At 57.6% G+C, this 56,477-nt stretch carries 54 protein-coding genes and 5 pseudogenes (2 of these 59 cut by a window edge); 12 read left to right on the plus strand and 47 right to left on the minus strand.

The features are described from left to right. The 7 genes from ACYZTW_RS21975 to ACYZTW_RS22005 all read right to left on the minus strand — a co-directional run. Positions 1–696: the 5' portion of a fatty acid--CoA ligase gene (locus tag ACYZTW_RS21975; RefSeq protein ID WP_462001783.1), read on the minus strand. 948 nt of this gene lie to the left of the window's left edge; only the first 696 of its 1,644 coding nucleotides appear in the window; its start codon is at positions 694–696; its stop codon lies off the left edge, out of view. A gap of 24 nt (positions 697–720) precedes the next feature. Next, positions 721–2,499 (minus strand): acyl-CoA dehydrogenase C-terminal domain-containing protein, encoded by a 1,779-nt coding sequence (locus ACYZTW_RS21980; protein ID WP_462001784.1) that lies wholly within the window; start codon positions 2,497–2,499, stop codon positions 721–723. 7 nt (positions 2,500–2,506) lie between these two features. Further along, complete coding sequence (locus ACYZTW_RS21985; protein ID WP_462001785.1) at positions 2,507–5,026, minus strand: efflux RND transporter permease subunit; 2,520 nt, start codon at positions 5,024–5,026, stop codon at positions 2,507–2,509. A gap of 31 nt (positions 5,027–5,057) precedes the next feature. Then, entirely contained in the window at positions 5,058–6,131 is a 1,074-nt protein-coding gene (locus tag ACYZTW_RS21990; RefSeq protein ID WP_462001786.1) for a WD40/YVTN/BNR-like repeat-containing protein, read from the minus strand. Between the two features lie 150 nt (positions 6,132–6,281). Further along, positions 6,282–7,640 carry a DUF1329 domain-containing protein gene (locus ACYZTW_RS21995; RefSeq protein ID WP_462001787.1) on the minus strand — a complete coding sequence of 453 codons (1,359 nt, stop codon included), beginning with the start codon at positions 7,638–7,640 and terminating at the stop codon, positions 6,282–6,284. Between the two features lie 41 nt (positions 7,641–7,681). Further along, positions 7,682–9,685 (minus strand): DUF1302 domain-containing protein, encoded by a 2,004-nt coding sequence (locus tag ACYZTW_RS22000; RefSeq protein WP_462001788.1) that lies wholly within the window; start codon positions 9,683–9,685, stop codon positions 7,682–7,684. A 127-nt stretch (positions 9,686–9,812) separates the two neighbouring features. Continuing rightward, positions 9,813–10,379 carry an RBBP9/YdeN family alpha/beta hydrolase gene (locus ACYZTW_RS22005; RefSeq protein WP_462001789.1) on the minus strand — a complete coding sequence of 189 codons (567 nt, stop codon included), beginning with the start codon at positions 10,377–10,379 and terminating at the stop codon, positions 9,813–9,815. A 356-nt stretch (positions 10,380–10,735) separates the two neighbouring features. Here ACYZTW_RS22005 and ACYZTW_RS22010 point away from each other — a divergent pair, with 356 nt between their 5' ends. Beyond that, entirely contained in the window at positions 10,736–11,788 is a 1,053-nt protein-coding gene (locus tag ACYZTW_RS22010) for an AraC family transcriptional regulator (RefSeq protein WP_462001790.1), read from the plus strand. 308 nt (positions 11,789–12,096) lie between these two features. Here ACYZTW_RS22010 and ACYZTW_RS22015 read toward each other — a convergent pair whose 3' ends face one another. From ACYZTW_RS22015 to ACYZTW_RS22045, 7 genes are all read right to left on the minus strand, one after another. Beyond that, positions 12,097–13,107, minus strand: a complete 1,011-nt coding sequence (locus ACYZTW_RS22015; protein WP_462001791.1) for a YeiH family protein — start codon at positions 13,105–13,107, stop codon at positions 12,097–12,099. Beyond that, positions 13,104–13,430, minus strand: a complete 327-nt coding sequence (locus ACYZTW_RS22020) for a Rieske (2Fe-2S) protein (RefSeq protein WP_462001792.1) — start codon at positions 13,428–13,430, stop codon at positions 13,104–13,106. The genes ACYZTW_RS22015 and ACYZTW_RS22020 overlap by 4 nt, the downstream gene beginning before the upstream one ends. Then, entirely contained in the window at positions 13,427–14,089 is a 663-nt protein-coding gene (locus ACYZTW_RS22025; RefSeq protein ID WP_462001793.1) for a DsbA family protein, read from the minus strand. Before ACYZTW_RS22025 ends, ACYZTW_RS22020 begins: the two co-directional genes overlap by 4 nt. Continuing rightward, positions 14,086–15,414 carry an MFS transporter gene (locus ACYZTW_RS22030; RefSeq protein WP_462001794.1) on the minus strand — a complete coding sequence of 443 codons (1,329 nt, stop codon included), beginning with the start codon at positions 15,412–15,414 and terminating at the stop codon, positions 14,086–14,088. The genes ACYZTW_RS22025 and ACYZTW_RS22030 overlap by 4 nt, the downstream gene beginning before the upstream one ends. 92 nt (positions 15,415–15,506) lie before the next feature. Continuing rightward, a complete protein-coding gene (locus ACYZTW_RS22035) occupies positions 15,507–16,559 on the minus strand; it encodes a beta-keto acid cleavage family enzyme (RefSeq protein WP_310660754.1) in 1,053 nt (350 codons plus the stop codon). A gap of 86 nt (positions 16,560–16,645) precedes the next feature. Continuing rightward, a complete protein-coding gene (locus ACYZTW_RS22040) occupies positions 16,646–17,494 on the minus strand; it encodes a TauD/TfdA dioxygenase family protein (RefSeq protein WP_462001795.1) in 849 nt (282 codons plus the stop codon). 13 nt (positions 17,495–17,507) lie between these two features. Further along, positions 17,508–18,488: a quinone oxidoreductase family protein gene (locus tag ACYZTW_RS22045; RefSeq protein ID WP_462001796.1), complete on the minus strand. Its 981-nt coding sequence runs from the start codon at positions 18,486–18,488 to the stop codon at positions 17,508–17,510. A gap of 344 nt (positions 18,489–18,832) precedes the next feature. On the opposite strand from ACYZTW_RS22045, the gene ACYZTW_RS22050 reads away from it, so the two are divergent. Next, the gene (locus tag ACYZTW_RS22050; RefSeq protein ID WP_192351607.1) at positions 18,833–19,015 is read left to right on the plus strand and encodes a hypothetical protein; all 183 of its coding nucleotides are present in this window, start codon (positions 18,833–18,835) and stop codon (positions 19,013–19,015) included. Positions 19,016–19,209: 194 nt separating this feature from the next. Here the strand turns inward: ACYZTW_RS22050 and ACYZTW_RS22055 are convergent, their stop codons facing one another. Continuing rightward, positions 19,210–19,785 carry a hypothetical protein gene (locus tag ACYZTW_RS22055; protein WP_462001797.1) on the minus strand — a complete coding sequence of 192 codons (576 nt, stop codon included), beginning with the start codon at positions 19,783–19,785 and terminating at the stop codon, positions 19,210–19,212. A gap of 238 nt (positions 19,786–20,023) precedes the next feature. Continuing rightward, positions 20,024–20,899, minus strand: a pseudogene (locus ACYZTW_RS22060) (aldehyde dehydrogenase family protein); the annotation flags it as partial. Here ACYZTW_RS22060 and ACYZTW_RS22065 point away from each other — a divergent pair. From ACYZTW_RS22065 to ACYZTW_RS22075, 3 genes are read left to right on the plus strand one after another with little or no spacing between them, the layout of a single operon-like run. Continuing rightward, positions 20,900–21,163: a hypothetical protein gene (locus ACYZTW_RS22065; RefSeq protein WP_462005882.1), complete on the plus strand. Its 264-nt coding sequence runs from the start codon at positions 20,900–20,902 to the stop codon at positions 21,161–21,163. Positions 21,164–21,212: 49 nt separating this feature from the next. Beyond that, on the plus strand, positions 21,213–21,374 hold the full coding sequence (locus ACYZTW_RS22070; RefSeq protein ID WP_462001798.1) for a hypothetical protein: 162 nt from the start codon (positions 21,213–21,215) through the stop codon (positions 21,372–21,374). Then, positions 21,371–22,255, plus strand: a complete 885-nt coding sequence (locus ACYZTW_RS22075; protein WP_462005818.1) for an arsenate reductase (azurin) large subunit — start codon at positions 21,371–21,373, stop codon at positions 22,253–22,255. The genes ACYZTW_RS22070 and ACYZTW_RS22075 overlap by 4 nt, the downstream gene beginning before the upstream one ends. Before the next feature lie 75 nt (positions 22,256–22,330). Here ACYZTW_RS22075 and ACYZTW_RS22080 read toward each other — a convergent pair whose 3' ends face one another. From ACYZTW_RS22080 to ACYZTW_RS22120, 9 genes are all read right to left on the minus strand, one after another. Then, a complete protein-coding gene (locus ACYZTW_RS22080) occupies positions 22,331–22,687 on the minus strand; it encodes a copper-binding protein (RefSeq protein ID WP_462001799.1) in 357 nt (118 codons plus the stop codon). Next, positions 22,684–25,842: an efflux RND transporter permease subunit gene (locus ACYZTW_RS22085; RefSeq protein WP_462001800.1), complete on the minus strand. Its 3,159-nt coding sequence runs from the start codon at positions 25,840–25,842 to the stop codon at positions 22,684–22,686. The genes ACYZTW_RS22080 and ACYZTW_RS22085 overlap by 4 nt, the downstream gene beginning before the upstream one ends. Beyond that, positions 25,839–27,323 carry an efflux RND transporter periplasmic adaptor subunit gene (locus tag ACYZTW_RS22090; protein WP_462001801.1) on the minus strand — a complete coding sequence of 495 codons (1,485 nt, stop codon included), beginning with the start codon at positions 27,321–27,323 and terminating at the stop codon, positions 25,839–25,841. The genes ACYZTW_RS22085 and ACYZTW_RS22090 overlap by 4 nt, the downstream gene beginning before the upstream one ends. Continuing rightward, positions 27,320–28,576: a TolC family protein gene (locus ACYZTW_RS22095; RefSeq protein ID WP_462001802.1), complete on the minus strand. Its 1,257-nt coding sequence runs from the start codon at positions 28,574–28,576 to the stop codon at positions 27,320–27,322. Before ACYZTW_RS22095 ends, ACYZTW_RS22090 begins: the two co-directional genes overlap by 4 nt. Before the next feature lie 99 nt (positions 28,577–28,675). Continuing rightward, entirely contained in the window at positions 28,676–29,017 is a 342-nt protein-coding gene (locus ACYZTW_RS22100; protein WP_462001803.1) for a hypothetical protein, read from the minus strand. A 154-nt stretch (positions 29,018–29,171) separates the two neighbouring features. Then, the gene (gene gapS1 / locus ACYZTW_RS22105; RefSeq protein WP_462001804.1) at positions 29,172–30,713 is read right to left on the minus strand and encodes a GapS1 family protein; all 1,542 of its coding nucleotides are present in this window, start codon (positions 30,711–30,713) and stop codon (positions 29,172–29,174) included. Positions 30,714–31,062: 349 nt separating this feature from the next. After that, complete coding sequence (locus ACYZTW_RS22110) at positions 31,063–31,281, minus strand: tautomerase family protein (RefSeq protein WP_462001805.1); 219 nt, start codon at positions 31,279–31,281, stop codon at positions 31,063–31,065. A 30-nt stretch (positions 31,282–31,311) separates the two neighbouring features. Then, positions 31,312–32,418 carry an alkene reductase gene (locus ACYZTW_RS22115; RefSeq protein WP_462001806.1) on the minus strand — a complete coding sequence of 369 codons (1,107 nt, stop codon included), beginning with the start codon at positions 32,416–32,418 and terminating at the stop codon, positions 31,312–31,314. Positions 32,419–32,462: 44 nt separating this feature from the next. After that, the gene (locus tag ACYZTW_RS22120; protein WP_462001807.1) at positions 32,463–32,795 is read right to left on the minus strand and encodes a carboxymuconolactone decarboxylase family protein; all 333 of its coding nucleotides are present in this window, start codon (positions 32,793–32,795) and stop codon (positions 32,463–32,465) included. 250 nt (positions 32,796–33,045) lie between these two features. Between ACYZTW_RS22120 and ACYZTW_RS22125 the strand changes: the two are divergent. Further along, positions 33,046–33,485 (plus strand): annotated as a pseudogene (locus tag ACYZTW_RS22125) (cation:proton antiporter domain-containing protein); the annotation flags it as partial. A 36-nt stretch (positions 33,486–33,521) separates the two neighbouring features. Here ACYZTW_RS22125 and ACYZTW_RS22130 read toward each other — a convergent pair. The 19 genes and pseudogenes from ACYZTW_RS22130 to ACYZTW_RS22220 all read right to left on the minus strand — a co-directional run bounded on the left by ACYZTW_RS22130 (position 33,522) and on the right by ACYZTW_RS22220 (position 48,052). Further along, a complete protein-coding gene (locus ACYZTW_RS22130; protein ID WP_462001808.1) occupies positions 33,522–33,851 on the minus strand; it encodes a thioredoxin family protein in 330 nt (109 codons plus the stop codon). 63 nt (positions 33,852–33,914) lie between these two features. After that, entirely contained in the window at positions 33,915–34,613 is a 699-nt protein-coding gene (locus tag ACYZTW_RS22135; RefSeq protein ID WP_462001809.1) for a DsbA family oxidoreductase, read from the minus strand. Positions 34,614–34,616: 3 nt separating this feature from the next. Further along, complete coding sequence (locus ACYZTW_RS22140; RefSeq protein ID WP_462001810.1) at positions 34,617–35,207, minus strand: TetR/AcrR family transcriptional regulator; 591 nt, start codon at positions 35,205–35,207, stop codon at positions 34,617–34,619. 106 nt (positions 35,208–35,313) lie between these two features. After that, positions 35,314–36,087, minus strand: coding sequence for an SDR family NAD(P)-dependent oxidoreductase (locus ACYZTW_RS22145; RefSeq protein WP_462001811.1), 774 nt, complete (start codon positions 36,085–36,087; stop codon positions 35,314–35,316). Between the two features lie 95 nt (positions 36,088–36,182). Then, positions 36,183–36,737: an OsmC family protein gene (locus ACYZTW_RS22150; RefSeq protein WP_462001812.1), complete on the minus strand. Its 555-nt coding sequence runs from the start codon at positions 36,735–36,737 to the stop codon at positions 36,183–36,185. A 384-nt stretch (positions 36,738–37,121) separates the two neighbouring features. After that, positions 37,122–37,697 (minus strand): TetR/AcrR family transcriptional regulator, encoded by a 576-nt coding sequence (locus ACYZTW_RS22155; RefSeq protein WP_462001813.1) that lies wholly within the window; start codon positions 37,695–37,697, stop codon positions 37,122–37,124. Between the two features lie 404 nt (positions 37,698–38,101). After that, positions 38,102–40,003: a potassium transporter Kup gene (locus ACYZTW_RS22160; RefSeq protein ID WP_462001814.1), complete on the minus strand. Its 1,902-nt coding sequence runs from the start codon at positions 40,001–40,003 to the stop codon at positions 38,102–38,104. A gap of 276 nt (positions 40,004–40,279) precedes the next feature. Further along, positions 40,280–41,500: an organoarsenical effux MFS transporter ArsJ gene (gene arsJ / locus ACYZTW_RS22165; protein ID WP_462001815.1), complete on the minus strand. Its 1,221-nt coding sequence runs from the start codon at positions 41,498–41,500 to the stop codon at positions 40,280–40,282. 9 nt (positions 41,501–41,509) lie between these two features. After that, entirely contained in the window at positions 41,510–42,514 is a 1,005-nt protein-coding gene (locus ACYZTW_RS22170) for an ArsJ-associated glyceraldehyde-3-phosphate dehydrogenase (protein ID WP_462001816.1), read from the minus strand. A gap of 23 nt (positions 42,515–42,537) precedes the next feature. Next, complete coding sequence (locus tag ACYZTW_RS22175) at positions 42,538–43,050, minus strand: cyclin-dependent kinase inhibitor 3 family protein (protein WP_462001817.1); 513 nt, start codon at positions 43,048–43,050, stop codon at positions 42,538–42,540. A gap of 12 nt (positions 43,051–43,062) precedes the next feature. Beyond that, positions 43,063–43,779, minus strand: coding sequence for an arsenical resistance protein ArsH (gene arsH / locus ACYZTW_RS22180; RefSeq protein ID WP_069557024.1), 717 nt, complete (start codon positions 43,777–43,779; stop codon positions 43,063–43,065). Further along, positions 43,772–44,845 carry an ACR3 family arsenite efflux transporter gene (gene arsB, locus ACYZTW_RS22185; protein ID WP_462001818.1) on the minus strand — a complete coding sequence of 358 codons (1,074 nt, stop codon included), beginning with the start codon at positions 44,843–44,845 and terminating at the stop codon, positions 43,772–43,774. Before arsB ends, arsH begins: the two co-directional genes overlap by 8 nt. 17 nt (positions 44,846–44,862) lie before the next feature. Further along, a complete protein-coding gene (locus ACYZTW_RS22190) occupies positions 44,863–45,333 on the minus strand; it encodes an arsenate reductase ArsC (RefSeq protein ID WP_462001819.1) in 471 nt (156 codons plus the stop codon). A 27-nt stretch (positions 45,334–45,360) separates the two neighbouring features. Further along, positions 45,361–45,732, minus strand: coding sequence for a metalloregulator ArsR/SmtB family transcription factor (locus ACYZTW_RS22195; protein WP_462001820.1), 372 nt, complete (start codon positions 45,730–45,732; stop codon positions 45,361–45,363). A gap of 9 nt (positions 45,733–45,741) precedes the next feature. After that, complete coding sequence (locus ACYZTW_RS22200) at positions 45,742–46,155, minus strand: arsenate reductase ArsC (protein WP_462001821.1); 414 nt, start codon at positions 46,153–46,155, stop codon at positions 45,742–45,744. A 470-nt stretch (positions 46,156–46,625) separates the two neighbouring features. Next, complete coding sequence (locus tag ACYZTW_RS22205) at positions 46,626–46,862, minus strand: hypothetical protein (RefSeq protein WP_462005819.1); 237 nt, start codon at positions 46,860–46,862, stop codon at positions 46,626–46,628. A gap of 42 nt (positions 46,863–46,904) precedes the next feature. After that, positions 46,905–47,234, minus strand: a pseudogene (locus ACYZTW_RS22210) (LysR substrate-binding domain-containing protein); the annotation flags it as partial. Continuing rightward, on the minus strand, positions 47,197–47,445 hold the full coding sequence (locus ACYZTW_RS22215; RefSeq protein ID WP_462005820.1) for a LysR substrate-binding domain-containing protein: 249 nt from the start codon (positions 47,443–47,445) through the stop codon (positions 47,197–47,199). The pseudogene ACYZTW_RS22210 and the gene ACYZTW_RS22215, both read right to left, overlap by 38 nt. Before the next feature lie 352 nt (positions 47,446–47,797). Then, entirely contained in the window at positions 47,798–48,052 is a 255-nt protein-coding gene (locus ACYZTW_RS22220) for a hypothetical protein (protein WP_462001822.1), read from the minus strand. 72 nt (positions 48,053–48,124) lie between these two features. Here ACYZTW_RS22220 and ACYZTW_RS22225 point away from each other — a divergent pair. Both ACYZTW_RS22225 and ACYZTW_RS22230 read left to right on the plus strand, forming a co-directional pair. After that, positions 48,125–48,921, plus strand: a pseudogene (locus ACYZTW_RS22225) (tyrosine-type recombinase/integrase); the annotation flags it as partial. 293 nt (positions 48,922–49,214) lie between these two features. Then, a pseudogene (locus ACYZTW_RS22230) lies at positions 49,215–49,458 on the plus strand (site-specific integrase); the annotation flags it as partial. A 63-nt stretch (positions 49,459–49,521) separates the two neighbouring features. Here the strand turns inward: ACYZTW_RS22230 and ACYZTW_RS22235 are convergent. Beyond that, the gene (locus ACYZTW_RS22235) at positions 49,522–50,448 is read right to left on the minus strand and encodes a LysR family transcriptional regulator (RefSeq protein ID WP_462001823.1); all 927 of its coding nucleotides are present in this window, start codon (positions 50,446–50,448) and stop codon (positions 49,522–49,524) included. A 96-nt stretch (positions 50,449–50,544) separates the two neighbouring features. Here ACYZTW_RS22235 and ACYZTW_RS22240 point away from each other — a divergent pair, with 96 nt between their 5' ends. The 3 genes from ACYZTW_RS22240 to ACYZTW_RS22250 all read left to right on the plus strand — a co-directional run bounded on the left by ACYZTW_RS22240 (position 50,545) and on the right by ACYZTW_RS22250 (position 53,154). Then, entirely contained in the window at positions 50,545–51,111 is a 567-nt protein-coding gene (locus ACYZTW_RS22240; RefSeq protein ID WP_462001824.1) for an NADPH-dependent FMN reductase, read from the plus strand. A 32-nt stretch (positions 51,112–51,143) separates the two neighbouring features. After that, entirely contained in the window at positions 51,144–51,983 is an 840-nt protein-coding gene (locus ACYZTW_RS22245; protein WP_462001825.1) for a pirin family protein, read from the plus strand. 91 nt (positions 51,984–52,074) lie between these two features. Continuing rightward, positions 52,075–53,154 carry an alkene reductase gene (locus ACYZTW_RS22250; RefSeq protein ID WP_462001826.1) on the plus strand — a complete coding sequence of 360 codons (1,080 nt, stop codon included), beginning with the start codon at positions 52,075–52,077 and terminating at the stop codon, positions 53,152–53,154. A 129-nt stretch (positions 53,155–53,283) separates the two neighbouring features. Here the strand turns inward: ACYZTW_RS22250 and ACYZTW_RS22255 are convergent, their stop codons facing one another. Continuing rightward, on the minus strand, positions 53,284–54,147 hold the full coding sequence (locus ACYZTW_RS22255; protein ID WP_462001827.1) for an aldo/keto reductase family oxidoreductase: 864 nt from the start codon (positions 54,145–54,147) through the stop codon (positions 53,284–53,286). Between the two features lie 100 nt (positions 54,148–54,247). Here ACYZTW_RS22255 and ACYZTW_RS22260 point away from each other — a divergent pair, with 100 nt between their 5' ends. Continuing rightward, on the plus strand, positions 54,248–55,150 hold the full coding sequence (locus ACYZTW_RS22260) for a LysR family transcriptional regulator (RefSeq protein ID WP_462001828.1): 903 nt from the start codon (positions 54,248–54,250) through the stop codon (positions 55,148–55,150). 322 nt (positions 55,151–55,472) lie between these two features. Here ACYZTW_RS22260 and ltrA read toward each other — a convergent pair whose 3' ends face one another. Continuing rightward, positions 55,473–56,477: the 3' portion of a group II intron reverse transcriptase/maturase gene (gene ltrA / locus ACYZTW_RS22265; protein ID WP_462001131.1), read on the minus strand. Its footprint extends 288 nt past the window's final position; only the last 1,005 of its 1,293 coding nucleotides appear in the window; the start codon falls outside the window, past its right edge; its stop codon occupies positions 55,473–55,475.

Consider the following 56,477-nt stretch of genomic DNA (forward strand, 5'->3'; position numbering starts at 1 on the left):
CATGTAGACATCATCGGAGCGCAGCAGCGGCAACCCCTGATAGACGCCCAAAGTGCCCACGGCATTCAAGGTGTGCAAGACCAATTGGCGGTGGGTGAAATACACGCCTTTGGGGGCTCCCGTGGTGCCCGTGGTGTAGAAAAGGGTCGCGACGGAGTTTTCATCGAAGTCGGGAAAGTCGTATTGGTCGGGCGACCCGGACAACAGGTTTTCATATTCCCCCAGCACTGGTAGCGACGTGTGAGTTGCTGTGCCGTCCGTTAGCTGCAGGTAACCTTTGACGGTTTTGAGCTGCCCCTGAATCTGTTCAACCAGAGGCAGAAAATCGTCATGCACCAGGACCAGGTCGTCCTCGGCATGGTTCATGGTGAAGAGCACCTGATCCGGCGAAAGACGGATGTTCACGGTGTGCAGCACCGCGCCGATCATCGGTACGGCAAAGAAACATTCCAGGTAGCGATGGCTGTCCCAGTCGAGCAGGGCCACGGTGTCCCCGGCCTTGACGCCGGCAGCGGTCAAGGCGTTGGCCAGCCTGCGGATCCGCTGGTTGAGGGTCTGGTAGCTGTAGCGCAGTTTGTCGGCATACACGATTTCCCGGCCCGGCTCGTAGCGCACGCCGGACAACAACAATTGCTTGATCAGCAAGGGATAGGCATAGGCGCCGTCGGCGGGCGGAATTATTTTTGTCGCCATCATGGTTGGGAGTCCTTGTTCTTTCGATCAGAAGTGCGCTGCGTCCAGCTCGTAGAGGGATTCGCTGCCGGCCTTGGCCGAAGCACTCAACGAGTGGATGCGCGGCAGCAGGCGGGCGAAGTAGAAGCGCGCGGTGCCCAGCTTGCTGACGTAGAAGTCATCCTCGGCCTGTTTGCCCATGGCCGCTTTGGCCATCAGTGCCCACATGTAGGCATAGGAGGTGTAGCCGAATACCTGCAGGTACTCGACCGAGGCGGCGCCGATTTCGTTGGGATTGTTCGTGGCCCGATCCAGCAACCACGCGGTCAATTCGTCGAGGGTGTCCACGGCTGCGTTTAATGGTTTGCAGAACTCGCCGAGGTCAGCCCCGGCATTGGCGGTGAAGTGGCGAATTTCGGCGGCGAATAAACGGTAGAGCGCCCCGCCGCTTCCAACGATTTTACGCCCGGCCAGGTCCAGTGACTGGATACCGTTGGTACCTTCGTAAATCTGGGTAATACGCACATCCCGAACCAATTGCTCCTGGCCCCATTCGCGGATATAGCCATGGCCGCCGAAGATCTGCTGGCCATGCACCGTGGTTTCCAGCCCCATGTCGGTGAGGAACGCTTTGGCCACTGGGGTCAGCAGCGACACCCGTTCCTGGGCGCGGGTGCGGGTTGCCGCGTCATCGCTGTACTTGGCGGTGTCCAGTTGCAGGGCCACGTAGCTGGAGAACGCCCGCCCGCCTTCGTTCAAGGCCTTCATGGTCAACAGCATCCGCCGCACATCCGGGTGAACGATGATCGGATCGGCGGCTTTGTCCTTGTTCTGCGCGCCCGTCGGCGAACGGCTTTGCAGACGGTCACGGGCGTATTCGACGGCGTTCTGGTACGAACGCTCGCCCAACGCCAGGCCTTGGATACCCACGCCCAAACGTTCGTAGTTCATCATGGTGAACATTGCAGCCAGGCCCTTGTTTGGCGCATCGATGATCCAGCCGGTCGCCCCGTCAAAGTTCATCACGCACGTAGCGGAGGCCTTGATGCCCATTTTGTGTTCGATGGAACCGCAGGACAGCGAGTTGCGCTCGCCCAGCGAGCCATCGGCATTGACCAGCACCTTGGGCACCAGAAACAGGGAAATACCTTTGGGACCGGCAGGCGCATCCGGTGACCGCGCCAGTACCAAGTGAATGATGTTTTCGGTCAGGTCGTGCTCGCCGCCGGTGATGAAGATCTTGCTGCCGCTGATCTTGAAACTGCCGTCGGCCTGAGGTTCGGCACGGGTGCGAATCAGGCCCAGGTCTGTGCCGGCATGCACCTCGGTCAGGCACATTGAACCGGTCCAGGTGCCGGCGTACATGTTCGGCAGATAGCGTTCCTTGAGTTCCTGACTGGCGTGGGCATTGATCGACAGGCACGCGCCGGCGGTCAGCATCGGGTACAGGCCGAACGACAGACTGGCCGAGTTGACCATCTCCTCGACCTGAGCCGAAATGGCTTTGGGCATACCCATGCCACCGAACTGCGGATCACCGCCAACACCCACCCAACCGCCGTCGGCGAATGCCTGGTAGGCCGCGACAAAACCGTCCGGCGCCTGGACCGCGCCGTTGCTCCAGGTGCAGCCCTGCTCGTCGCTGCTGCGGTTCAGCGGTGCGATAACTTCGCCACTGATTTTGCCGGCCTCTTCAAGAATTGCGGCGGCCGTTTCTTCATCGATCACCTCGGCCAGGCCAGGCAATTGGGCCCATAGCCGGGACACCTCGAAGACTTCATTGAGTACGAAGCGCATATCGCGCAAAGGAGCTTTGTAATCAGACATGGTTGGCTTACTCGGAAGTGGTCAGGGCATGCGACACGCCCTGGCGTTGAGAGATTTCAGTGTTAGCGGTCTGCGCATCAGGACCCGGCTGAAGCGCCCGTTCGCGTAGCAGGAAATAAGACAGGGCAGGAATCAGCACCAGCGCGCCGAGCATGTTCCACAGGAACATGAAGGTCAGCAGGATGCCCATGTCGGCCTGGAACTTGATCGGCGACCAGACCCAGCACACCACGCCAGCCGCCAGGGTGATGCCCACCAGGCCCACTACCCGGCCGGTAAACGACACGGCGTTGCGGTAAGCCTGAGACAGCGGCAGGCCCTGGCGCTGGTAATGCAACTGCACGCTGAGCAGGTACAACGCGTAATCCACGCCGATTCCCACGCCCAATGCGATCACCGGCAGGGTCGCGACCTTCACGCCAATGCCCATGACCACCATCAACGCTTCGCAGAGGATCGAAGTCAGCACCAGTGGCAAGAGGGCGACCAAGGTCGCGCGCCAACTGCGGAAGGTGATCAGGCAGAACAACGTCACTGCCGCGTAGACGTACAACAGCATGGTGCGATTGGCCTCGCGCACCACAATGTTGGTCGCCGCCTCAATCCCGGCCGACCCGGCCGCCAGCAGAAACTGTCGATCTTCGCTGTTGTTGTCCCGGGCGAATTTTTCGGCGATACCCACCACGGCATCCAGGGTCTCGGCCTTGTGGTCCTTGAGGAAGGTGATCACCGGCATCAGCGAACAATCGGTGTTGAACAACTCCGGGGAGTTGACCGAGGCTTGCTGCGCGGCGTAGTTCAGCACGTCCTGATTGCGCTGGATGCTGTTGAGCTTGGGGTTGCCTTCATAGGTGCCGGCGGTGATTTGGCGCACCGCGTTGACCAACGAAGCCGTCGCCTGTACGTCTGGGTACTGCTGCAGCTCCCAGGCCAGACGGTCGGCGAGAATCAACGTCTTGTAGTTCAGACAGCCTTCCGGTGCGGTCTTGATCATCACCGCGAACAGGTCGCTGGACAGCGCGTAGTGGCTGGTGATGTAGGCGTTGTCACGGTTGTAGCGCGAGTCGGCACGCAACTCCGGTGCGCCACTTTCAAGGTCGCCGATCTTCAGTTGCAGGCTGATCATGAAGCCGCCGATGCCCATCAGCACCGCGACCAATACCGCCCCCGTGGCCCATTTGGCCGTGGTGAAGCGGTCGAGCAAGTCCCACAGTTTGCCGAAGCCTTTGTGCCCTTCTGCGCGCGTGTCGATTTTCAGCGCACGCTCGGCAGCCCTGGCGCCGACGCCGACATAAGACAACGCCACCGGCATCAGCAATAGCGAGGTGAAAATCAGCACCGCCACACCGATACTGGCGGTGATGGCCAGGTCTCGGATCACCGGAATATCGATCAGCATCAGCACCGCGAATCCGACGGCGTCGGCCAGCAGCGCCGTGACGCCGGCAATGAACAGACGGCGGAAGGTGTAGCGTGCGGCGATCAGCTTGTGGGTGCCACGGGCGATGTCCTGCATGATGCCGTTCATCTTCTGCGCTGCGTGGGACACCCCGATGGCGAAAATCAGAAAAGGCACCAGCACCGAGTACGGGTCGATGGCATAGCCGAGCCAAGCGACGATGCCGAGTTGCCAGACCACCGCGATCAGCGAGCAGCCGACCACCAGCAAGGTGCTGCGAACGCATCGGGTGTAGGCATAAATGATGATCAGCGAAGTGACGACGGCCAGGCCGAAGAACATCATCACCTGAATCAGCCCGTCGATCAGGTCGCCCATCAGCTTGGCGAAACCGATCACCCGGACTTTGTACTGACCCTTGCCCTCCTCCCCGGCCTTGCGTGCAGCGCTGTCGCCGGCGAACTCGATCTTGTCGCGCAACTGCTCTTCGAGCATCTGCGAAAAGGCGTGGTAGTCGATGCGTTGACCGCTGGCCGTGGCCTTGTCCAGCAGCGGCACGATCAGCATGCTCGATTTGTAGTCGCTGGCCACCAGACTGCCGACGATACCGGCGCGGGAAATGTTCTGGCGCAGCTGTTCTATTTGCTCAGGCCTGCCCTCATAGGTATCGGGCATCACCGGACCACCCTGAAAACCTTCCTCGGTCACTTCAGTCCAGCGCACCGCCGGACTCCACAACGACTTCATCCAGGCGCGGTCGACGCCTTCGGTGAGGAACAACCGGTCGTTCACCTGTTTGAGCACGTCCAGGTAACCGGGGTCGAAGATATCGCCCTGAGTGTTCTCCACCACCACCCGCACCGAGTTGCCCAAACCGCGCAGCGACTGGCGGTTTTCCAGGAAGTTCTGGATGTACGGCTGACTCTGCGGAATCATTTTCTCGAAGCTTGGACGCAGCTCCAGGCGAGTCGCGGCCATGTAGCCCAGCACCACGGTGGCCAGCGCCATCAGCAGCATGAACAGCGGACGGTAGTTGAACACCAGCCGTTCCAGTCGATTGCCGGATTGGCGGTCGAAGTCACGCAGATCGCGGATCACCGGCATGGTTTCTTGTTTGATATTGCCCATGTCTGGGTTCTCGCTCTAAGGGTTCGAGGACTTATTCAACGGACAGCGTCCGTGCACCACGGCTGCCAACCACCACCAGCGCACCGTCGGCGGCGCGCGTGACGCCCGTCACCGGGACCGGCTCGACGTGCTGCACCCAGTGCATTTGCGCACCGGCGCCCTGGCTCACCAGCATCTGCCCGCCCTGAGTGAACAAGCGGTAATCACCCTGCGCATCGACGATGCCGGCGGTGATGCTGACGTGCAGGCCACTTTTCTGTGGAGTCCAGCTGAAACCGCCATCGGTGCTGCGCAGCACATTGCCGCGCAAGCCGTAGACGAGCACTTCCCCAGGCTTGCCGAGGACACCGAAAAAACTGCCCTGATAAGGTGTCTGCACGGCGGCGAACCGCTGTTGGGCGTCATCCCATTTCAGCAACAACCCCTGCTCGCCAGCGATGTACAGCGCATCGCCGGTGGAGGCGATGGCGTTGAGGTGAAAGCCCTGCGGGTTGTCGGTGCGGTCCTGGAACGGTGTCCAGCTCTGGCCGCCATCCTCGGTGCGCAGGATCAGGTTAAACACCCCGACCACATAGCCGAGGTGGTCGTTGGCGAACCAGACATCGAGCAAGGGTTTGTCGGCGCCCTGCGCCACCAGGCGCTCACCTTCGGCGACCAGCAATGGCCATTGTTCGTTGCCGGGTTCTGCACGGGCCAACGCGCTGTAATGCTTGACCAGCAAGGCACCGATCTCGCGGCCGTCCAGTTGCTTGCGCCAGGTCGCACCCGCATCGTTGCTGTGCAACACCACGCCATCGCCGCCCACCGCCCAGCCCTGGGCGGCGGAAGGAAAACTCACGGCATTGAGGTCGGCACTGACCGGCACAGCGGCCTGCTGCCAGTGTTTGCCGACGTCATCGGAAAACAGAATGTGGCCACGCTGCCCGACTGCAACCAGACGGTCGCCGGCGCGGGCCATGCCAGATAACGGGCTGTTGACGGCCAAGGCGCTGACCCTGGCCGGCAGATCCAGCACGTCGACATAACCGGACGCCTGGCTTGCGCCCTGCAACAGTGCAAGCACGGCGCCGAGCGCCAGCTGCAGGTAATTTTTGTATGCACACATACCGCGTCCTCTTCGGATAACCGCGCCGGGACACACGTCCGTGTGCCTGACGTTCAAACCTGGCGCCCGCAACGATCGGCATGCGCCAACCGTCGTGCGGTCCCCTGCCTTGCAGACAGGGGACCGAACGGACGCTTTGTCACGGTTTGCTTAACGAATCCCGCTGCCTGCCAGGGACTCCGACGACCATTGCGCCTTGGAAAGCGGATCGATGTACTTGATGCCGCCGTAAGGCCCGACCACGCCATTGATGTTGTAAGAACCACCGACCAGGTCGTAGATCATGAACGGCGTGGAATCCGGAATCTGCTTGTCGTAGCTCTGGCTGAGGAACGCGAAGGAACCGCGATAGAGCTGACCACGGGCGTCGTATTGGTCAGAGGCCAAAGCGGTCCAGCTGTCTTCATCGAGGTAGAAGCGGCGCTTCTGATAGATGTGTCGGGCGCCGGCCTTGAGGTTGCCCTCCACCACCCAGACGCGGTGTTTTTCCCAACGCACGTAATCGGGAGCCAGGTGATTGGCGGTGGTCAGCGACTTGGGGTCCTGGGCGTAGGTCAGCTTGTAGGTGTTGTAGGGCACGATCATTTCCTGCTTGCCCACCAACTTCCAGTCGTAGCGGTCCAGTGCACCGTTGAACACGAAAACATCGTCGTAGGTGCCCGCGCCGGCGGTGCCGGGGTTAGGCGTGTCGTAAGCCAGGTTCGGTGCCAGCTTGACCCGACGCTGGCCAGGCAGGTATTGCCAGGCGCGGCGCGGCTGTTGCAACGGGTTGGCGGCGTCCTTGAGCATCACCGCTTCACCGGCCCGGCGTGCGGGGCCGGTGTAAGACAGCTTCATCTGGTAGTACACGTCGGCACTGCTGATCGGCTGCGTCAGGTTTTCGTAGATCGGATAGGAGATGAACGCCTGCCCGGTGGTTGCCAGACTCGGCACGCCAGCGGAGTCGACGTTCCAGGAGTCGTACTTGGAATTGATGCTCACGCCTTGATAGCGAAGCAGGAAGTTCCACATTGCTTCGTTGCCCGACTGTGGGATCGGGAACGGCACACCCGGCAGCACGTTATCGATAGCCAAACCGCCTTCGAGGGACTTGGCACCGCTGGCATTCTTCACGCCGTTATCGAGGATGGCTTTGGGCAGCGAAACGGTGCGGTGGGTCGGGTAGACATTGACGTGGAAGCTTGGGAAACGTTTGGCCAGTTCCGCCGTGGTCGCACTGAGCAAGCCCTTGTACTGATCGACGTTTTTGCCGTCGATCACCAGCAACGGTTTTTCGTTGACGAAGGGATCCGGACGCATGCTGTCACCGGATTTGAAACTGGCCGGCGGCGTGGTCAGGCCACCATCATAAGCGGGGATGGAACCATCAGCGTTCCCGGCCTTTTCGGCGCCCACCAGGGTCAGGCTGCTGCCCAACTTGGCAGCGTCCTGAGTTGAAACAGCGGCCTGTGCCTGGGCAGCAAGGACCATGGCCAGCGAAGCGGCCAACACGGTTTTTGCGAATTTCATCTTGTTATTCTCCTGCTTGCATTGAGCAAATCAGTGGTGAATCAAAAAGTGGTTTTCATCGTCAGGTAAACGGCGCCACGGTCCTCAGTCGTTGCACCACCACCGGAAAAGGCTGAGTAGCCACCGGCGTAACAGGCGTAGTTTTCGTTACCGCTAAAGGCGTTCGGCGCAGCGCCGTCACCTCCGGTCGGGCCGGTACTCACACCACTGACATCGCACTTGTCGGTCTTGCCGAAAGAGTCCACGTACTTCAGGTCGACAAAGTATTTGTTGTACACAACGGCCCCCACGCCCACGGCATAGTTGCCGGTGTCCTTGGCGCCGCCACCGGACACTGGCGACACGCCGGCAAGGCCCACGTTGACGGAGATCGGTGCATTGAGATCGACCCCCGGGAATACCTGGTACCAGGTCGGCGTGAAGTTGACCGCGATGCCCCAGTTGTCCCGGGTCGGCTGGTCGATGCCGCGGTAGGTGCTCTTGCCCTTGTAGAGCGCCTCGTTCTTGCTATCGAGCTTGAGCAGGTTGCTGTAATACAGCTCGCCAAGCAGGGTTGCCGAATCGAACACAGGCGTTTTAGCAATGGTCATCAGACCGTTGAGCGTCCAGTGCAAGGTGTCGCCGGTGGCGGCCATGCTGTCGCCCTTTTCCGGCGTGTCATAAACCACACCGGTGGCAGCCGTACGCGCCGGCAACAGGCCAAGACCCGCGCCCAGGCCCAACGGACTGTTAGTGCTGACAATCGCCGGAATACTGGCCAGCGGCATGTTGTGTCGAATGTTCAGATCCGAACCCACACTCACACCGCCCACATCCTTGGACAGGCTCAGGCCAACGATCTTGATGTTGTCGGCATAGGCCATTTGATAGGTGGCCGTGCTCAGCGAGTTGAGCGTATTGATCACCGCAGGCACTTGCCCTGCCGGCCGGGTGCCGTTGGGGTTGGCCGAACTCAGGCCTCTGGCATCCAGCCAGGCTTGCGGCAGGATTTCCGAGGTTTCGCGGTAGTAAACGCCGAGGGTGCCATCCAGCCAGGCCGGCGACCACTTGGCCATAATCCCCCAGTCTCCGCGCTTGTCCGGCGTCAGGTCGTGACCGCGACGCACATTGGTCAAGCCGTTGCACGGCGCGAGGCCACACCCCAGCGGGCTGCCCGGCACCACGCCATTGGTGTTGCCCAACAGGAAAGATTGCGCACCGAAGCCGACCAGATCGGAACCGCCATAGTAAGTACCTGCTTCCGGCAGGCGGGCGGCGTCCCAATCGAGAAAATACTGGGCACCCACGGTCAGTTCGGGATTAACCGTGAATGACATCGACAGCTGGTTACGCGGAACGAACAGTTCCTTGGCTTCGGTACCGGGTGAGGCGGCCAGCTTGGCCAGGTCCAGGCCGGATTGGCCGTAACTGATCGAGTGCACCGGGTTGAGAAGGGTCTCGCCCCAGAACACGTTGTGCTGACCGGCCTTGACGCTCAGCAGCGACTCCTCGCCCACTTCGGTGCTGTAGAACACGAAGGCATCGAGGATTTCGCCGGACGGACCGGTGTAGTAACGCTGGGCATAGTTGCTCAGGTGCGGGCTGCCGTTACCGACGTTGTCACCGGTGACCGCCGCCAGACGTGGGTCGTTGGCGACCAGCCCTGACCTTGCGTCGTTGCCGTTGACGAACGGGTTGGAATTGGAACCGGTGTTCTCGTAGGCCTTGTCGTACCAACTGGCGGCGCTGACACGAAAACCCATGTGGTTCTGGTAGACCACATCCATCTCGGTCAACAGGTCAACACGGTTGGTAATATTGGTCCCGGCCTTGCGGAAGTTGTAGTCGCCGTCGTTGTTGTTCGGCGTTGCCAGCATGCGTTTGTCAGCGCTTTCGGTGCGTACGCCGTAGTTGTACTTCACGGTGTTATCAAGGCGCACGGTCCAGTCCGGGTTACCTGTGTCGAGTTCGACCGCCTGCGCGACCGGCACGGCTGCGGCCAGAATGGCCGAGGCCAACAAGGTGTAACGCGAGGGTGCGAACCCGTGACTCTTATTGTTATGCATTGCGTTGTCTCCGCCTTTTTGTATTTGTTTTAAGCGCAGCTGCCCTCGCGCAACCCCTTGTTCCAGGGGTTTACGTTTTCAGGAGTGAGGGCAAATGCCGGATGGCGCGGGCCAACCGGCGCCTGAACTAGCGATCCAGCTCGAGGATGAGTGCTTCGGCGTGTGGCCAGCGCCCATACCCGGCAGCAGGATTGAGATGACCGACTTCGCCGAGATTGAGCAGCTCGCTGCCCCAGCCTTCGGCCATGCGCGTGGCGGCCTCCAGGCTGGCGAGGTGGTCGTTGGTACTGGCGGCCACCAGACTGCGGAACGGCAACCGGCCTTTGGGTAGGGGGTCCCAACCATGGGTGCACAGGGTTTCAGCGGATGGGTAGCCTTGCGGCCATTGGGCATCAAGGTCCGGTGGAGCGGCCAGCAGCGCGCCTTTGATCGGCCGACTGTGCCGCGCAGCCCAGTGCGCAACCATCAACACACCGGCGCTGTGAGCGACCAGAATCACCGGCCCGTCGATCTGCGCAAGTGTGTGCTGAATCGCTTCGACCCGCTTGCTGCAATCGAGCTTGTCGGTTTCAAGCGGCGGCACACTGCGCACCTTGCACAACCTGGCTTCAAGCAACGTTTGCCAATGTTCGGCAACGTGCTCGCGCAGACCCGGTACGATCAGAACGGTTGCGGCAGTTTGCAGTTTGTCCACGTCAACACCTTCGCTTTCTCGATGACTCGACTGGCTCTATTCGCCAGGGGCTTTTTGTAGGACTGACATTAAAGAGCGCCCACCCAAGGCGCTTTTCATTGGACGTCAGGCACTTTTCTTTTCATGACAAGTTTCCAGGTGTTGGCGCGCAGCGACCATTGGTCGAAAATCCCCGCAGGTTCTCTGCGGCTCACTGTAATCACTGGGTGAGCGTCGATTGCTCCACGACAACGGTGGTGATTCTGGACAGCATTGGGCGAGCGCCCTCGACAACGTCACAACTGTTCAATTGCTGATGTGCTGGATATAGTCGCCACGCTTATTCGAATCGCAACCGGCCCAGGAAAGACCTTCGCATGCCCAAGCTTGTTCGCGCCGCCGTCTTGACCAACTACCTGGAGGTCACTCAGTACCTGGGGTTCAACCCGCGCGATGTACTGGCCGGCGTCGGCTTGAGCAAAGCCAAGCTGCAAGCCCCTGAACACCGCATCCCCATCGACGCCGCCGTGCGTCTGCTGGAGGACTCAGCCGTCGCCAGCGGCTGCCAGAGCTTCGGCCTGAGCATGGCCGAGTCGCGTCAGCTCTCTGACTTCGGCGTGGTCAGTCTGCTGCTCAGCCACCAGCGTACGCTGCGTGATGCGTTACAAGTGTTGGTGCATTACCGTCATCTGATGAACGATTCGCTGGCCCTCTTCATTGAGGAGGCTGGCAAGATGGTGATCATTCGCGAGGAGGTGGTCACTGAATCGCCGATGCCCTGCCGACAAGCCAATGAACTGGCCATCGGCGTGATGTTCCGCCTGTGCGCCGCCCTGCTCGGAACCCACTGGCATCCCTACAGCGTTAACTTCACACACCAGCCCCCGGACAATCTGCAACTGCATCGCCGCCTGTTCGGTTGCAAGCTGGAATTCGGCAGCGAGTTCAATGGCATTGTCTGTCCCAATGCCAGCCTCGACATGACCAACCCCCATGCCGACCCGGCCATGGCGCGCTACGCACAGAGTTACCTCGACTCGCTGCTGAACCACGAAGGCCCTTCGATGTTGTTCGAGGTGCGCAAAGCCATCTACCTGTTGTTGCCGATGGGACGCGCCACCATCGAGCAAATCGCCCAGACCCAGGGCATGAACGTTCGGACGCTGCAACGCCGTCTCAAAGACGACGGCTGCGCCTTCAACGACCTGATCAACGACGTGCGCCGCGACCTGGTGTTGCGCTATCTGGAAAACCCGAATTACTCGTTGGGTCGGATCGCTGACATGCTCGGCTACTCCATGGCGAGCTCCTTCACACGCTGGTTCATCACCCAGTTCGGTATGCCGCCGGCGGCTTGGCGCAGCGCGCAAAAGCACACCGTCAAACCACCGCCGGACCTGACCATCCTGCCCGGCTCCAGCGAGCCCTGAACCAAACGCAACAGACGCAGGGCATGCAAAAAAAAAAGCGGCGACTGCTGGTACCGTCGCCGCAAAAGAACCGGTGTTTATGACACCGGCCGAGGAGTCAACGCAGTGCGCCCCTTCGTAGCAGCTGTCGAGCCTGCGAGGCTGCGTTCGGCTGCGAAGCAGTCGTAAAACCAGAACCTGCGGTGCATCAGACAAACCGCGTCAGCCGGATTCACGACTGCTTCGCAGCCGAACGCAGCCTCGCAGGCTCGACAGCTGCTACGAATAACAACGGCTTAACTGACACTGCCAGTATTTTTTAACGGGCTTTAGAGGCCCCAACGCAGCAACAACAGCACCAGTACGACGAGGAACACCGTCTCCCCCACCATCAACAGGATCGGCTTGATGCCCACCGCCGCCAACTCCTTGAGCTGGGTTTTCATACCCAGGGCGCTGATGGAAACCACCAGACACCAGCGCGACAATTCATTGACCGATCCCTGCACCACCGGGGTCACCCAGCCGGTGCTGTTGATGCAGGCCAGAATCAGAAACCCGACGGCGAACCATGGCAGCAGCGGCGGTCGTTTGCCGGTCGGGTCGGCGCCCTGCATGCGGGTGATCATGGCCGCACACACGATCACCGGCAGCAGCATGGCAACCCGCATCAACTTGATCACCGTGGCCGTATCACCGGTCTCGGTCGACATGCTGTAACCGGCACCGACGACTTGGGGGACATCGTGAATGGTGGCGCCCAGAAACACGCCAGCCACTTGTGGCGACAACGACAGCCAGTTGGCAATCATCGGGTACACGATCATCGCCAGGGTCGACAGCGCTGACACCCCGATCACCGTGAATAACGTCGCGCGTTCTTTCTGCGGATGGTTCGGCAACGCCGCCGCCAGCGCCAACGCCGCCGATGCACCACAAATCGCAGTGGCGCCACCGGTGAGCATGCCGAACAAACGCTGGAATCCCAGCGCCTTGGCCGCGATCACCGAGACGCCAATCGTCACCACCACCAGAATCACCACAAGGGCCACAGGCTTCCAGCCCAGCGCGGCAATCTGTTCGAGCGTGATGCGCATGCCCAGCAAGGCCACGCCAATGCGCAACACAGTGCGCGCCGTGAACTCGATGCCAGCCTTGCAGGCGCCATCACCGGCCAGAAAATTAAGCGCCATGCCCAACAACAAAGCGAACAGCATCACCGGTGCACCGTAGTGCTCCGACAAAAAGGATGCGGCCGCCGCCACGATCAGACTGACCATAAAACCCGGCGCCAATTCGCGCGTTCGGCTGTGGATACGGGTGAGAGCAATGACGCTCATGGCGCGGCCTCCTCGGGAACGATGACGATGAATGCCTGGCCGTCGATGATCTCGACCGGGTAATTGGCGACTTTGACAGCGGTGGAATTGAGCAAGTAACCGCTGCGCAGATCGAAGCGCAGGCCGTGGGCGCAGCATTGAATCACCCGCCCCTCAAGGCGCCCGCCACACAACGAGGCGCCCTGATGCGGGCAACTGTCGTCGATGGCGAACACGTCACCGTCGACGTTGAACAGCGCCAGGCTTTTGTCATCGAATTCGAACAGCGCACGGCCACCGGCCTGCGGGTGTTTGCCGGCAGGTACCGGAATGCGCCGCGTCATGCCGGATGCCGCTCGCGCTCACTTTCCTTGAGTGATTCGTTCATGGCCCCGAGCAGCGCCTGAGCAGGTTGTGCACCGATCACCGTCATGCGGCGGTCGAACTGAAAGCTCGGCACACCACTGGTCGCGCCGGGGGAGCCTTCAAATGGCGTGGCGTCGCCCTTCAGGCAATCGAGCACCACGTCCGTACCGACGCCGCAGGAGCGGGCAATGGCGAGCAAGGTCTCGCGGCACCCCAGGTTTTCGCGTTTGCGGAAATAAGCGGCGAACAGCCGTTCGAGCAACATTTCACGCTGAGTAGCATTGCCCAGTACGCTGACTCGTTCGAACAAACGGTGGGCGTCTGCCGTGTTGGGCATCGTCTCGATGTGGCTGAGGTCGATGGTCAGTCCAACCGCCGCTGCAGCCTGCTGTACCTGGGCCTGGCGCATGGTCATAGCGTCGGCATTGCCCAGACGCTTGCGATAGAAGTCGGCGAAGGGCTCACCTTGTACCGGCAACTGAGGCAGCAACTGCACGCCATGCCACACCGAGGTGATCTGCACATCCGGGTGGCGACTGCGAAACTGTACCTGCGCATGCTCCAGTTGACGTTTGCCGATCAGGCACCAGGGACAGATGAAATCGAAGAACACATCAATACGTAAACGACCACTCACAACTTCACCTCTAACACGGATTTGCCCACCGGATCGTTGACCCGCTCGCCCTTAAGCCGGGCAATGTCCTTGTGGTAATGACACTTGGCATAAAAGAACACGGCCGCTGCCGCGAGGCTGACCAGCGGCACTAATTGAAAAGCAGCCTGCAAGCCAATGAGGTCAGATACCCTGCCGGTGATGAACGGCCCAGGCGCCAGCCCCAGCATGTTGTTGGCCAGGGTCAGCGTGGCGAAGGCCGTGCCGTGGACCGAGTAATGGGTCAGGTTGGCAACCATGGCGCCGCAAGGGCCGGTCGTGCCGGCGGCAATCAACATGCCCAAGCAGATCAGCGCCAATTGCACAGGCCCTGCCGGCAGGGCGAACGCCGCCGACAACAGCAGGCAACTGCCCAGGCAATAGGCGATGGCCAAGGCGACTTTGCGCTCCGGCGAATGGCGAGACAGTCGATCGCTGAGCATGCCGCACAGGATCATCCCCGCACCGCTGCACAGCACGATGATCGCCGCGACACCGCCCGCCTTGTCCGTGGCCATGTCGTAATAACGATTGAGGTAGCTGGGCATCCACACAATCACGGTGCCGCCGACGAACAGTTGCAAGCCACTGCCGATGTAGGCAGCGATCACCGAGCGACTGGAAAACAGCGTACGCAACGGACGCTTGACCGCTGCAGTCGCCTTGTTCGCCGCTTGGGAGGCACGTTGCGGCGCAATGCGTGCTTCCTTGACGATGACCGGGTAAAGCACTGCCAGCAGCAGGCCGAACAGCGCCATGCCAGCAAACGACCAGCGCCAGCCAAGCTTGGCGGCGATTGCACCGCCCAGCGCCATGCCCAATACCGAACCGAACATGCCGCCCGCCATGAAGGCACTGGCCAGCGTTGCACGCAGGTGTTTGGGAAACACCGAAATCACGACCGCGATGCCGACGCTGCCGTACGCCGCTTCGCCGACGCCGACCATGAATCGTGCAATGAACATCTGCTGATAGTCCTGCGCCACTGCGCAGCCCAGCGTCGCCAGACTCCACAGCAAGGCCATCAACGCCAGGCTCTTGACCCGGCCGAAGCGATCCGCCAGCAATGACAAGGGAAATGTCAGCAGCCCCACCATCAGGGCGACAATGCCACTGAGCAGGCCGAGCTGGCCGTCGCTCAAGGCCCACTCGCCCTTGAGCATCGGGAACACCGCGTTCAGCACCTGGCGCGACATGTAATCGGAAATCAACAGCCCGAACGTCAGTGCAAAGACGATCCAGGCATACGGGCGCGCAACACCGACAGCACAGTCGTCATCGTCTGCGGCGATTGGGTGAAAGGCCATGCAGCCTCCTCAAAGCTTTGTTTTATTGTTGTTATCAAGCGTGTTGCAGTGCAGCGAGCGGGAGGCCATTGACCTCCCGCTCCATCTGCCGATCAGCCGCGTTGCGGCACACCTTTCTGTCCAGCCTTGCGGTTGGGGGCCATACCGTTGGCCAGCAGGGTTTCTTCGATGCTCTGGTACTGCACGCCGATGCGGTAGATCTCACGGGCTTCTTTGCCGGTGGCGATTTCGCGACCCAGTTCATGGGCGATGCGCACGGTCTGCTTGATCTGCGCAACTGAGCCGAAACGATCGCCCTTGTGATCAATGATAGTGTCTTCATTGCCCACACGCGGGTGCATACCCATAGCCATCGACATGGTGTTGAACGGCATGACGTTCTTGAGCAGCGACTCGGAGGTCAGGGTACAACCGTCTGGCGCGCGGTGGATGAAGTTGAAGAAGTTGAATGGATTGGGGCCATCGAAACCGCCGCCGATACCGATCCAGGTCAGGTTCAACGGGCCCTTGTAGACGCCCTTGCGCACCAGGCGCTCGAGGGTTTCCATGGCGTGCATGCCGGTCAGTTGGAAGTGCGGCTGGATGCCGTTGTCCATCAGACGCTTGAGGTGTTCGGCGACCCAGGCCGGGCCTGCCGGTACGGTCATTTCGCTGTAGGCGGCCTGATACAGGGGATTGGCCAGGGAGGTGCCTTCCAAGTATTCCGGATACAGCAGTTCCATGATGTTCATCTGGGTGGTGTTGATGGCCACCGTGACCTGATCCGGTTTTGGCGTCAGCTCGGCCAGCATGTGGCGCGTATCGTCCGACAGCCACTTGGCGGCTTCGCCATCGCTTTCCGGCGCGAAGGAAATCGAACCACCGACCTGAATGATCATGTCCGGCACGGCTTCACGTACGCCGGCGATCAATTCGTTGAACTTGGACAAGCGCTTGGAACCCTTGCCGTCCAGCTCGCGCACATGCAAGTGCAAGACTGTGGCACCGGCCTCATAACAATCGACCGCTTTTTGCACCTGCTCGTCCATGGTCAGCGGGATGTCTTCGGGGAAGTCTTCCGGCATCCATTCCGGGCCGTACGGGGCCACGGTGATGACCACCTTTTCCATGTTTTCCGGGTGCAGGGAATCGTCGAAAAATTGCATGAGTTACTCCTGTTTTTATGATTGTCGCGCCCACCCGGGATCGTGCCGGGCAGACGTGTTTACGAGTGCGAATGCAAAAGGGTCGATCAGTAAGTCTTGTCGCCGATGATTCCGGCACGCTCCATCTTGCGATGGCACGGCGGGTAATCCATGACGGCGTAGTGCTGGGTGCTGCGGTTGTCCCAGATGGCGATGCTGTTGGGCTTCCAGCGCCAGCGCACTTGATACTCGGGGATGTAGGCCTGGCTGATCAGGTAGCGCAGCAACTCGCTCGCGCCAGGGTTCGCGTCCTGGCCGAAGCGCACCCGCTCGGGGGTGTGGTAGTTGCTCAAGTGCGTCGTGAAGGCGTTGACGAACAGCACCTTCTCTCCGGTTTCCAGGTGGATGCGCACCACCGGGTGCTCGGCATCCGGGTACATCGCCTTGAGCGCCAGACGCTTTTCGATCGGCATGGCGGCGCCAAAGCTTGCTTCGATACTGTGGCGGGCGCGCAGGTCGGCAATTTTTACCTTCACGTCCTCCGGCAAGCGCGCGTAAGCCTCGACCATGTTGGCCCACATGGTGTCGCCGCCCACCGGTGGGCACTCTACGCAACGCAGCACGCAGCCCATAGGCGGCGCCTCGCGCCAGGTCGCGTCGGTGTGCCAGGCGTTTTCGTAGCGGTCCATCGGCTGGTCCGGGTTCTTGTAGATGCGCACCAGCCCGGGATGATCCGGATCGCTGCCGGCCACCGGATGATCTTCCAACTCACCAAAGCGGCGGGCGAAGGCCACGTGCTCGGCGCGAGTGATGTCCTGATCTCGCAAGAACACCACTCGGTGCTTGAGCAACTGAGCACGAATCTCGGCAAAAAGACCGTCGTCATGCACCGCGTCGGCGAGGTTGACGCCGATCAGTTCGGCGCCAATGCTGCAGGTCAATTGTTCGACTTTCATGGCTGGTGGCTCCTTAAATGACGAAAATCGACGAGCCCGTGGTCTTGCGTGATTCCAGGTCGCGATGGGCCTGTACGGCATCCTGCAAGGCGTAGTGCTGGTTGATCTCGATCTTGATCCGACCGCTGCCGACATGGTCGAATAACTCGCCCGCCAACGCGGCTTTTTCCGCCGGGTCGGCGATGTAGTCGGCCAGGGCTGGACGGGTCATGAACAGCGAGCCTTTCATCGCCAGCATCACCGGGTCGAAGGCCGGGATCGGGCCGGATGCCGTGCCGACGCAGACCATCAGGCCACGACGCTTGAGCGAATCCAGCGAACCCATAAAGGTGTTCTTGCCGACGCTGTCGAACACCACGTTGACCCCGACGCCGTCCGTCAGCTCGCGAACGCGCTGGGCGACGTCTTCATGGCTGTAATTGATGACATGGTCGCAGCCATGGGCCCGGGCAATTTCACCCTTGACCTCGGTGGACACGGTGCCGATGACGGTCAGCCCGAGCAGTTTGGCCCACTGCGAAACGATCAGGCCCACGCCACCGGCAGCGGCGTGCAGCAGAATGCTGTCGCCGGCCTTGAAATCGTAAATGCGTCGCATCAGGTACGACGACGTCAGGCCGCGCATGGTCATGGCTGCGGCCGTCTCGAAACTGATGGTTTCTGGCAGCTTGATCAACGGCGCGGCCGGGATCAGGCGTTCGGTGCTGTAGGCCCCCAATGTATTGAGAAAACCGGTGTAGGTGACGCGATCACCCACCCGTACATTAGTAACCCCCTCGCCAATGGCCTGGACCACACCGGAGGCTTCAACCCCCATGCCATTGGGCATCGGGATTGGGTAGGTGCCATTGCGAAAGTAAGTGTCGGCATAGTTCAGGCCAACCGCCACATGACGAAGACGGACCTGGCCTGGACCGGGTTCGCCAACTTCGACCTCCTCATAACGAAGGACTTCGGGACCACCGGTTTCGTAGAAGCGTACGGCTTTGGCCATGTTTTCTTATTCTCCAGTCTGCAAGATTGGCGTGCAGCGTCGATTTGCGCTGATTGGACTGTAGGACGCCGTCTGGCGAGCCGCTTCTCATCAGACGACAATGGCTTTTCATTTCATGACAGTGCACGCTGCATCAACGCCTGCGGTGGATTGTTGCTCTTGTCTGGTGGTGAAAAGCCAGTCGGCGGCATCAGATGCCGGCGCAAAACTGATCGGATAACGTCGCCTTCATTGAACAGGCCAAGGTCTTTCGGTGGAAACGGTCGATTAACGCTCTCACCTTGGACTTGAAATCGTTGAGGGTTGCGACTATCAGTGAGATTCACTCCTTCGAGGGCAATAACATGCCAACGACTGAAGAATCGATCATTGCAGCAGCAAGGCTGCGCGCCGCATACCGGGGAGAAAACGAGGCGATGGCTGCGGCTTCAGCGCTCGAAGCCCTGGCAGTGCTGAAAAAAACGTTAAAGGGAGACAAATACCAGGAGGCTCTCGAAAGACTGTATATCGAGTATTCAACCTCTTGAGCCACCCGTGCCGCACTTAGCTGCGGCACATTGTTCGCATATTGAGGGCAGTTTGAACTCGCCTCACCTCGGAAGACCGCAAGGGCAGCACAGCAAAAACGAGAAGGAACAACCGGCGCCGCAAAGAAGGTCTTTACGAAGCCTATGCGACAGCATGGGGTCAGGTCTTTTGAGATCCTGCGCACAACCAGGCATCACTTGCTGCCAGTACGTGACCATTCATCCCCCCTGGTGCCCGCAGTACTGGCGACTATCAGCGCCACTACACAAGCAAGCAACGAGAACACGGCAAAAACCCCCATCACATGCAAATAAGGCAGTACGTGATTCCACGCTCGAGCTACCCCCAGGAATGCGGCAAATAACCACCCGCTCATAGAGAGAGCCCCCAAGAGAGCAAGGCGAGTGCGGGCGCAGTTGTGTAACAAGACAAAGGGGGTCTTCTGCAGCAGCGGGAAACCGATCCGATGCAACAAAGCGCCGTTGAGGCTAAGCAGCGCGACAACACTCACCTTGGCCCAGAGCTTTTGATTGAGCAGATACGCGCTCCCGTCATAGAGGTAACCCTGGAGCACCAGCAGCAAGCCACTTCCCCAAAGAGCCAATAGCGCGAGCGTGACAATTTTTTGAGTCTCGTCGAGATACTCTCGCTGCACCTGGCTCAACACATCCTTGCGCCAGCTCCATAGTTTTTGATCAGCCTGTAACACCCTCCCCAGAGCAATACAGGTGGCAATCAGATGACCATACACGAGTAGCATTTTGAGCATTACCTTGACCTTATTTTTATATGGGCAATGCACTCCCTCGCACCCTTGATATGAAACTAAATGATACAGATTCATATTTGTATCAACAAGTTGCCTGCTCAACCTTCCATCCAGAAGCGCCTGGTCTCTCGCAGGGTGTCCGTATTGTGGTCCAGCGACTGGCCAATGATGCCCCGAATGGGCGATGCCGAGGCCGATCCGCCGAGGAACGAATGGGATGAGCCGCGGCGCACCGGCCTCAGCTCAAATACCAGCCCCAGGCCCCGCCGTTGTATCGGGTGATCTGCTTGGTTTCGAGATAGTTGTTGTAGCCCCACTCACCCAGCTCGCGGCCAATACCGCTCTGCTTGTAGCCGCCCCAAGGCGCTTCCACGAAGGTCGGTTGCGAGCAGTTGACCCAGACGATCCCGGCGCGAAAGCGTCGGGCGACTCGTTCGCAGCGTGGAATATCACGCGACATGACTGCCGCTGCCAGGCCGAAGGGCGAGTCATTGGCCAGGCGTATCGCTTCGGCTTCCGTGTCGAATGCGCGCAGGCACACCACCGGGCCGAAAATCTCCTCACGCCACAGTGAACTCTGTTCCGGCACATCCGCGAAAATCGCCGGGCTCAGGTAGTAACCCTTCTGTAGATGGGCCGGACGAGTGCCGCCCGACACCAGTCGCGCGCCCTCTTGCTGACCGGCCGCAATCGCTTCAAGGACTTTGTCCAATTGCCCTTGGCTGACCAGCGGCCCGAGTTTCACACCGTCGGTAAAGCCTTGGCCGATCTGGATCTGCTCGGTGGCAGCGATCAAACGCTTCAGCAGCGCCGGGTATAACGCGCGCTCCACCAATACGCGCGAAGTGGCCGAACAGACCTGGCCCTGATTACAGAATATCCCGAACAGAATCCATTCCACCGCCGCGTCGAGGTCACTGTCGGCGAAGATCACGAAGGGCGATTTACCGCCCAGCTCCAGACTGATGTTTTTGATCTCGGCCGCTGCCGCTTGCATGATCTTGCGCCCGGTCGGCACGCTGCCGGTGAAGGCGATCTTGTCCACGTCCGGGTGTTCGGCCAGCGGTGCGCCAGCGCTTACAAACCCAAAGCCTCTGGCCATCGCCCCCATACCATGCACGCCTACGAAAAAGGGATCATCTGGGGCAATGACAACTACCTCATCCAGTCTGCCCTGGTCGATTTGGTGCTTGCGACCCACAACGTCGGACGACGAGGTACGGGTGTGGTGCGCATGGGCGGGCATCAAGAGGGTTACACACGCCCCCCTTATCCAGGCAATACCAAGATCTATGTGGATCAGGAGATCATCTACGGCAAGGGCATGATGTACACGGCATGGGGGGGCCAATCCCTTCCAGACCACGCTCAATGCTGAGCAGCATCGTGCGGTCATTCTGAAACGCGCCAACATTGTCAGAGAGGCCATGGCCAATGTTCGCGGCGGTACAACCGCGCAGATGGTGGATGCGGTCTACGATGCGGTGAAAAACAAAGGCGGACTCTTCCTCGCCAACATCAACCTCTACCCTACAAAGTTGGCAGAAGCCGCCCATGTGAGCTGCCGGCAGCACATCCGGGTGAGATAAATCTCACCTCGATGAATGGGGAACGCCGGATGCGCCTTTCACAAAAATTCATGGATCCTCCCGGTTCAGCGAAAGCCGATTGCCTGATCGCAGCGGCTATCGCTAACACCCTTCGGCAGATGTATACGGACGAAGGTAAACAGGACATGGCGGCGCGTTTTGCAGGGTTCGACTGGAATAGCGAGGAGGACGCCTTCAACGACGGCTTCCGTATGGCTGGCCAACCTGGCGCTGGCCCAATCGATAGTCAGGGCGGGACTACGGGCAATCTTGTCACCTACGAGCGGCTGAAAGCCATGGGCAACAATGGTGTCCAGTTACCCGCTAAAGAGTACCGAGACGGCAAGCTGATCGGCACCGAGATGCTCTACACCGATTACAAGTTCGATACTCCGGACGGCAAAGAAGAGTTCAAGCCAGCAACATGGCCCGGATTGCCGAAACCGGTGGCAGAACAGAAGGCGAAGCATCAGTTCTGGGTCAACAATGGACGGATCAACGAAGTGTGGCAAACGCTCTACCACGACCAATACAACGATTTTGTACAGCGGCGCGTGCCGATGGCCTATCTAGAAATCAACCCCGATGATGTACAAGCTTTGGCTATTGAATCTGGAGATGTGGTCGAGGTGTTCAACGATTACGGTTCGTCCTATGCGCTGGCCTATCTGGAGGCTGACATCAAACGGAATCAAACCTTCATGCAGTTTGGCCACTTCAATGGTGTGATGGGGAATTTGACTACGCCATGGACCGACCGCAACGTGGTGCCTTATTACAAAGGAACATGGGCGAGTATCCGTCGCATCGGTAAGGTGGAGGAATTCAAAGAGACGATCAGCTTCAAGTCGCGGCGGTTTAACGTGATCGCGGTTGGTTAACAACAAATTGTTAAACAGACGCCAAGCCCCCTTCCCACCTACATCGTGTGGGAGGGGGTGCTAGGCGTCTCGTGGTTATTTCACCTTTTTAATGGACACAACTGTGGCTTTCGCACCCTCAGACCTGAATTCGAAAACCACCTGATCTCCAGCGCTTAGACCCGTCAATTGTTCCGCCGTGGCGGAAAAAGCCATGGTCATAGCAGGCCACTGCACCGCCGGCACGGCGCCATGAGCGATAGTCACAGTGTGCTTCTCGGAGTTAATAGACTTGATTGTGCCCTCCGCTTTGGCTACTGGAGTCTGCTTTGCGTCTTGCTTCATCTGCATGCCCTCCATACCGTCCATTTTCATACCCGGCATGTCCTCCGCCAGGGCAGAAAGAGACAGCGTAACGACGGCGCTTGCAATTGTAATCAGGGTCAGTTTCATACGAGTTTTCCTTGAGGGTTGATGGGTTCAACTGAAAGGTGGCGGCGACGCATCAGGCGATACGCTGCCGGAATGACAAACAGGGAAAGCAAGGGCGCTGTGACCATGCCGCCGACCATGGGCGCGGCGATGCGGCTCATCACTTCACTACCGGTACCGCTGCCCAACAAGATGGGTAACAGGCCAGCAATGATGACGGCCACGGTCATGGCCTTGGGTCGCACGCGCTGCACAGCGCCTTCACGGATCGCCGCAACCAGACCGCGCTCAGTGCTGTCGCCGAGGTCTTCACGTTCGGCCCAGGCGTTCTTCAGGTAGAGCAGCATGATCACGCCAAACTCGGCGGAAACACCGGCCAAGGCGATAAAGCCAACCCCGGTGGCGACTGACAGGTTGAATCCCAACAGATAGAGGAACCATGCCCCGCCAGTCAGTGCGAATGGCAGAGTGGCCATGATCAGCAGGGCCTCGTCGAAGCGGGCAAAAGTCAGGTAGAGCAGCACGAAAATGATCAACAGCGTGGCAGGCACCACCAGTTTGAGTCGTGCGTTGGCCCTTTCGAGAAACTCGAACTGCCCTGAGTAACTCAGGCTCATGCCGGGCTGCAACTTGACCTGCTCACTGACGACCCGACGCAGGTCGGCGACTACCGAGGCAATGTCCCGGCCACGCACGTCGATGTAAACCCAACCAGAGGGTCGTGCGTTCTCGCTCTTGAGCATCGGCGGACCGTCCGTGACCTTGACCTTCGCCACTGTGCCGAGGGTGATCTGGCTACCTAGCGGGGTATAGATCGGCAATTGCTCCAAGGCACCGAGCGAGTCACGCCACTCCCGTGGGTAACGCACGTTGATCGGGAAGCGTGCAAGCCCTTCAATGGTCTCCCCGACATTTTCACCGCCAATAGCGCCGGCCACGATGGACTGCACATCGGCGATATTCAGTCCGTAACGAGCGGCGGCTTTGCGGTCGATATCCACATCGATATAGCGACCACCAGTTAGGCGCTCGGCCAGAGCCGAACTGACACCGGGTACACCCTTGGCCACTCGCTCGACGGCCTGAGTCGCGGCATCGATCTCCGTCAGGTTGGTGCCGGCAACTTTCACTCCGATGGGACTCTTGATCCCCGTCGCCAGCATGTCGATACGGTTGCGAATCGGTGGTATCCAGATATTCGTAAGCCCAGGGACTCGTACCACTCGATCCAGTTCTTCCACCAACTTTTCCTGAGTCATGCCTGGCCGCCATTGCTTGTGCGGCTTGAATTGAATGGTGGTTTCGAACATCTCCAGCGGTGCCGGGTCAGTGGCGGTCTCAGCACGACCGGCTTTCCCGAAGACGTGTTCGACTTCGGGTACGGTCTTGATCAGGCGGTCGGTCTGTTGCAGCAGTTGCGCCGCTTTCTGTGCCGACAACCCCGGTAAAGCGGAAGGCATATAGAGCAGATCACCCTCGTCCAGTGGCGGAAGAAACTCACCACCCAAACGAGACAATGGCCATAGCGCACTGACAAAAACCAATAGCGCCACCAGCAGCGTGATCTTTGGTCGACGCAAGACTGCGTCCAGGGCTGGCTGATAGATCCGAATCAACCACCGGTTCAACGGGTTCTGTTGCTCACTGGGGATTCGTCCCCGAATCCAGTAACCCATCAGCACTGGCACCAGGGTCACTGACAATCCCGCCGCTGCGGCCATGGCGTAGGTCTTGGTGAAAGCCAACGGGCCGAACAGCCGTCCCTCTTGCGCTTCCAGTGTGAACACAGGAATAAACGACAGCGTGATGATCAACAAACAGAAGAACAGCGCCGGACCTACCTCTACTGCTGCTTCGGTCATCACGTGCCAATGACGCTCACCCTTCAGTTCCTCCCCAGGATTGGCCACGTGCCAAGCCTCAATCTTCTTGTGGGCGTTCTCGATCATCACCACGGCGGCATCGACCATGGCGCCGATGGCGATGGCAATCCCGCCCAAGGACATGATGTTGGCGTTGATCCCTTGGTAACGCATGACGATGAAGGCAATCAGCACCCCCACCGGCAGTGAAATGATCGCCACCAGCGATGAGCGCAGGTGCCAGAGGAAGATCCCACACACCAACGCGACGACGATGAACTCTTCGATGAGCTTGTGGCTGAGATTTTCCACAGCGCGGTCGATCAGCTTGCTGCGGTCGTAGGTGGTGACGATTTCCACCCCGGCCGGCAGGCTGCTTTTCAGTTCGTCGAGTTTGGTTTTGACCGCCGCAATGGTCTCGCGAGCATTCTTGCCGCTGCGCAAAATCACCACGCCGCCGACGGTCTCGCCTTCGCCGTCGAGTTCAGTAATGCCACGCCGCATTTCCGGTCCCAACTGAATCGTGGCGACATCGCCAAGGGTCACCGCCACACCGCCCGAAGCCAGCTTGAGCGGGATCGCCCGAAAATCATTGAGCGTCTTCAAGTATCCGGAAGCACGCACGATGAACTCTGTCTCTGCCATCTCCAGCACGGCACCACCGGTTTCCTGATTGGCTTTGCCGATAGCTTCGGTCACCTCGGCCTGAGTAATACCGAGGCTGGCCAGTTTGAGCGGATCAAGCTGCACCTGGTACTGCTTGACCATGCCGCCCACTGTGGCCACTTCCGCAACATTGGGCAGGGTCTTGAGTTCGAACTTGAGGAACCAATCCTGAAGTGCGCGTAGCTGCGCCAGGTCGTGTCCCCCACTGCGATCCACCAGTGCGTACTGATAGATCCAGCCCACTCCCGTCGCATCCGGCCCCAACGCCGGCTTGGCACTGGCCGGCAACCGACTTTGTATTTGGCTCAGATACTCCAACACCCGCGAGCGAGCCCAATACAAATCAGTGCCGTCTTCGAACAGCACGTAAACGAAGCTGTCACCGAAGAAGGAATAACCACGCACCGTCTTGGCTCCCGGTACTGAGAGCATGGTGGTGGCCAACGGATAGGTCACCTGGTTCTCGACAATCTGCGGCGCTTGTCCCGGATAAGGGGTGCGGATGATCACCTGAACATCCGAGAGATCTGGCAGTGCATCGATGGGCGTGCTCTGCACCGACCAAATGCCCCAAGCCGTGACAAACAGCGTCGCCAGTAGCACCAGGAATCGGTTGGCCACTGACCAACGAATCAGGGCAGCGATCATGGCCGGCTCCCCGATTTGTCCAGACGCTCAACACGCAAACCATCTTCGGTCTGGCTCACCGCAATCCGAACCTTATCGCCCGTTTTGAGGCCCTGCATCAGCGCCGGACTAGCGAGTGGGAACGTCATCGTCATACCAGGCATGCCCAGTGTCTTGAAGGGACCATGGGCAAGCGTGACTTCTTTGTCGTTGATCTCAACGATCTGCCCATCCGCTTCATGAAAGCTGGAGGCTGCTGCGCTGGGTGGTGACTCTTCCTCTGAGCGGGCAACAATGCCCTTAAGACTGGCCTCCGAGTCGAGCAGGAACTGGCCAGAGGTAACCACCCTCTGTCCTTCTTCCAGACCTTTCAATATCGCCGTCTTGCCATCGCTTTCCTGCCCGAGGTGCACCTCCACGGGACGGTAGCGGCCCGCGTCTTCGGCGAGCATCACCAAGGCACGTCGGCCAGTGCGAATGACGGCCTCGCTCGGCACCCACAACACACTTTGCTCGGTCGAACGATTCAGGCGTACCTGCGCTGTCAAACCCGGTCTGAGGCGTCCGTCCGGATTGGGTAACTCGACACGTACGCGAAGAGTGCGGCTGTCCGGATTGGACTCGGGCAAAATCGCGCTGACCTTGCCGTTGAGTATTGTCCCTGAGAAAGCTGGCAGACGCGCTTCGACTGCCTGTCCCACGGTGATCGATCCGGCATCCGATTCTGGCACGGCCACCGCTAGCCAGACACTACTCAAGCCATTGACGCGTGCCAGGGTGTCGCCGGTCGCCACGGTCATACCCGCGCGTACGTTCAACTCTTGCAGCACACCGGCAATGGGACTGGTCAGAGTCACGTACGGCTGAACCTTACCGCCACGCTCTACCTGAGTAATCAGTGCTGCCGGCATCCCTGTGAGCCGCAGTCGCTGGCGGGCCGCAGCCAACAGGTCAGCATCACCGTTGCGCTTCAGGGCAAGGAACTCTGTCTGGGCGGCTGCCCACTCGGGCACCAGGATATCCGCCAACGCCGCTTTGGCTTTGAGCACATCACCAGGGGCATGGGCATAAACCCGCTCCACAAAGCCGGCTGTGCGTGCCTGAATCACAGCAACATCACGTTCGTTGAATCCCAACACACCTGTCACGTCGAGGCTGGAATCAAAGATCGCACGGCTGACTGTCGCAAAACGCAGGCCGAGATTTTGGGTCAGACTTGGATCGATACTGACGGTCGCTCGGTCCCCTGCGCCGCTGGCGTACTGCGGGACCAGTTGCATGTCCATGAAGGGGGACTTACCCGGCTTATCGAACTTTTGCTGCGGGTACATGGGGTCGTACCAATACAGAGCCTTGCGTTCGTCCGGTGAATTGAGGCTTTGCTTCGAGGCGGTATTGGGTTCTCCGCTCATGCGTTGGTGAGCGAACCAGTAACCACCGGCAACACCCAATGCCAGCGAGATGCCAACCAGCAATGCCCCGTTCCACTTTTTAAGGTTCATTGGCTGGACTCCCCATAAGCAAAATACAGACGCGCATTGGTCAGCGCTCGCTGCTCTTCCACGTCGATCTGTTTGAGGCGGGCCTCGATGAGTTCACGTCGGGCGGCAACAACGGCGTTTAAATCGCCTTTGCCGGAGCGATAACTGGCCATGCTGAGTTCGACCTTTTCCTTGGCCAGCGGTAACAGGCTTTCCTGGTTGCGGCGTACCGCACGATTCAGGCGCTCATAGTCAGCCAGTTCGTTTTCCAGTTGCTGGGTGTGCTCGCGAGACAAGGCTTCGCGCTCGGCCTCAAGCTGACTGAGTTCGGCCTGTTTGGCTGCGATTTTCGGGTTTTGGCGCGAACCAGGAAACAGCGGGAGGTCCCAGGAAAATTGCACGCTGACCATATCGCCGAACTCACGGCCACGGCGCTGGTAATCCAGTTCCCAGCTCCAGTCTGACTGCTTCTCCGACACGGCTTCACGAACCTTGGCTTGCGCTTCGCGGGTCATCGGCGCAAACGCGGCCAACTCGGGATGGTGTTGCAGTTTATGGGAGTAGCTTGAGGTATCGACAGGCCATTCAGGCAGGCTGCCCACAGGCTTGTCGTTGGCGGCGGAACCAATCCAGCGTTTGAGGGCCGCTCGGGCCTGTGCTCTTTGGAGAATCAGATCGTCCTGTTGCTCCGCCAGTTGAACCGCTTCCTGCTTGGGTGTCACCGCATCAGCGGGTTGAGCGCGACCACCGGCAATCTGGGCCCGGACGGTATCGGTCAGCAGACGATTTTCTTTGTAGAAGTCCTGGAACAGCGCATCTTTGCGCTCAACCGAGTAGCTACTGATCCAAGCCAACGCCGTGGACTGGCGTACCTTCAGACGTTCGACTCGACGCTCCGCAGCGGCGCGATCAACGGCCGCATCGGCGACCTCAATCCGCGCTTTGCGCTTGTCGCTGTTCGGCATCTCCTGCCTGACCCCGACCATTTGCATGGTCATGAAGTCCTGGTCGATGCTCCAGCGATCCGGACCGCCAATGGGGTAGTTCTGAACACCCAGTAGCAGTTTGGGGTCAGGTAGCTCACCGGCTGGAATAGCCGCGCTGCTGGCAGCCTGAATTTTGGCGTCTTGTGCGGTCAGCGACGGCGCATTGTTTTCGGCCAGCCGCAACGCTTCATCGAGTGTCAATGCGGCAGCGAGGCTCGGCAATGCCAGTACGCTTGCCGCCAGACCGGCCACAAGGGACCAACCTGTGCAATAGCACTTGGGGTTCATGTTTACGATTCCTGTGATCATCCACCGCACGCGTCAAAAGACATGCGCGCAGCTAGTCCATCCCGCTAACGCGGAATGAGGCTCAGTGTGGGACAGGAATCAAACGCGAGGGGGTCGCCATACCCCGGATGGGGTCTGAAAAGGTAGGGAATCGCTGAGGAAGAAAAGCGCTACGGGGCTGAATATGGTTACCGGAGGCTTGAAGATCGAGACTTGCAGCATGCTGCCCGTCTTGCATTCTTGGCCCGGCTTACAAGGTTTGCCGTGCTCGGTAGGGCTTTTCATGTCGTTACAGCAGTCCATGCCCATGTCATCCATCATCGCCATGCCCATTGCCTTCATTGGGCACGGTTCTGTTGGTGCCTGAACACCCGCCATCCCGCTGAGGGGAAGCGCCAGGCTGATCAAGAAGATGAGGCAAAACCGCAGATAGCGTTTCATGGGCTGGAGTGTAGTCGCTGCAAATGGCTCTTACAATTGGATGAATGTTCTCAGCGGTCTATCGAAAGGCCCTAATCTAAGCGATATCACTGGACCTAAATTAAGCCAGCATTATCAGCGCGAAATTGAAGTGATTGACGAATTGCGTCCCGATTTATTTGTGCGCCGCTGTCTCGGGCTGAGCAGGAAACGCAACGCGCATTTCATCCACCATCGATTTGAGGATTTCTCGTAATGGTTGCTCTCTGCCCAGTTGCTTCGACCACTCATGGATATGCAGCTCGAAATTGAATTTTTGGGTCATCCGCTCAGAATCAGCTTGTTTAGCCTTCTCCAAGGCTTCTACTAAACGAATTTTTTTGCTTGCTACCAGACTAATCAGCTCTTCAAATTCATGAATCGTGAGGAAGTAAATATTTTCGACGGGGATCAAATGTTGCTCAGCATATGTGGATCGAATTTTTTCGAGCACTGCATCTCCTACAACGGCTGCGAAAGTAACTCCGTTCCCGATGTACAGATCTTTGTATGTAACAGCCAGAAGGTAGGTAGAGGAGCGCTGACGAATCACGGGATGATCACCGCCCATCGAAGCGATTCGAGCAGCAACCTCATGCCCTTGTTCGAAAGCTTTAATCAAGGACGTTTGGGTCGCTCGACGAACATCCCCCCGTTGAAACGCAACCATACCCCGCTGCGCCATTTCCACACCTTTGGCGTCGATCAGCACATTCGAATCACCATCAGCAACAATGAAATCGACGACTTTCCCTTGACCAGGCAGGACCAGATTCAATTCGCTCTCATTGGCTGCCGGGAGCCCTGACTTGCTCAACCAGTCGCCTACATATTTTTCAAACGACTTTCCAAAAGCGTTATTGAACCCGTCTACGTCAGCTCGCTTGAGGTAGTCGTAGATGAAGTGTCCCAAGGATCGCTCAAGAACATGAGGGGACACACACAAATATTCGGAGCGAACCTTGATGAATGGGAATTTTAGGAAGGGCGTTTGCTGCAAATACTCGTTCGGGTGGCGTCCGTCCTTGTCTACCTCTTCTAAGGTGCGATGCAAATCTCCAACTGCGACAGAAATGGTACGTAGATAGGCGTCAACAGCCATCGGTGTAAAGGCTGGACAGAGACCAAAAAGAGTGGCTCGCTGAAGTACAGGACCACTTTTCTTCGTGCTAGCAAGGACCGCAAAAGAAAGACGCAGAAAGTCCTGTATGGAAACCCCGGTGCCATTCAGGAAACGAGTTTTGAAATAATGATTTTCCGGGACTTTTGCGAACAAAAGCTCCTGACGAGCAATATCAACCAAGCCGCCCTCTGTCTGATGAAAAAACTGCTGGTAGGCCACCGCCCGGAAAAAAAGCCGTACGTCATCATACTCATCGGGCATGCTCCCGGTCTCGGTCAGGTCGAGAACCTTCTGTAACAGGTCGATCATCTCCTTCTGAGAAATTGGTGGCCGCCCCAGCGGGTTATTGGCCAACGGATCGAGAAAGGTCCACTTAATAAGCAGCATGATCAACCATGGCTGCTTCGATGCTTGCTCAAAGTGATCTTTGGCGGGAGCGTATAGATACTCCAATACGGCCCCCAAAATGCTCAACGCATCATAACGTCGAATAACGCCTTGAATTGCCCTAAATCCCTCATCGAAACTGTGCGCTCGGATTGGTGGCTTTGCCATGAAAGAAGCATCCTTGTTTATTGCAAATGACTGATGTTCGCATCAGCACAGAGCACAGCAGTATAGATTTCAACTCTGGGATTGGGACTGTCACACCGAGCTAAGAAATGATTGAAGTCCAAAGCACGCCTACGTCACTCACCCATAGGACTATAGGAGTACCGGTACAAATCAATAACAATCCGCCAGCGGTGCGGCAATCACGGTCGCCAACGAGTTACCACCGTTGAAGATGTCCAAGGCCTTGGGCACTTGTTTGGCAGTTCATACAGAAGGCAAAAACCGCCCTGGTCGTTGAGCATCAATACACTCAACGACTAGGGAGCCAATCATTTGAAGGTGAATCCTTTTATTGACCTGCTTGCAGCTTCAGTACTTCCTGCGCAGTCACAGGGTTGCCGGCAATTCCCCAATCTCCGCTCTTAATCTCTTCGAAGATGACCCAAGTAAGGGCGCGCATGTTTTCGCCTTCCACCGACACCATGGCGTCAGTCACTTTGCGTATAACCTCAGCTTTTTGCTCGTCGGTAAAAACGCCTTCAATGCCTCTGATACTCACGAGTGGCATGGTGTGCTCCTGAATGTTTGAAAAGGAATGTCAGGCTGTGGCCGCTGCATATTCCGGATAGTCGGTGTAACCCTTATCAATCGAATCGCTGACGCCGTAGTAGGTCGTGCGATCGCCCTCGGCCAATGGCCAACCGTTCTGCATACGCTCTACCAGATCAGGGTTGGCAATGTAGGCGGTGCCGAAAGCGATCAGGTCGAGTTCACCTTTGGCCAGTTCAGACTCTGCGATCTCTTTGGTGAAGCCGCCGGCAGCCATCAAGGTGCCTTTGTAGGCTTCGCGGAATGCAGCGCCGAAACCCGGAGGTGTTTGCGCGGCGACGATGGTCGGTTGGTAGTTCAAGTGAACGAACGCCAGTTCGCGGTCATTGAGCGCAGCCGCCATGCTCATCCAGGTTTCTTCTTCGCCTTCGTACACACCGAAGTCATACAGGCGGCCAAACGGCGAGAACCGTACACCAATCTTCGAGCTACCGATTTCGGCAGCAATTGCGTCAATGGTTTCCAGCAGGAATCGCTGGCGATTGGCGATGGAGCCACCGTACTGGTCGGTGCGAGTGTTCAAGGAGCTGCTAAGGAACTGATCGAACAGGAAGCCGTTGGCGGCCATGATTTCGATACCGTCAAAACCGGCGTCCATCGCCATGCGCGCAGATTTCACGAAGTCCGCGATGATGCGTTTCACTTCGTTAGTTTCCAATGCACGTGGTGCGCTGGGTTGAACCGGGCCGGATTTGCCAGGCTCGATCCAGGCATACACCGTGGTATCAACCGCAGGCACCGTACCCGAGGAGACCGGCACCATGCCATGCATCGAGAGATGGGACATGCGGCCTACGTGCCAGAGCTGCGCAAAAATCTTCCCGCCCTTGGCATGCACGGCGTCGGTGACTTTGCGCCAGCCTGGCAAGTGTTCATTAGCGTAAATGCCCGGGGTGTAAAGATAGCCGCGAGCCTCATCGGAAATCGGCAGGCCTTCAGTGATCAGTAAGCCGGCGGAAGCACGTTGTGCGTAATACATCGCGTTGGACTCATTTGGAATGTTATCCAGAGTTCGGGTGCGAGTCATTGGCGCCATAACGACACGGTTCTTCAGCGCAGAGCCGGACAGATCGTAAGGGGTGAACAGCTTATTCATGATTAATCTCAACGTCGTTGACGGGTAGAAGGTCGGCGCTTGATTTAGGATTTGTCGAACGCGTCGAGCACGTGAGTGCTGTAAACCAATGCGGCACCGGCATTCATGTTGATTGCTACGCCCAGTGCTTCAGCCACTTCTTCACTGGTGACTCCGAGTTTCTTTGCCTCTGCGGCGTGAAAGGCGATGCAACCGTCGCAACGGGTGGTCACGGCCACGGCCAAGGAGATCAGCTCGCGGGTCTTTGCGTCCAGATGATTGGTTTTGCCACCGGCAGCGCCGAGCGAAGCCATGCCTTTCATAGTTTCCGGCGTAAGGCCGTTGAGTTCAACCAGACGAGTGTTGATGTCTTTGCGGGTTTGCTTCCAATCTTGCATGGGGATTCTCACAGGGATATGGATGGTGGTAGTTGGAGTGATATTTGAAACTTGTCAACAAGCTACCATCCAGTTGGTAGGCATACAACGCAATGGTGATGATTTTTACTATTAATGCAAATTAAGGTATTGGTAGACACGCCCTTAAACACTGGGAAAATCGCTTCGAGGACATTGACCGAGCCGTTGATTGCCAGCGCCGCTTGCTGACACGCATCGTCGACACTCTCCTCCTGCACGGTCGACGCTGCTCGCCGTGCGGTTGGAACTGGGTCCAGTGCTGGGCTATCTACTGGGCGGCTGCCTGATCGGCCGATGGGACCTGAAGCTGGTAACGGATGTGGTATCCATCCTGCATTTTGCTGAAATCGGCGTGGTCCTGATGCTGTTCATCATTGGCCTCGAACTTGATCCCAAGCGCCTATGCGCCATGCGCCGCATGGTGTTCGGTGGCGGTGCGCTGCAAATGCTGGCATGTGGTTTGCCAATTGCCGTGTTTTGCGCCCCACTGGGCCCGAACTGGACAGCGGCGCTGTTGGTGGGTTTGACATCCAATGCGACCGCCATGCAGGCCATGAACGAGCGCAACATGATCCCGACCGTCGTGGGTCGCAGCAGCTTCGCCGTGCTGTTGTTCAGGACATCGCGGCGATTCCGCTGGTCGCGATAATTCCACTGTTGGCCGCAAATGCAACCTGCAACTGATCGATGAAGGAGGAGGCTCGATTAACGGGCCTCTTCCAACACCGCCAGTATTACTTTCTTCAGGGCTGTGACTGAACGAGATCCAGGCATGACCCGCAAAAGCCGGCCGTGGTGGAACACCGCCAAGGAAGGCACCGCGCGAATGCCATATATCTGCGCGATCGTCGGCGACACCGCTACGTCTATCTTTCCAAAAACTGCCAAGGAGTGAAGCTTTTCTTCCAAGGCATGAAAAACCGGCTTCATCTCCTGACAAGGCTTGCACCAGGACGCTGAAAACACCACAACACTGCTGCCTTTGGCAACAAAGCGGGCGAACTGTGGAGCGCTTAACTCAACGATTCGGCTCATCGGGACCTCATGTTCAAGGCTAAGCGAAGGCGGCACTACTGAGTGCCGCACAACCGCTGGCCATCAAATTTTGCAGCCATCGATACCACAGACCTGGCCGGTGAACGGGTCACCCTCGACCTCTGTCTTCGCCTGCATTTTATTCAGCGCTTCGAGAAAAACGGCCTCAGGCTGAGCGCCCGACAGCGAGAACTCGTTGTTGAATACGAACATCGGCACGCCAGCCCCCAATTGCGCGGCGAAATGCTCATCCTCTTCCATCTCTACGCGCAGTTCTACGGATGACCATGCCAGTCGAATTGATTCCTCCGATACACCCACCGCCCGTGCTATCGCCTCCAGACTGGACCGATCAAAGAGCGACTTGCCGTGGGTGGTGCTTTGCTCATACAACGCCTCCACGAGACGCTGCTTCACTACCGGGTCTAAAACCGCTTTGACCAGAACATGGGCGTCCGCTGTGTCGCCGAAAAGCATGGTATCAAAGCGATAATCAACGCCATCGGCCAGAGCGTATTTGAGCACTGTGCTCATCATCGCCTCAGCGGTGTCCACGTTACCGAGCTTGCGTTTAAGGGCTGCGAGCATTGGCTCCGCCGCATGATTTGCCGCCAGACGATAGGCGCGTACGTTTATCTGTACAGCGTCTTTTTCAGCAAAGTGATCGAGCGCTTTCTCAAAACGACGCTTGGCAATCCAGCACCAGGGGCAAACAAAATCAGACCAGATGTCGACTACGTATTTTTTCGAAGCGGTTTGCATAACTCATCCTGCGCGAAGAAATGAAGACGGCTTTGCCAGAGTTTCAAGCACGTGGTTGAAGCCAGCCAAAGGGTCGATTGATCGGCCTAATGTCCAATCGATGAGGCTTGCGCCCTCCAGCGTGCTCAGCAGCATGAAGGCGTACTCCTCAACGGGTTTGTCCAACGACCAGTTGTGCTGCCGGACTGCGTCATTAAGGGTGCTTTGGAGCCAGTCAAGCTGGGACTCAAAGAACTCCCGAGTGAGTCCTTGTAGCGATAATGGCAATGCGGCCATTTCCGCCGCTAACGCACCGCACAATGGCAACAACCGCTCATTGGCGCTGATAATGAAAAGCCCGGAAAAATCATGAAGCCGAAGCAGCGGATCGGCATGCATGGCTTCGATTGAACCAAGCGTCTCTCTGAAGCGATTGATGTAATCCTTGATCAGCTCGGCGCCCAGGCATTCCTTGGTCGGGAAGTGGTGGTGAATACTGGCTTTTCTGATGCCGATCTGCGCCGCGAGATCGGCGTAACTGAACGCTGAATAGCCTTTGGAGCGCATCTGTGTTTCCGCGACATTCAACAGTGCGGCTTTTGTCGTGATAGACATTGAAGACTCCTTCGGCCAGCATTCAGCCGCTTTTCAGCTAGGGCTGCGATACTGTGAAAGCGCCCCCGAGGAGGGCACTTCCATCACGCTGCGCTTGCCACTGTAGTCAGGCACGTACAGCCATGATCCCGGCATCCACGTCCCAGATGGCGCCTGTCACCCAAGATGTCTTGTCCGACAGCAGGAACAGGATGGTGTTGGCGACGTCTTCGGGAACACCGACTCGTCCCAGCGGGTGGAAATCGTTCAGCGACTTCATCGCTTCCGGGATCGCTTCCTTGTCCATGAACCCCTCGTAAATCGAGGTGTGAACAATGCCTGGCGACACCGCATTGACGCGGATACCTGAGTGAGCCAACTCAATTGCCAAGTTTCGCGTCAATGCATGCAAGCCCGCCTTGGCCATGGAGTAGGCGGAAGCAGGTGAACCGGCCAATGCAGCCTGTGCACCGATGGATCCGACATTAACGATTGCCCCTTCGCGCTTGGCAGCGAGCATGTTCTTGACCACGGCCTGGGTGATGAAAAAGGTCGCGCGGTTGAGCGACAGGTACATGTCGTACTCGGCTTCGTCATGCTCGGTGAACGGCTTAGGAATAAAGATCCCGGCCGAGTTCACCATCAGGCTGATGTCGCTGTGCTTGGCGTTGATTTCCTGGCGAACGAAGTTCATGCCTTCTTCAGTCATCAGGTTGGCCACGATCACCGACACTGGCCCCAACGGGCTCAGCTCGTTACGAACGGCGTCCGCCTTATCTTGCTTGCTGCCGGTGAGCACTACGCTACCGCCTGCCTTGAGCACCATGCGCGCCGTTTCCAGGCCCATGCCACTGGTGCCGCCGACGACCAACAGTTTCTTGCCTTTAAAAAAATCGTTCATTACAGACTCCTGGTATCCAGATTTCATAAGGGGCGGCACCAAGGCAGCTCTCCGCCCGGTGCACGCAAGATTTGAATGTCGATGAATAAGGCTAATCAGCCCTCAAGTACTTCGAGGGTCGGCACCATGCGGATAGCTTTCGAGAAGTTGGCGTAGTTGACCGAGGTTTTGAGCACCACGTTGTGAAGCTCTTCAACGCGTTCACGGGAGGCGTCGGTGTGCAGGCGAATCACGACACTCACTTGGTCGTAGCCCGGGTTGACGCTTTCGTCGATGCCCAGAAATCCACGCAGGTCGAGGGTGCCGTCAGTCTCGATTTCCAGGCTGTGAATCTTGATGCCCATCATAGCGGCATTGGCGGCATAACCGACCGACATACAGGCGTTGAGAGCGGCCATCAGCAGTTCCTGCGGGTTAGGCGCGGTGTTCTGCCCCAGCAGTTCGTTCGGCTCATCGGCGACGATTTCGAAATCCCGCGAGTAGGTCTCACCGGCGAGGCTGTAGCGGCTGACCTTCGCCACAGAACGGGTCTGCCCTTTCCACTCGGTCTTCACGTTAAAGCTTGCATGGCGCTTGGTCGCATCCTCAGCAACGCCTTGGGCAAACTGCTGGAGTGCGGCGACATCGATACCATTCAGGTTGTTGCTCATGTGTTCGTTCCTCTTCGGATGGACCGGTGTTTGTCCCGGAAGAAAAACAAGCCTACCAACTAGTTGGTAGCACATCAATAGATTATTTTCTTATAGCCAGCCGTCGAGAAAATCGGCCTCCATGAAAATTTCAGGAATAGTCAGCGCTGTGATAACCATGCAGTTGTTGCTGCTTCATCTCAGCTTTCGTTCACTGCCGGAGGTTTAGAGGAATAGACGCCTACTGTGCGAATGCTAGACGCGACGTAGCCTCGTGCGATCGAGTACCCGGAAAAGACTTCAAAGGATCTGAGCTAAGCGGCTGAAACCACTTGTGAGGCGGGAAAACGGACCGTGCTGGTAACGGCATCGGTCGTTTTAAGAAGCAGAAAAAGGTGATCGAAGTCAATGAGGCGCTTCGGCAACCCGAAGTCCATCTAAAATGAAATCAAATCCGGACGACTGTTCATAATTGTCGTTAAGCGCCCAAGATACAAAGCTGCCGCCTTCCAGCGTATTCAAGATAAACCTGGCAACCTTTACGCTGTCCAGCTCGGCTTTGAGTTCCCCTGCCTCTTGACCTAAAGCGATATTGGCCTGAAGCCAGTTGAGATGGATTTCGAAAAAGTCCCGCGTCATTTCCTTCAGGCTTTCCGGCAAGGCCAGCAACTCCGCCGCCAGGGCGCCGCAGAGCGGAAGCATTGCGTTTTCACTGCTTTGCGCGAACATCACGGCGAAGGCATTGAGCCGATCGATAATGCCGGTATTTTCATCATTGATGCGTTCCAACTGATTCTTGAACCGGAACAGATAACTCTCAACGATGGCAATCGCCAGACTTTCTTTGGTGGGAAAGTGATGGTGAATACTCGCCTTCTTGATGCCGATGTCTTCTGCCAGATCGGCATAGCTGAAGGCTGCATAGCCCATGGTACGCAACAGAATCTCAGCACTGGCAAGGAGGTCGGAACGTGTACTCATAATGCCCTTTCCAAATTTATCAATGCAGCATCATAAATTAGTACTTCTAGGTAAGACAGCATTCGGATTGCACACCTCTGAACCATCCGCCACAACGCATTAACTCTTCTCTAGGTGGTGCCATGTCTGACTCATTTTGCAGACCCTATCTGAATCCGCGTACCGGCCCTTCAGCTGTAGCCAGGCTCGCCGGCAATTCTGGCGCCTTTTTGCTCTAATCGGCACGAGGCAGAGTTTCGTCGGGAGAGCAATGTGCCTGCTGGTGGGTGCTGAGGCAAAGGAGCATCCGTAAATAGGCCCATCGCGAAAGGCAGCAATCGGCTGAGGATTCAACCGGTCGACGCACGCACGGGTATTCTGCCGAATACAACAAGTCCGCCAATGCGGGCTCCCTTGGTAATTTTTTACATCTCGACCTGCGTACCCAGCTCTATCACCCGATTCAACGGCAACTTGAAGTATTTCAGGTTGCTATTGGCGTTCTTGAGCAAAAATGCGAACAGGCTTTCTCGCCAACGGGCCATACCCATGCGTTTGGTGGGGATCACCGTCTCCCGGCTGAGGAAATAGGTCGTGCGCATCGGACTGAAATCCAGCTCAGGCAAGTGACAGAGACTCAACGCCAGGGGGACATCCGGCTCCTCGATAAAACCAAAATGCAGACTGACCCGGAAGAAGCCTTCACCATAGGCTTCAACCTCGAACCGTCGTTCAACACTCACGCGAGGGCTCTCTTCAGACACTACGGTGAGCAATACCACTTGCTCATGCAAAACCTGGTTATGCAGCAGGTTGTGCAGCAGCGCATGAGGAACAGCATCGGCCCTGGCCGTCAGAAACACCGCCGTGCCCTGTACGCGATGGGGAGGTTGCGTACGGATGCTGCCGATGAATAGCGGCAGAGGCAACGCGGTCTCATCCAGCCGTTCAACAATAATCTTCCTGCCCCGTTTCCACGTGGTCATCAAGATGAACAGGCCAATGCCGGCAATCACCGGGAACGCACCGCCTTGAAAAATCTTTGGTGCATTGGCCGCGAAATACAGACCGTCTACCAGCAAAAATCCGAGCAGCATCGGGACGGCCAGCCAGCGCGGCGTTTTCCATAGGAGCAGGACGACAGCCGAGGACAAGATTGTCGTGATCAACATGGTTCCCGTCACCGCGACGCCATAAGCGGCGGCCAAGGCACTGGATGACTCGAAACCAATCACCAGCAGCACGACACCGACCATCAACGCCCAGTTAACCGTGCCGATGTAGATCTGCCCCTGCTCCTGGCTGGAGGTATGCTGGATAAACATGCGAGGGACGTAACCCAGTTGAATGGCCTGGCGGGTCAGAGAGAAAGCACCGGAAATCACTGCTTGAGAAGCGATGATGGTGGCCAGAGTGGAGAGCGCGACCATCGGCAACAGTGCCCAATCAGGTGCTAGCAGATAGAACGGATTGCGCACAGCCTCCGGGCTCTCCAGGATCAAGGCACCCTGGCCAAAATAATTGAGTACCAGCCCCGGCAACACCAAAATGAACCATGCACGAGAAATCGGTTTGCGACCAAAGTGGCCCATGTCGGCATACAGGGCTTCAGCACCCGTCAATGCCAACACGACAGCGCCCAAAATCGCCACACCCATTCCCGGATGAACAACAAAGAACTGCATTGCCCAAGCAGGATTAAGCGCTTGCAGCACTTCGGGACGCTGCAAAATACCGTAGATCCCAAGGGCACCTAACACCACAAACCACAGCACCATGACCGGGCCAAACAGGATGCCGATTCGAGCCGTGCCATGTTTCTGTATCAAGAACAGCGCGACCAGCACGATCACCGACAAGGGCACAACCCAGTGCTCTATTCCGTCAAACGCCAGCTGTAGCCCTTCAACCGCAGAGAGCACCGAAATAGCCGGGGTGATCATGCTGTCCCCGTAAAAAAGTGCCGCACCGAACAGACCGAGCAGAACCAGTACCTTGCTCATGTGCGGATAAGGCGCTGCTGCGCGTCGGGCTAACGCCGTCAACGCCATGATGCCGCCCTCACCCTGGTTATTGGCACGCAGGATGAACAGTACGTATTTGATCGAGACTACCCAGATTAGTGACCAGAAGATCAACGACAGAATGCCGAGTACTCCATCGTGATTTACCTGAACTCCGTAGTGGCCGGAAAACACTTCTTTCAGCGTGTAGAGGGGGCTGGTGCCAATGTCACCGTAAACCACCCCGACAGCAGCGACGAGCAAGCCCACGCCTGAGGTTTTGGATGGGGAGTCTTCGTTTGCAACGGTCGCTGGCTCACTCAAGGGGCGCTTCTCTCAATTAGCGGGGAGTCACTGCACGCCATCCTTGGGCAATACATTTTTCCAGGGCCATCGGAAAAGCAAGGCGCATGGACGATCTAAAAAATCGCGGCCAGTATCGTTGCGGGCAAAAACACCTACCGTAAAGAAATCGTAAAAATATTACGGCAGATATCCGTTCAAACGATTGCTTAGAGGGTGACTCTTTTTGATCCCAGCCACGGCCTGGCACTACTGCGAGCAAAATGGATGAGATAGATCAGACGCTTGTGAACAACTTCACATCGCCTCGGCATGCCTCGGCAACCCGATAGAAATCAGTGCGGCGAGCAGCACGAAGGTGCTCGATATCCATAAGCACGCCCCCAGCCCATACACCTGATAAACCCAGCCGGAGAGCACCGTGCCGATCAGTCGTCCCATAGCGTTCGACATGTAATAAAACCCCACGTCCAGCGAAACGCCGTCTTCCTTGGCGTAGGACACGATCAGATAGCTGTGCAGCGACGAATTCACCGCGAACAGCGCGCCAAAGACCATTAAACCGCCGAGCAGCACCATCTGCTGCGACAAACCAGTGTTCAGCCCGAGAGCGATCGCCGCAGGCAAGCCTGCCAGTGCAAGTGCCCACACAAATGCCGCACGACCATCCGGTACGTGCCCACGTTTCTTGCCGGTGATGTTGGGCGCGAAGGATTGCACGATGCCGTAGCCAATCACCCAGGCAGCGAGGAAGCCGCCAACCTCCCAGAAGTCCCAGCCGAAGACACTACTCAGGTACACCGGCAAGGCCACCACAAACCAGACATCGCGGGCGCCGAACAGGAACATTCGGGCCGCTGAGAGGATATTGATCGCCCGACTCTTGGACAGGATGTCGCGAAATTTTGGCTTGGCTTTGGCCTTGCCCAGGTCCTTCTTCAACAGAATCAAGCTGCTGATCCAGATCAGCGCCAGGACACCCGCCATGGCCAGCAAGGCGCCTTTGAAGCCGATCAAGGCCAGCAAGGCTCCGCCAAGAAAGAAGCCGACACCCTTGAGTGCGTTCTTCGAGCCGGTGAGGATCGCCACCCACTTGTAGAGCTTGCCCTGCTGCCCATCCGGAACCAGAAGCTTGATGGAGCTTTTGGCACTCATCTTGTTCAGGTCTTTGGCAATTCCCGACAGCGCCTGGGCCCCCATCACCCAAGGGATGGTTAGCCAGGCTACCGGAACCGTCAGCATCAACAGCGCCGCGACCTGGATGCCCAGCCCGATGTTCATGGTTCGGTTCAGCCCCAGCCGGGCGCCGAGGTAGCCACCCACCAGGTTGGTGATCACGCCAAAAAGCTCGTAGAACAGGAACAATGCGGCGATTTGCAGTGGGCTGTAGCCCAACGCGTGAAAGTGCAGCACCACCAACATGCGCAACGCGCCGTCGGTGAGGGTGAAGGCCCAGTAGTTGCCCGTGACGAGCAGGTACTGCCGCACTTCCGGAGCGAGGGCTGACAACGCTTTCATGACCGCTCCTTAGACTGCCAGACCGACCATTTTGGCCAGCTCGACGGTACGGTTCGCATAGCCCCATTCGTTGTCGTACCAGGCATAGAGTTTGACTTGGGTGCCATTGATGACCATGGTCGACAACGCATCAATGATCGATGAGCGCGGGTCGGTACGGTAGTCGATGGACACCAGCGGGCGCTCCTCGAAACCGAGGATGTCTTTCAGCTCATTCTCGGAAGCGTCCTTGAGGAACTGGTTCACTTCTTCAACAGTGGTGGCACGCTCGACCTCGAAGACACAATCGGTCAGCGAAGCATTGGCCAGCGGCACGCGTACGGCGTGACCATTCAGGCGCCCACGCAACTCCGGGAAGATTTCGGCAATGGCGGTGGCCGATCCGGTACTGGTTGGGATCAGGCTCATGCCGGAAGCACGCGCACGGCGCAGATCCTTGTGCGGCTGGTCGAGAATGCTTTGGGTGTTGGTCAGGTCGTGGATGGTGGTGATCGAACCATGACGAATGCCCAGTTTTTCGTGGATCACTTTCACCACTGGCGCCAGACAGTTGGTGGTGCAAGAAGCGGCGGTGACGATGCGATGTTCCGCTGCATTGAACAGCTGATGATTGACGCCCATGACGATGTTCAGCGCGCCTTTTTCCTTCACCGGAGCGCTGACCACCACGCGCTTCACGCCTTGGTCGAGGTAAGCCTGAAGCACCGCGACGGTCTTCATCTTGCCGCTGGCTTCAATCACCAGATCGCAGCCCGACCAATCAGTGTCGGCAATCGCCTTGTTGGCCGTTACCTTGATTCGTTTGCTGTCGATGACGATGCTGTCTCCCTCCGAGTCGGCCGAGTAATTCCAACGGCCATGTACCGAGTCGAAGTTCAGCAGGTGCGCATGAGTCGCCGCGTCACCTGCCGGATCGTTGATCTGCACGAACTCAAACTCTGGCCAGCTCCAGGCTGCTCGCAGAGCGAGGCGACCGATCCGACCAAAACCATTGATGCCAACTTTGATAGCCATGTTGTTGTGCTCTGTATTTGTTGTCAGTAGGAGTTCGACTGGGTGTCGAACTGGCCGATGTATTCGATATGGGCAGGATGCTGAATTGCGCGCGGACGCAACGACTGAACATCGCGGATGGCATCGCTGAATGGCACACCGCTCTCGATCAACAGTTGAGCGGCGACCAAACCGGTACGGCCCGAGCCGCCCTTGCAATGAATGGCGATGGTTTTCCCTTCGGTCAGCAGCTGTTTGAGTCGCGGATGGTGTTGCGCCCATGCGGCTTTGAATGCTTCGCCAGGCGCTTGATCATCTTCTACTGGCAGGTGAAACCACTCGATGCCAAGCATCTGGCACTCTTCGGGCAGCAGGTCGATCTCGTTCTGGAGCAGCTCCTCGGTCGGCATCAGCGTCAGCAACGCCGATGCCCCCGCATCCTTGAGGGTTTGCAGCGCTTCGAATGGTCGGGTGCCCTTCGTGCCTGGGCACGGTGTGAAGATCAACTGGCCATTGAACTGTGCCAGGGGCAGTACGGAATATGGGTGTTGTTGCACGGTGAAAAATCCTCAGATGGAGCGCTGATTGACACGTTTCATGAGTTCTTCCGCTGACTCTTTGCGCTCGGAGTAACGATCAACCAGATAGTCCTGACGGTCGCGAAGCAACAGCGTGAATTTCACCAACTCTTCCATCACATCAACGACACGGTCGTAGAAGGGAGAAGGTTTCATCCGGCCGTTGTCGTCGAATTCCATATAAGCCTTCGGCACGGAGGATTGGTTGGGGATGGTGAACATGCGCATCCAACGTCCCAGCACTCGCAGCTGATTGACCACGTTGAACGACTGCGAGCCACCGCACACCTGCATGACGGCGAGGGTTTTGCCCTGGGTCGGGCGTACCGCACCCATCGCGAGTGGCACCCAGTCGATCTGCGCTTTGAACACTGCGCTCATGGAACCGTGACGTTCTGGAGAGCACCAGACCTGCCCCTCGGACCACAGCATCAGCTCGCGCAGTTCCTTCACACGGGGATGATCGTCGGGAGCGTCGTCTGGCAGCGGCAAGCCTGACGGATTGAAAACCCGCGCCTCGGCGCCGAAGTGCTCCAGCAATCGAGCGGCTTCCTCGACCAGCAGGCGACTGAAGGAGCGCTCTCGGGTCGATCCGTACAGCAGCAAAATGCGTGGCTTATGGATAGAGGTCTTCTCGATGCCCAGCTTGTCAGTCGATGGGAGATCAACCAGTTCGGTATCGAGTTGGGGGATGTGGTCATCAAACATAGTCTTTGTCCTGCGCAACGGCGCTCTTGGATTCATCGAACCAGAGGCATTTCAACCAAAGGGCCACACCGACCAGAGAAATCAGTACCGGTACCTCCACCAGGGGACCAATCACCGTGGCAAAGGCGACCGGGGAAGCCAGGCCGAAGGTGGCAATGGCCACAGCAATCGCCAGTTCAAAGTTGTTGCTTGCGGCTGTGAAAGCCAGTGCGGTGGTGCGCGGATAGTCAGCCTTGAGCAGCTTGCCCATCCAGAAGCTGATGAAAAACATCACCACGAAGTAGATCGTCAGAGGGATCGCGATGCGCAATACATCCAATGGCAATTGCAGCACCGCGTCGCCCTTGAGGCTGAACATGGCTACGATGGTCAACAGCAGTGCCACAAGCGTCAGCGGGCTGATCTTCGGAATGAAACGGTCCTGAAACCAGGCTTCGCCTTTACGGGCGATGAGGATCTTGCGGGTCAGGGAGCCCGCCAGGAACGGCACACCCAGGTAGATCAGAACCGACTCGGCAATGCTGACGAAGTTGGTCTCAATCACACTGCCTTCCAGCCCGAACAGCGGCGGCAACAGCCCCAGGAACACCCAGGCATACACGCTGAAAAACAGGATCTGGAAGATGCTGTTGAACGCCACCAATCCGGCGACATATTGATTGTTGCCACCTGCGATCTGATTCCAGACCAGCACCATCGCGATGCAACGCGCCAATCCGATCAGGATCAGGCCCGTCATGTATTCCGGCTGGTCCCGCAAGAAGATGATCGCCAGTGCGAACATCAACACCGGGCCGATGACCCAGTTCTGGACCAAAGACAAAACGAGGATGCGCTTGTCCTTGAAGACTTCCGGCAGTTCCTCATAACGAACCTTGGCCAGAGGCGGATACATCATCACAATCAAGCCGATTGCGATGGGGACGTTGGTTGTGCCCACAGAAAGACTGTTGAGCCACTGCGGCCAGCCTTCGAACAGGCTCCCCAAACTAATGCCCAAGGCCATGGCGAGAAAAATCCACAGGGTCAGGTATCGGTCCAGGAAGGAAAGGCGGCTTTTACTCATGGTCATTGCTCCTGTGGTTACAGCGTGCCAATCAGGGCCAGCTCTGCCTTGAGCTGTTCGGTACTCAGTTGGGCAAGCGGTAAAGCCAAGAAAGCTTCAATACGGGTTTTGATCTGCTCCAAGGTGGCTTCAAAAGCCGCCTCGATCTCTTCTTGAGTCCCGTGGTATTCCGAAGGGTCAGCCAGCCCCCAGTGGGCCTTAACGGCCGGCCCAAAAAATACCGGGCAGGCTTCACCGGCAGCCTTGTCGCACACCGTGATGACGAAATCAGGTGCCAAGTTCACATGGACATCGCTGGACTTACTGAACAGCCCGAGCGTCGACATACCAGCGTCTTCCAACGTTTTGAGACTCAGCGGATGCACTTCGCCTTTGGGTTGACTGCCCGCGCTGTAGGCTTTCATGCCTTCCAGTGCCAAGTGATTGAAAACCGCCTCACAAAGGATGCTGCGACAGCTATTGGCAGTGCAGAGGAACAGGATTTTCATCGAGCGATCTCGTAGTCGAAGGCGGAATCAGGCGATTTTGCTTTCACAGCACACGGCTGCCCGTTCAGGACGGTCACCCATTTCATCAAGGCGTTTGGCATCAGGGCGCAACCAGTGCTTGTTGCTTTCCAGCACGGTGGTCAGCACTTGATGAACCCAATCAGGGAGATTCGGGTGCAGTCGGTAATACACCCATTGGCCTTGCCGACGGTCCGACAACAGGCCGCAAGTACGCAGCTGCGCCAGGTGCCTGGAAATTTTTGGCTGACTCTCGTTCAACGCGCAGGTCAGCTCGCAAACACAAAGCTCTCCTTCACGGGTGATGAGCATCATCGTGCGGACCCGAGTGTCGTCAGCCAGGCATTTGAAAACAGTGGTCGGTGTCAGATGGTCAGCCATATCGTTTTCTCAGTGTTTGTTTTTGACCAAGACGAACATCTTGATGCGCTCATGAATTTCGTGAAGGGTGTGACGGAAGGCATCGGGTTTGGTGCTGGTGACCGGGTCTTCAAAACTCCAGGCCAATGCCTCACCGGCTCCAGGTAAAGTCAGGCATTGCACTGCGGCTTTATCACACAAGATGATGACGTAATCGAAACGCTCACCACGGAACTCGTCTATCGACTTGCTACGCAATCCTTCGATGCTCACACCGATGTGTGAAAGCGCCTCAATGGTGCGCGGATCGACCTGAGTCGGAGTTGTGCCGGCGCTGAACGCCTCGAAATGCTCTGAGTCGGTATGCCTCAGCAACGCTTGGGCCAACTGGGAGCGTGCAGCGTTGGCGGTACAGACGAACAGGACACGGGCTTTGCTGGTCATTGAGAAGCCTCAGCTTATATACGCTTTAACGAATATATGTTTTTCCGCATACAAGTTAAAGGCTCAGCGGCAAATTAATCCATTAAAGGGATCGGACTCCGCCGACCACCTTCAATGAAAGCTCTGTATTAGGGCGTTATTCAGGTAAATCGCCTTCCGGGTCTCTTCAAATATCTGCGGCGGCGCATATATGGCCTCTGTAATTAATCTGTCACTCACGCAGAAATAGGTCGATCCTTGGTTCAAGGACTACCTGGACATGCAGAAGAAATAAGAAGGTCGCCCCTGACCCGCCCCGGTCATCGAGGGCGGGTTAGGTGGCTGCGCACGCTAGATCGGGTCTTGGCACATCTGATCGGGTCGGCGAAACAACGCAGCCATCCGGGCTGGTTGTCGATCCCGAGTGACGCCAAATGGCCAGAAGCAGCTCTTTATGCCTAGGCGCGCGTTGCTCGTCGCTGCACCTGGCATCAACTGGGTTGATCGACGACCTTAATCTGCGTCAGCCCTACCAGCCCAGCCTGCTCTAAAATCTCCTCCGGCGTTGCGTCCGCAGTGGGCATGATCAGGCTGTTCTCTCCATCCCCAAAATGCAGCTGTAGCAGGTGCATCGCCGCCTCATGGACGGGCAGTTGAGGCTGCTTGAATTCGAAGATGTAAGTGCGGGGCTCGCCGTTGAACAGGTATTCCAGGGTGTAGTTGCGCATGGTGGGATCCTCGTAATAGGAGGGAAGTACTGCGCTGGAACGCTCATCGATGCGTGAGATCAGCAACAGTTCACTGACCATTTCAGCCTGAGCCAGCGGCATGATCCGCACGCCCGGCACCGTCAGACGGGTCATCGTTTCAGGCACGATGCTTAAACCGATACCCGCTGCAACCAGTCCCGGGTTGCTCATCAGAGAAGGCACATACATGATGTTCCCAGGGTGCAGTTGATTTTGTCGGCATGCCTGAAGCGTGTGCGACGTCAAACCGATGCCAGCGGTGTCCTGTAGAAAAACGAACTTCTCATGCCGCAGCATCGCATGGCCAGGTTGCTCAGGCCGGACACCATTTTGTACCCGAAAATGATGCATCGACGTTCTTGCGCAATGCCTCAACCAATAGCGTAAACGCGGGAGACTGCTGACGTCGGCTGGGGAAATAAAGATGGTATCCCGCAAAAAATGGGCACCACTCATCAAGCACCTGAACAAGCTGACCGGATCGCAGTTGTTCCTGCGCAACGTCCTCAAATATAAATGCCAGGCCGAAACCTTCTACCGCCGCTTGTTGCGCCAGGCGCATGTTGTTGAACGTCAGCGGGCCATCAACCCGTACATTCAAGTCACGTCCTTCGGTAATCGCCGCACTCGCGAGCGCACCGCGCTGACCAGATCATGGGTCGCACCCGGGTGAAGCAACTAAGCCCGCTGTTCGATGCCCCCCGGTACGCGGAGCAGTTCATCGAACTTGCCCGCAGGTCCGGCAAATGCCGCGACATGCGGATCAGGGCAAAGCGGACACTGGTGGACGCCCAGGGCGAACCGATCATCAATCCGAAAACGAAAGCGCCAAAGGTTGGGTTTACGGAATGGCCGCCGAAACAAGAAACGCAGGCCGCCTGCCCCATCCTCACTTATTGTGCGGAGTACTGTTTTCAGGCAAAAGGAGCAGGCCCAAGAGTCAAGTCGATGTCTAGCCTCGCCAATGCTCTACCGCGGGCTAACGCCTCTTCGAAGCTGTTGTACTTGGCATTTTCACGGATTGCTTCAACCCGCCTTTCTTTGATCTCAACAGCGATTCTAAGCCCTGTTGGCACAGAATCACTGTCGCTACCCCATTCGAAATCAATCGTCGCTTTAACGCCTCGATGCTCATAGTCAACTGGGTACGGCCTATCCACTAACACCATTTCACTCTCCTTGATCCGGCGTCATGCCGGGCCATCAAGCAATAGCCCACTTCAACGAATCACGCCAGCTGGCGAGGATCCAAACAATTCGAGGGCAAGGCTGTCGACCAGATTACTATCCGGATGATCGCCGAAATGCTGGACGCCATCACGCCACGCTCGGCTAACCAGTCCCGGGCCCTGCTAATCGACATTTTCAACCACGCCGCGGCGAAAGGGCTGTGTCCGGACAACCCGGCGGCAGCACCGTCAACCGTATCGAGAAGAAACAACGCAAGCGCCACACCGTCGAGGGCCTGAAAGCCATTCGGGAGAAGTCGCCGGCCTGGCTGCAGAACGCAATCGACCTGGCCTTGATCACGGCTCAACGCCGCACAGACATCCTCGATATGCGCTTCGACGGCAGTCGGGAGGGTTTCCTGTACGTGGTGCAAAAGAAGACGGCCAAGGCCAGTGACGCGGCGTGGATTCGCTTTCGGGTGACGCCAGAGCTACAGGCGGTCATCAGTCGGTGCCGTGACGATGTCGTCTCGCCGTACCTGGTGCACCGCAAGCCGGATCGCCTGAAACAGAAGCAGGCGCAGACCAAGGACCACTGGACGAAGGTTGAAGAGAGGTATTTGACGCGAGCATTCAAGGACGCCCGAGAGGCGGCGGAATGCTACAAGGGATGGAAGGAAGAGGAGATACCGGGCTTCCACGAAGTGCGAGCGCTGTCACTGCACTTGTACAAGAAAGCCGGTAAGGATGGGCAGAAAATTGCGGGGCATGCGAGCGAGGGCATGACCAAAAACTACCAGCGGGACCACGAGGAAATCGTGTGGTCCGAGGCAATTCCGGACCTGAATATCAGCGAAATTACCGGGTAGTTTTGCGCCAGTTTTGCGCGGGTTTTTGCGCAAGCCTGAAACGAGAATGGGGATCAAGCAGCAAAGTGCTTGATCCCCTTACAAAATATGGTCGGGACGGAGTGATTCGAACACTCGCCCCCTAGCACCCCATCTCCTTTTTCATACTTCTTGAAAGCTTCGAAAATTTTACTCTGGATTTTTCTAAGCCAGTATTTGCTTGAGCTCCAGCGGTGTTCTGCTCTACGAAAGTCCAGGAACGTCCATCAAGAGCCGACGTTTTTGTGGGGGGAAAAGTAGGGGAAACCCATTTCATGGCCAAAATCACCATCACAGAACTCGAGTCGCTGACCGCCAACGATGCCGGCCGGTTCCTCAGGGAGGATGGCAATTTGGCCGGTCGAATCTCGGTCCGTAAGGACGGTGTTTCGGTCAGCTTTTTCTATCGGTGGGGCGACCAGAACAAAGAGTACTTCTGCGGGTCCTGGCCGCGCAAAATCCCTGATGGACATCCGCAAGGCACGCAACCAGGCCCACGCGCTTAATACAGATGACGTGACTAATGGTGGAGGAAATTACTACCCGTCCCGCTGTGTGAAAGTCATAAGCCCAAATACCGTGTCAAACCTGCTCAGGTAAAACCCTTGCTGGGAATGCTTCCACTTTTAGCTTCTCCATCACCAGTCCTATAAAGGCTGATACCGCCAACGGCAAATGTTGCCGACTGGGATAAAGCACATGTAGGCCGTATCCAGTGCGATGGTAATGCGGTAATACAGGCACAAGGCGGCCAGCCTGAAGATCGAAATTAACTATCGTGGGCGGCAGCAACGCAATGCCCAAGCCAGCCACCGTGGCCTTACGCAATGCCTGAGCCGTGTTTCCATTGAAACGGCTGGTAATCTGCACGTCTTCCTCAACACCGTTTGGCCCATTAAGACGCCACGTGGTGACGCCGCTAGGATGACCGAAACTCACACAGTCGTGATTGACCAGATCCTCTAGCGTAGCGGGCACACCTCGGTTATTGAGGTACTTGGGGCTGGCGACCAAACCTTCATTGCCTGCGCCAATGAGTTGGCGACCGACGTATCCCGAATCCTGCAAAGTGCCCCCTCGAAACGCGATGTCGATCCGATCAGCGATTAAATCGGCACGTGCATCACTGAGTACGAAGTCAAGCTGCACCCGTGGATGCATGGCTAGAAAATCGGCCACCCATTCCATAGGGAAGAAGTCGAAGAAATCAGCCATCGCTGCAATGCGCACGATGCCACTGGGCTCCTGGCTTCCCGTCATTAACTGCTGTCCGGCATCGATCAGGCCTTCTACCGCGCCGGAGCACCGGTCATGAAAAGCCTGACCTGAATGGGTAAGTGTGAGCTTGCGCGTGGAGCGCTGCAGCAGCCGTGTGCCGAGCTGCGCCTCGAGTTGTTGAACGCGTCTGCTTAAGGTGTTGGGCGGCATTCCAAGCTGCCGCGCCGCTTCAGCAAAGCTGCCGTTGCGTACCACTTGTACAAACAAGGCGACGTCATTCAGGTCAATCACTTTATCGCCACCCCTTCGTTAAATGGATTGGTTCAATCCAATTATGCCATCTAATAAAGCAATCCGAAGACGCATATCCTTCAGGCATTGCTGCATTTGACCTTCAGTCTGCCGGAACAACCTATGACCTCACCTCTCCCTCTCATCGGCATCGTCGTCGGTTCGGCGCGTGAAGCTCGCTTCGATGAAAAACACGAGCTCTGGATCCACGAGATAGCAAAACAGCGCAAAGATCTCGCCATCGAATTGATCGATCTGTGCGATCACTCGCTGCCCTTCTTCGACGATCCGCAATCGGCATCCTCAGCAGACCAAAGCCGTGCGGGACACCGCTGGGCCGACAGGCTCGCACCGATCGACGGCCTGATCGTGGTCACACCGGAGTACGACCAGGGTACAAGCGCCGAGCTGAAAATAGCCTTCGACATTGCCGGCCAGGAGCTCGGCCGTAAACCGATCGGCTTCGTTGGTTATGGCGGTACTGGTCGCGCCATCGAACAACTGCAGCTGGTGGCCATTGAGTTGCAGATGGCCCCGGTACGCAATGCCGTGCACATCGGCATCGCTGAATTCATCGGCATCTGGCAACAGGGAAAGAACTTCAACGATTACCCGCATCTGGCCCAGGCAGCCAAAGCGCTGCTCGATGACATTGTCTGGTGAGCCCAGGCGCTCAAAACCCCGAGAGAAAACTTATGACCGCCACCGTCGCTGTTCTGCACCGCGCCATTGTCCATCGCACTAAAGGCAGCACCCATGGCCCTATAACGCGGCTTATGAGCCCGGGCGATCTGGGCGAGCTTTTGAAGCCTTTCATTTTCCTTGATATTTTCAGTTTGAACGCCAGTCGCGGTAAGTCCAATTTCGGCATGCACCCGCACTCAGGGATCGCGACGGTTACCTTCATGACCAAAGGCGACGTCGCCTATGAAGACACCACTGGCGCGGCAGGTGTATTGCTTGCCGGTGGTGTTGAGTGGATGCGCGCCGGCAACGGGGTGTGGCACGACGCTACGCTAGCCAATGAGTCCTCAATGCAGGGATTCCAGCTCTGGGTGGCACTACCGCCGTCGTTGGAAAACGCCCCCGCGCTGAGTGTCTATCTTGCGCCCTCCCAAGTTCCGCAATCCGGCCCGGCGCGCGTGCTCCTGGGCCGCTACGGTAATGCGCAGAGCCTGATTGAAGCGCCGAGTGACATGAACTATCTCGCCGTAAATTTGAAAGACGGCGAGCGCTGGCGGTATACCCCGCCGTCCGGACACACCGTGGCCTGGCTCGCGGTTGATGCAGGACGGCTGGACACAGGGGGCCTGATTAATGCCGGCGAACTCGCCGTATTCGAGGAGTCCGAGCAATACATCGATTTCATGGCTCAAGGCGAATGCTCATTCGTACTGGGCTCAGCAGTGAAGCATCCGCACGAACTGGTGACGGGCTACTACTCGGTACACACGAGCAGGGCAGCTCTGGCACAGGGCGAAACTGAGATACAGCGCATCGGCGAACGCCTGCGGCAGGAGGGACGACTGAGCTAACGCCCCATTCGCGCCTCTGGTCGATACAACCCTACGCGAAAATACTCTCAACGATCCCAAATCAAACATCCCAAATCCAGTGAGATACATCATGACCACGAGCAATCTCGACCTGCTTTTGTCCCCTGCACAAATCGGCTCCCTCCCTCTGAAAAACCACATGGTCATGGCGCCTTTGACGCGAAGCCGCGCCGGTGAAGGTGATGCTCCGACGCCCACCGTGGTTGAGTATTACCGGCAACGTGCCGGTGCCGGCCTCATCATCACCGAGGGTTCTCAGGTCTCGGCACAAGGCAAAGGCTATATGAGAACGCCGGGCATCTTCACCTCAGAACAAATCGCGGGCTGGAGACAAGTGACCGACGCTGTTCATGCAGAAGGTGGACGGATATTCCTGCAACTCTGGCATGTCGGACGGCTCTCACATCCATTGGTGCAGATCAATAGCGAACTGCCGGTAGCACCTTCAGCGATAAAGGCCGATGGCGAGATTTACACGCCTGAGGGACTGAAGTTTTACGAATTGCCACGGGCTCTGGAGCTCGATGAGATTCCCGGCGTGATCGCTGATTTTCGCCAAGGTGCTGAAAACGCAAAACGCGCTGGATTCGACGGCGTTGAAATCCATGGTGCGAACGGTTATTTGATCGACCAGTTCCTGCGCGATGGCACCAATACCCGAACCGATACCTACGGCGGACCTGTAGAGAATCGCGCTCGATTTCTCAAGGAGGTAGTCGAGTCCGTCATTGAGGTCTTCGGGGCCAGCCGCGTAGGCGTTCGCCTGTCGCCAATCTTCAATTATTTCTCCATGAGCGACAGCGATCCCCAAGCGACTTTCAACTTCGCGGCGAAGATGCTCAGTCGCTATGGGTTGGCCTACCTTCACGTGGTTGAACTTGGTGCAGGGCCATTCGATTTCGGAGAACTAAAGCGTCGTTTCGGTGGCACCTACATCGCCAATGGTGGCTATGACGCAGAGCGAGCCGGAACGGCGCTCAGCTTAGGTGATGCTGATCTGGTGTCGTTTGGCACCGGGTTCCTGGCCAACCCGGATTTGGTAGAGCGATTCAAACACAATAGCGCCCTGAACGAAGCCGACCCGACGACGTTCTACCAAGGTGGGGATCGCGGTTACACGGACTATCCGACCATGGCGGAGTCCCGATAGGCACTACGAGCAAAATACTGGATTAGACGTCAGTCAGCGCATGTCTCACGGCGATCGCGAGCCATTCGCCGGCGCGTACCGGGCTGCTTAGTAAAAGCCCCAACTAATCAGCCCTGGACTCGCCGTCCGCTATCCCAGCGCCTCCAACTCGGCCAGCATGTCAGGCGCGATGACCAATTCACTCGCGGTGAGATTCTCTCGAAAGTGTGCCACCGAGGAAGTACCAGGAATCAACAAGATATTAGGAGCACGTTGCAGCAGCCACGCCAGCGCCACGCACAGAGGTGAAGCTCCCATGCGCGTCGCTACGTTCGAGAGTACTTGCGACTGCAACGGCGTGAAACCACCTAGAGGAAAGAACGGCACATAAGCAATGCCCTGCTGACCCAACTCAGAAATAAGTGTCTCGTCTTCACGGTGAGACAGATTGTAGTAATTCTGTACGCAGACGATGCCAGCGATCCCCTGCGCTTGCTTGACCTGCGATGGCGTGACATTGCTTACACCCAAGTGGCGAATGAGCCCCTGGCGTTGTAATTCTACAAGTGCGGTAAATGATTCCTCGATGGACCCCTCGGCGGGCGATTGCTGGTTGCCCATTGCCCTAAGGTTCACCACATCCAGTACGTCCACACCAAGATTGCGCAGGTTGTCATGCACGGCCTGGGTCAATTCGGTGGGGCTCTGCGCTGGATTCCAGGAGCCATCAGAACCGCGGAGTGCGCCGACCTTTGTCACGACCACCAGGTTTTCAGCGTAAGGGTGTAAAGCTTCACGGATCAGTTGGTTGGTCACGTGAGGGCCGTAAAAATCTGCGGTATCAATGTGGTTTACACCCGACGCCAGCGCTTCACGCAGCACGGCAATGGCCGCTTTCGGATCCTTGGGAGGGCCAAAAACGTTAGGTCCCGCCAATTGCATCGCACCGTAGCCCATACGATTTACCGCCCGATCGCCCAATAAGAACGAACCTGCTTTGGCCACTTTGCTCATTTTGTCTACCTCAATCAGAGTATGTGTGGCGCACTATAGGCATTGACCACTTCATTGGTAATAGGGTGCAATCGGCACAGGTTGTACGGCTGAGAGAACAATGCAAACCAACATTCAAGACTTGCTGGCCTTTGTAGCGGTGGTCAACACAGGAGGTTTCCGCGAAGGAGCCAAGTCCTGCGGTAAATCCGCTTCAAGCCTCAGTGACGCCGTGCGACGCCTGGAAGCCAGGCTAGGTGTGAGGCTGCTCAATCGCACCACCCGGAGCGTGGCTCCGACTGAAGCTGGCGCAAGGCTGATGGAGCGCATCGTGCCCGCATTGGGCGAAGTCGAGTCGGCTCTTGATGTGGTGAACGACTTCCGCGACCGCCCCTCAGGCACCCTCAAGCTGAATGTTCCTGCCAGCGCCGCAAGACTTGTGCTGCCGTCGATCATTACCCCCTTCCTGCAAACCTATCCCGACATCAGCCTGGAAGTGATGATCGAAGAGAGCTTCGTCGACATGCTTGCGGCAGGTTGTGACGCAGGTATTCGTTACGATGAACGTCTTGAGCAGGATATGATTGCGGTCCCCATCGGCCCACGATTTCAACGCTTCGCAACGGCCGCATCACCGGCTTACCTCAACGCCAGAGGTCGACCAGAGCACCCACGAGATCTGTTGAAACACGCATGCCTGCGGGGCAGATTTCCGAGTGGCGCGATGCCGCTCTGGGAGTACGAACGTCATGGCGAAACCGTGAGCGTGGACCCGACTGGGCCGTTGATTGTCAGGGTGGGAGGCGCCGTGGACCTGACTGTTCAGGCTGCGATTGATGGGCTGGGTATCGTCTACCTGTTTGAGGACTGGCTTCAGCCCTATCTGGACAGTGGGGCACTTGAACCGGTGCTGGAACCATGGTGGCAGAGCTTTACCGGGCCGTTTCTCTATTACCCTGGTAGACGCTATCTGCCCTCGCCTCTGAGGGCATTTATAGACTTTATCAATGCCCAGCGAACGTAGTTCATCAATAACCATTCGACGAATGTTAAACGCGGAAATGCCTTGAGTCTGAGGTTATTCATCATTGGTTCAATGAACGCCGAAACCGCCATAGGCAATGTCACCGACTCAAATAAAGCAGGTGCAGGCCTCTATTGGTGCGCTGATAGTGCGACAGAACACCAACCAGCTCCTTGATATCCGCTGAGATTCCAGCCAGAGCCAGTGGTTTTGTAGGGGTAAAAACGACTAAAAATCGGCATAGGGGACGGCCTTCATAGGCCGTTCCCCTGCCACACCACCCGGCATGCGGGTCCGCACCGGGCGGTTCGAGAGATTGAGGTCAGGAGAGACGCGGTAAACCCGTTCTGTCGAACCACGCTATATCGAGCACTCGGTTGAGTTCAAGAGCGCTATTGCGCCACCAGCAGCGAGAGCTTCCCGCCACTTTGCGAGCAGTAGCCTCACTTGCACCCAACCTGCGCAGCTCTCGATAGATCGTTGAACTACGCCGCCATTGCTTGAGCTGGATTGCTCGTAGTCGGTGTCGTATCCATTCATCTAACTCTCGCCAGATTCTGGGAGTTTGCGACAAGCCGAAATATCCCTTCCAGCCAAGCATGTAGGGCCTTAATCGGTCGACAACTTGTTGCAAGCTGCGGCCACCTGAGCGCCGGGTAAACCAGCGGATGCACTGTTTGAAGCGCTGACGCGCTTTGACCGCTACTGTCCTTTTGACGCCTTGTGGAGAAGCCCAGAACGCGTACCCCAGAAACTTGCGACCAAATACACTCGCCACCGCACTCTTGCTCTCGTTGACGCTCAAGTGCAGCTTTTCATACAGACGCTTGAGCAAGGCCATCACTCGCTGCCCGGCCTTCTTGCTGCGAACATACACATTCGCATCGTCGGCATAGCGCACGAAGCAATGACCTCGACGTTCAAGTTCCCGATCCACTTCGTCCAGCAGCACGTTCGCCAGCAACGGCGACAGCGGGCCGCCTTGCGGCGCCCCGCAGCGGCTTTTCTCGACTACGCCATTGATCTGCGTTCCCGCATCCAGATACGCCCGAATCAGCCGGATAACCGCCCGATCCGCAATCCGCTTGCGTAAACGATCAATCAAAATATCGTGATCGACCCGGTCGAAGAACTTCTCCAGATCAACATCCACCACCACTCTTCGCCCTGAAGACACATGGCGCTGAGCCGCCAAAACAGCATCCTGCGCGCAACGTCCCGGGCGAAAGCCGTAGCTGTGTTCACTGAAAGTCGGATCGAGTTCTGGTTGCAAGACTTGCAGCAACGCTTGTTGGATCAAGCGATCGGTGACCGTTGGAATTCCCAA

Source organism: Pseudomonas sp. LB3P25 (assembly GCF_054897985.1).

What these genes read in the sequence shown, in the direction of transcription:
- ACYZTW_RS21995 (WP_462001787.1), bottom strand. Translation starts at nt 7,640, where the DNA reads ATGAAATTCGCAAAAACCGTGTTGGCCGCTTCGCTGGCCATGGTCCTT.
- ACYZTW_RS22255 (WP_462001827.1), bottom strand. Translation starts at nt 54,147, where the DNA reads ATGAGCAAAGTGGCCAAAGCAGGTTCGTTCTTATTGGGCGATCGGGCG.
- ACYZTW_RS22205 (WP_462005819.1), bottom strand. Translation starts at nt 46,862, where the DNA reads ATGCGCAACTACACCCTGGAATACCTGTTCAACGGCGAGCCCCGCACT.
- ACYZTW_RS22250 (WP_462001826.1), top strand. Translation starts at nt 52,075, where the DNA reads ATGACCACGAGCAATCTCGACCTGCTTTTGTCCCCTGCACAAATCGGC.
- ACYZTW_RS22065 (WP_462005882.1), top strand. Translation starts at nt 20,900, where the DNA reads ATGCACGCCTACGAAAAAGGGATCATCTGGGGCAATGACAACTACCTC.
- ACYZTW_RS22115 (WP_462001806.1), bottom strand. Translation starts at nt 32,418, where the DNA reads ATGAATAAGCTGTTCACCCCTTACGATCTGTCCGGCTCTGCGCTGAAG.
- ACYZTW_RS22015 (WP_462001791.1), bottom strand. Translation starts at nt 13,107, where the DNA reads ATGAGCGTCATTGCTCTCACCCGTATCCACAGCCGAACGCGCGAATTG.
- ACYZTW_RS22080 (WP_462001799.1), bottom strand. Translation starts at nt 22,687, where the DNA reads ATGAAACTGACCCTGATTACAATTGCAAGCGCCGTCGTTACGCTGTCT.
- ACYZTW_RS22130 (WP_462001808.1), bottom strand. Translation starts at nt 33,851, where the DNA reads ATGAGCCGAATCGTTGAGTTAAGCGCTCCACAGTTCGCCCGCTTTGTT.
- ACYZTW_RS22050 (WP_192351607.1), top strand. Translation starts at nt 18,833, where the DNA reads ATGCCAACGACTGAAGAATCGATCATTGCAGCAGCAAGGCTGCGCGCC.
- ACYZTW_RS22110 (WP_462001805.1), bottom strand. Translation starts at nt 31,281, where the DNA reads ATGCCACTCGTGAGTATCAGAGGCATTGAAGGCGTTTTTACCGACGAG.
- ACYZTW_RS22200 (WP_462001821.1), bottom strand. Translation starts at nt 46,155, where the DNA reads ATGACCAGCAAAGCCCGTGTCCTGTTCGTCTGTACCGCCAACGCTGCA.
- ACYZTW_RS22245 (WP_462001825.1), top strand. Translation starts at nt 51,144, where the DNA reads ATGACCGCCACCGTCGCTGTTCTGCACCGCGCCATTGTCCATCGCACT.
- ACYZTW_RS22070 (WP_462001798.1), top strand. Translation starts at nt 21,213, where the DNA reads ATGGCCAATGTTCGCGGCGGTACAACCGCGCAGATGGTGGATGCGGTC.
- ACYZTW_RS22215 (WP_462005820.1), bottom strand. Translation starts at nt 47,445, where the DNA reads ATGCGCCTGGCGCAACAAGCGGCGGTAGAAGGTTTCGGCCTGGCATTT.
- ACYZTW_RS21990 (WP_462001786.1), bottom strand. Translation starts at nt 6,131, where the DNA reads ATGTGTGCATACAAAAATTACCTGCAGCTGGCGCTCGGCGCCGTGCTT.
- ACYZTW_RS22085 (WP_462001800.1), bottom strand. Translation starts at nt 25,842, where the DNA reads ATGATCGCTGCCCTGATTCGTTGGTCAGTGGCCAACCGATTCCTGGTG.
- ACYZTW_RS22170 (WP_462001816.1), bottom strand. Translation starts at nt 42,514, where the DNA reads ATGGCTATCAAAGTTGGCATCAATGGTTTTGGTCGGATCGGTCGCCTC.
- ACYZTW_RS22135 (WP_462001809.1), bottom strand. Translation starts at nt 34,613, where the DNA reads ATGCAAACCGCTTCGAAAAAATACGTAGTCGACATCTGGTCTGATTTT.
- ACYZTW_RS22190 (WP_462001819.1), bottom strand. Translation starts at nt 45,333, where the DNA reads ATGAAAATCCTGTTCCTCTGCACTGCCAATAGCTGTCGCAGCATCCTT.
- ACYZTW_RS22010 (WP_462001790.1), top strand. Translation starts at nt 10,736, where the DNA reads ATGCCCAAGCTTGTTCGCGCCGCCGTCTTGACCAACTACCTGGAGGTC.
- arsB (WP_462001818.1), bottom strand. Translation starts at nt 44,845, where the DNA reads ATGAGTAAAAGCCGCCTTTCCTTCCTGGACCGATACCTGACCCTGTGG.
- ACYZTW_RS22090 (WP_462001801.1), bottom strand. Translation starts at nt 27,323, where the DNA reads ATGAACCTTAAAAAGTGGAACGGGGCATTGCTGGTTGGCATCTCGCTG.
- gapS1 (WP_462001804.1), bottom strand. Translation starts at nt 30,713, where the DNA reads ATGGCAAAGCCACCAATCCGAGCGCACAGTTTCGATGAGGGATTTAGG.
- ACYZTW_RS22045 (WP_462001796.1), bottom strand. Translation starts at nt 18,488, where the DNA reads ATGGCCAAAGCCGTACGCTTCTACGAAACCGGTGGTCCCGAAGTCCTT.
- ACYZTW_RS22260 (WP_462001828.1), top strand. Translation starts at nt 54,248, where the DNA reads ATGCAAACCAACATTCAAGACTTGCTGGCCTTTGTAGCGGTGGTCAAC.
- ACYZTW_RS22140 (WP_462001810.1), bottom strand. Translation starts at nt 35,207, where the DNA reads ATGTCTATCACGACAAAAGCCGCACTGTTGAATGTCGCGGAAACACAG.
- ACYZTW_RS22030 (WP_462001794.1), bottom strand. Translation starts at nt 15,414, where the DNA reads ATGGCCTTTCACCCAATCGCCGCAGACGATGACGACTGTGCTGTCGGT.
- arsH (WP_069557024.1), bottom strand. Translation starts at nt 43,779, where the DNA reads ATGTTTGATGACCACATCCCCCAACTCGATACCGAACTGGTTGATCTC.
- ACYZTW_RS21980 (WP_462001784.1), bottom strand. Translation starts at nt 2,499, where the DNA reads ATGTCTGATTACAAAGCTCCTTTGCGCGATATGCGCTTCGTACTCAAT.
- ACYZTW_RS22150 (WP_462001812.1), bottom strand. Translation starts at nt 36,737, where the DNA reads ATGAGCAACAACCTGAATGGTATCGATGTCGCCGCACTCCAGCAGTTT.
- ACYZTW_RS22145 (WP_462001811.1), bottom strand. Translation starts at nt 36,087, where the DNA reads ATGAACGATTTTTTTAAAGGCAAGAAACTGTTGGTCGTCGGCGGCACC.
- ACYZTW_RS22195 (WP_462001820.1), bottom strand. Translation starts at nt 45,732, where the DNA reads ATGGCTGACCATCTGACACCGACCACTGTTTTCAAATGCCTGGCTGAC.
- ACYZTW_RS22220 (WP_462001822.1), bottom strand. Translation starts at nt 48,052, where the DNA reads ATGGTGTTAGTGGATAGGCCGTACCCAGTTGACTATGAGCATCGAGGC.
- ACYZTW_RS21985 (WP_462001785.1), bottom strand. Translation starts at nt 5,026, where the DNA reads ATGGGCAATATCAAACAAGAAACCATGCCGGTGATCCGCGATCTGCGT.
- ACYZTW_RS22020 (WP_462001792.1), bottom strand. Translation starts at nt 13,430, where the DNA reads ATGACGCGGCGCATTCCGGTACCTGCCGGCAAACACCCGCAGGCCGGT.
- ACYZTW_RS22035 (WP_310660754.1), bottom strand. Translation starts at nt 16,559, where the DNA reads ATGCAATTTTTCGACGATTCCCTGCACCCGGAAAACATGGAAAAGGTG.
- ACYZTW_RS22120 (WP_462001807.1), bottom strand. Translation starts at nt 32,795, where the DNA reads ATGCAAGATTGGAAGCAAACCCGCAAAGACATCAACACTCGTCTGGTT.
- ACYZTW_RS22000 (WP_462001788.1), bottom strand. Translation starts at nt 9,685, where the DNA reads ATGCATAACAATAAGAGTCACGGGTTCGCACCCTCGCGTTACACCTTG.
- ACYZTW_RS22055 (WP_462001797.1), bottom strand. Translation starts at nt 19,785, where the DNA reads ATGCTCAAAATGCTACTCGTGTATGGTCATCTGATTGCCACCTGTATT.
- ACYZTW_RS22155 (WP_462001813.1), bottom strand. Translation starts at nt 37,697, where the DNA reads ATGAGTACACGTTCCGACCTCCTTGCCAGTGCTGAGATTCTGTTGCGT.
- arsJ (WP_462001815.1), bottom strand. Translation starts at nt 41,500, where the DNA reads ATGAAAGCGTTGTCAGCCCTCGCTCCGGAAGTGCGGCAGTACCTGCTC.
- ACYZTW_RS22040 (WP_462001795.1), bottom strand. Translation starts at nt 17,494, where the DNA reads ATGAAAGTCGAACAATTGACCTGCAGCATTGGCGCCGAACTGATCGGC.
- ACYZTW_RS22100 (WP_462001803.1), bottom strand. Translation starts at nt 29,017, where the DNA reads ATGAAACGCTATCTGCGGTTTTGCCTCATCTTCTTGATCAGCCTGGCG.
- ACYZTW_RS22095 (WP_462001802.1), bottom strand. Translation starts at nt 28,576, where the DNA reads ATGAACCCCAAGTGCTATTGCACAGGTTGGTCCCTTGTGGCCGGTCTG.